Annotated in this window: 56 protein-coding genes and 1 pseudogene (1 of these 57 running past the window's edge); 33 read left to right on the top strand and 24 right to left on the bottom strand. The window is 36.9% G+C overall.

Going from position 1 to position 57,671, the window contains the following annotated elements; all coding sequences use genetic code 11:
- Window positions 1-760 carry the 3' portion of a sugar ABC transporter substrate-binding protein gene (locus AC6F34_RS10640; protein ID WP_500771866.1) on the top strand. Its footprint begins 293 nt before the window's first position, so 760 of the gene's 1,053 nt are visible here — the last part of the coding sequence; its start codon lies beyond the left edge, outside the window; it ends in the stop codon at window positions 758-760.
- Between the two features lie 155 nt (window positions 761-915).
- Here the strand turns inward: AC6F34_RS10640 and AC6F34_RS10635 are convergent, their stop codons facing one another.
- Both AC6F34_RS10635 and AC6F34_RS10630 read right to left on the bottom strand, forming a co-directional pair.
- Entirely contained in the window at window positions 916-1,605 is a 690-nt protein-coding gene (locus AC6F34_RS10635; protein ID WP_500771864.1) for a PDZ domain-containing protein, read from the bottom strand.
- Window positions 1,598-1,915, bottom strand: coding sequence for a metalloregulator ArsR/SmtB family transcription factor (locus AC6F34_RS10630; protein WP_500771862.1), 318 nt, complete (start codon window positions 1,913-1,915; stop codon window positions 1,598-1,600). Before AC6F34_RS10630 ends, AC6F34_RS10635 begins: the two co-directional genes overlap by 8 nt.
- A gap of 160 nt (window positions 1,916-2,075) precedes the next feature.
- On the opposite strand from AC6F34_RS10630, the gene AC6F34_RS10625 reads away from it, so the two are divergent.
- Window positions 2,076-2,849, top strand: a complete 774-nt coding sequence (locus tag AC6F34_RS10625; protein WP_500771860.1) for an alpha/beta hydrolase — start codon at window positions 2,076-2,078, stop codon at window positions 2,847-2,849.
- 86 nt (window positions 2,850-2,935) lie between these two features.
- Entirely contained in the window at window positions 2,936-3,142 is a 207-nt protein-coding gene (gene ymaG / locus AC6F34_RS10620; RefSeq protein ID WP_500771858.1) for an inner spore coat protein YmaG, read from the top strand.
- A gap of 39 nt (window positions 3,143-3,181) precedes the next feature.
- On the opposite strand, the gene AC6F34_RS10615 is transcribed toward ymaG, so the two are convergent.
- A complete protein-coding gene (locus tag AC6F34_RS10615; protein WP_500771856.1) occupies window positions 3,182-3,658 on the bottom strand; it encodes a PilZ domain-containing protein in 477 nt (158 codons plus the stop codon).
- 290 nt (window positions 3,659-3,948) lie between these two features.
- Between AC6F34_RS10615 and AC6F34_RS10610 the strand changes: the two genes are divergently transcribed.
- Window positions 3,949-4,923, top strand: a complete 975-nt coding sequence (locus tag AC6F34_RS10610) for a proline dehydrogenase family protein (RefSeq protein WP_500771854.1) — start codon at window positions 3,949-3,951, stop codon at window positions 4,921-4,923.
- A 42-nt stretch (window positions 4,924-4,965) separates the two neighbouring features.
- On the opposite strand, the gene AC6F34_RS10605 is transcribed toward AC6F34_RS10610, so the two are convergent.
- The 3 genes from AC6F34_RS10605 to AC6F34_RS10595 form a co-directional block, all read right to left on the bottom strand.
- Complete coding sequence (locus AC6F34_RS10605) at window positions 4,966-5,442, bottom strand: glutathione peroxidase (RefSeq protein ID WP_500771852.1); 477 nt, start codon at window positions 5,440-5,442, stop codon at window positions 4,966-4,968.
- 232 nt (window positions 5,443-5,674) lie between these two features.
- Window positions 5,675-7,021: an ABC transporter permease gene (locus tag AC6F34_RS10600; RefSeq protein ID WP_500771850.1), complete on the bottom strand. Its 1,347-nt coding sequence runs from the start codon at window positions 7,019-7,021 to the stop codon at window positions 5,675-5,677.
- The gene (locus AC6F34_RS10595; RefSeq protein WP_500771848.1) at window positions 7,018-7,707 is read right to left on the bottom strand and encodes an ABC transporter ATP-binding protein; all 690 of its coding nucleotides are present in this window, start codon (window positions 7,705-7,707) and stop codon (window positions 7,018-7,020) included. Before AC6F34_RS10595 ends, AC6F34_RS10600 begins: the two co-directional genes overlap by 4 nt.
- A gap of 201 nt (window positions 7,708-7,908) precedes the next feature.
- On the opposite strand from AC6F34_RS10595, the gene hemG reads away from it, so the two are divergent.
- Window positions 7,909-9,294 (top strand): protoporphyrinogen oxidase, encoded by a 1,386-nt coding sequence (gene hemG / locus AC6F34_RS10590; protein ID WP_500772433.1) that lies wholly within the window; start codon window positions 7,909-7,911, stop codon window positions 9,292-9,294.
- 64 nt (window positions 9,295-9,358) lie between these two features.
- Here hemG and AC6F34_RS10585 read toward each other — a convergent pair whose 3' ends face one another.
- The 4 genes from AC6F34_RS10585 to AC6F34_RS10570 form a co-directional block, all read right to left on the bottom strand.
- Entirely contained in the window at window positions 9,359-9,673 is a 315-nt protein-coding gene (locus AC6F34_RS10585) for a hypothetical protein (protein WP_500771846.1), read from the bottom strand.
- Window positions 9,674-9,801: 128 nt separating this feature from the next.
- Window positions 9,802-10,317, bottom strand: a complete 516-nt coding sequence (locus tag AC6F34_RS10580) for a hypothetical protein (RefSeq protein ID WP_500771844.1) — start codon at window positions 10,315-10,317, stop codon at window positions 9,802-9,804.
- Window positions 10,314-10,688, bottom strand: coding sequence for a hypothetical protein (locus AC6F34_RS10575; RefSeq protein WP_500771842.1), 375 nt, complete (start codon window positions 10,686-10,688; stop codon window positions 10,314-10,316). Before AC6F34_RS10575 ends, AC6F34_RS10580 begins: the two co-directional genes overlap by 4 nt.
- Window positions 10,689-10,936: 248 nt before the next feature.
- Window positions 10,937-12,814, bottom strand: coding sequence for a terpene cyclase/mutase family protein (locus AC6F34_RS10570; protein WP_500771840.1), 1,878 nt, complete (start codon window positions 12,812-12,814; stop codon window positions 10,937-10,939).
- 54 nt (window positions 12,815-12,868) lie between these two features.
- Between AC6F34_RS10570 and AC6F34_RS10565 the strand changes: the two genes are divergently transcribed.
- The gene (locus AC6F34_RS10565; RefSeq protein ID WP_500771838.1) at window positions 12,869-13,015 is read left to right on the top strand and encodes a hypothetical protein; all 147 of its coding nucleotides are present in this window, start codon (window positions 12,869-12,871) and stop codon (window positions 13,013-13,015) included.
- Window positions 13,016-13,053: 38 nt separating this feature from the next.
- Here the strand turns inward: AC6F34_RS10565 and AC6F34_RS10560 are convergent, their stop codons facing one another.
- Both AC6F34_RS10560 and putP read right to left on the bottom strand, forming a co-directional pair.
- The gene (locus AC6F34_RS10560) at window positions 13,054-14,298 is read right to left on the bottom strand and encodes a PucR family transcriptional regulator (protein WP_500771836.1); all 1,245 of its coding nucleotides are present in this window, start codon (window positions 14,296-14,298) and stop codon (window positions 13,054-13,056) included.
- Between the two features lie 135 nt (window positions 14,299-14,433).
- Complete coding sequence (gene putP / locus AC6F34_RS10555) at window positions 14,434-15,915, bottom strand: sodium/proline symporter PutP (protein ID WP_500771834.1); 1,482 nt, start codon at window positions 15,913-15,915, stop codon at window positions 14,434-14,436.
- Between the two features lie 414 nt (window positions 15,916-16,329).
- On the opposite strand from putP, the gene AC6F34_RS10550 reads away from it, so the two are divergent.
- From AC6F34_RS10550 to AC6F34_RS10530, 5 genes are read left to right on the top strand one after another with little or no spacing between them, the layout of a single operon-like run.
- Window positions 16,330-17,478 (top strand): ABC transporter substrate-binding protein, encoded by a 1,149-nt coding sequence (locus tag AC6F34_RS10550; RefSeq protein ID WP_500771832.1) that lies wholly within the window; start codon window positions 16,330-16,332, stop codon window positions 17,476-17,478.
- A 33-nt stretch (window positions 17,479-17,511) separates the two neighbouring features.
- Window positions 17,512-18,387, top strand: coding sequence for a branched-chain amino acid ABC transporter permease (locus AC6F34_RS10545; protein ID WP_500771830.1), 876 nt, complete (start codon window positions 17,512-17,514; stop codon window positions 18,385-18,387).
- A 12-nt stretch (window positions 18,388-18,399) separates the two neighbouring features.
- Window positions 18,400-19,374 carry a branched-chain amino acid ABC transporter permease gene (locus tag AC6F34_RS10540; protein ID WP_500771828.1) on the top strand — a complete coding sequence of 325 codons (975 nt, stop codon included), beginning with the start codon at window positions 18,400-18,402 and terminating at the stop codon, window positions 19,372-19,374.
- Window positions 19,346-20,119 (top strand): ABC transporter ATP-binding protein, encoded by a 774-nt coding sequence (locus tag AC6F34_RS10535; protein ID WP_500771826.1) that lies wholly within the window; start codon window positions 19,346-19,348, stop codon window positions 20,117-20,119. The genes AC6F34_RS10540 and AC6F34_RS10535 overlap by 29 nt, the downstream gene beginning before the upstream one ends.
- Window positions 20,112-20,825: an ABC transporter ATP-binding protein gene (locus AC6F34_RS10530; protein WP_500771824.1), complete on the top strand. Its 714-nt coding sequence runs from the start codon at window positions 20,112-20,114 to the stop codon at window positions 20,823-20,825. Before AC6F34_RS10535 ends, AC6F34_RS10530 begins: the two co-directional genes overlap by 8 nt.
- 75 nt (window positions 20,826-20,900) lie before the next feature.
- On the opposite strand, the gene AC6F34_RS10525 is transcribed toward AC6F34_RS10530, so the two are convergent.
- Window positions 20,901-21,716 (bottom strand): squalene/phytoene synthase family protein, encoded by an 816-nt coding sequence (locus AC6F34_RS10525; RefSeq protein ID WP_500771822.1) that lies wholly within the window; start codon window positions 21,714-21,716, stop codon window positions 20,901-20,903.
- Window positions 21,717-21,947: 231 nt separating this feature from the next.
- Between AC6F34_RS10525 and AC6F34_RS10520 the strand changes: the two genes are divergently transcribed.
- The 7 genes and pseudogenes from AC6F34_RS10520 (at window position 21,948) to AC6F34_RS10490 (ending at window position 31,828) form a co-directional block, all read left to right on the top strand.
- A complete protein-coding gene (locus tag AC6F34_RS10520) occupies window positions 21,948-23,687 on the top strand; it encodes an ABC transporter ATP-binding protein (protein ID WP_500771820.1) in 1,740 nt (579 codons plus the stop codon).
- Window positions 23,671-25,491 carry an ABC transporter ATP-binding protein gene (locus AC6F34_RS10515; RefSeq protein WP_500771818.1) on the top strand — a complete coding sequence of 607 codons (1,821 nt, stop codon included), beginning with the start codon at window positions 23,671-23,673 and terminating at the stop codon, window positions 25,489-25,491. Before AC6F34_RS10520 ends, AC6F34_RS10515 begins: the two co-directional genes overlap by 17 nt.
- A gap of 430 nt (window positions 25,492-25,921) precedes the next feature.
- Window positions 25,922-26,500 carry a molybdopterin-dependent oxidoreductase gene (locus AC6F34_RS10510; protein WP_500771816.1) on the top strand — a complete coding sequence of 193 codons (579 nt, stop codon included), beginning with the start codon at window positions 25,922-25,924 and terminating at the stop codon, window positions 26,498-26,500.
- Window positions 26,501-26,512: 12 nt separating this feature from the next.
- Window positions 26,513-28,936 (top strand): annotated as a pseudogene (gene fdnG / locus AC6F34_RS10505) (formate dehydrogenase-N subunit alpha); the annotation flags it as partial.
- Window positions 28,937-28,954: 18 nt separating this feature from the next.
- Complete coding sequence (locus AC6F34_RS10500; protein ID WP_500771814.1) at window positions 28,955-29,818, top strand: formate dehydrogenase accessory protein FdhE; 864 nt, start codon at window positions 28,955-28,957, stop codon at window positions 29,816-29,818.
- 7 nt (window positions 29,819-29,825) lie between these two features.
- On the top strand, window positions 29,826-30,977 hold the full coding sequence (locus AC6F34_RS10495; RefSeq protein WP_500771812.1) for an aminotransferase class V-fold PLP-dependent enzyme: 1,152 nt from the start codon (window positions 29,826-29,828) through the stop codon (window positions 30,975-30,977).
- 26 nt (window positions 30,978-31,003) lie between these two features.
- Window positions 31,004-31,828 carry a 4Fe-4S dicluster domain-containing protein gene (locus AC6F34_RS10490; RefSeq protein ID WP_500771810.1) on the top strand — a complete coding sequence of 275 codons (825 nt, stop codon included), beginning with the start codon at window positions 31,004-31,006 and terminating at the stop codon, window positions 31,826-31,828.
- Window positions 31,829-31,859: 31 nt separating this feature from the next.
- On the opposite strand, the gene AC6F34_RS10485 is transcribed toward AC6F34_RS10490, so the two are convergent.
- A complete protein-coding gene (locus tag AC6F34_RS10485; RefSeq protein WP_500771808.1) occupies window positions 31,860-32,240 on the bottom strand; it encodes a winged helix-turn-helix domain-containing protein in 381 nt (126 codons plus the stop codon).
- 358 nt (window positions 32,241-32,598) lie between these two features.
- Here AC6F34_RS10485 and AC6F34_RS10480 point away from each other — a divergent pair, with 358 nt between their 5' ends.
- A complete protein-coding gene (locus AC6F34_RS10480) occupies window positions 32,599-33,093 on the top strand; it encodes a DoxX family protein (protein WP_500771806.1) in 495 nt (164 codons plus the stop codon).
- Window positions 33,094-33,139: 46 nt separating this feature from the next.
- On the opposite strand, the gene AC6F34_RS10475 is transcribed toward AC6F34_RS10480, so the two are convergent.
- Window positions 33,140-33,259 carry a YfhE family protein gene (locus tag AC6F34_RS10475; protein ID WP_500771804.1) on the bottom strand — a complete coding sequence of 40 codons (120 nt, stop codon included), beginning with the start codon at window positions 33,257-33,259 and terminating at the stop codon, window positions 33,140-33,142.
- Window positions 33,260-33,313: 54 nt separating this feature from the next.
- A complete protein-coding gene (locus AC6F34_RS10470) occupies window positions 33,314-34,228 on the bottom strand; it encodes a TIGR01777 family oxidoreductase (RefSeq protein WP_500771802.1) in 915 nt (304 codons plus the stop codon).
- A 103-nt stretch (window positions 34,229-34,331) separates the two neighbouring features.
- Between AC6F34_RS10470 and recX the strand changes: the two genes are divergently transcribed.
- Entirely contained in the window at window positions 34,332-35,138 is an 807-nt protein-coding gene (gene recX / locus AC6F34_RS10465; protein ID WP_500771800.1) for a recombination regulator RecX, read from the top strand.
- Between the two features lie 44 nt (window positions 35,139-35,182).
- On the opposite strand, the gene AC6F34_RS10460 is transcribed toward recX, so the two are convergent.
- A complete protein-coding gene (locus AC6F34_RS10460; RefSeq protein WP_500771798.1) occupies window positions 35,183-35,842 on the bottom strand; it encodes an SDR family NAD(P)-dependent oxidoreductase in 660 nt (219 codons plus the stop codon).
- A gap of 108 nt (window positions 35,843-35,950) precedes the next feature.
- Here AC6F34_RS10460 and AC6F34_RS10455 point away from each other — a divergent pair, with 108 nt between their 5' ends.
- Window positions 35,951-36,265 carry a YfhH family protein gene (locus AC6F34_RS10455; RefSeq protein WP_500771796.1) on the top strand — a complete coding sequence of 105 codons (315 nt, stop codon included), beginning with the start codon at window positions 35,951-35,953 and terminating at the stop codon, window positions 36,263-36,265.
- 45 nt (window positions 36,266-36,310) lie between these two features.
- On the opposite strand, the gene AC6F34_RS10450 is transcribed toward AC6F34_RS10455, so the two are convergent.
- Entirely contained in the window at window positions 36,311-36,469 is a 159-nt protein-coding gene (locus tag AC6F34_RS10450; protein WP_500771794.1) for a YpzG family protein, read from the bottom strand.
- Between the two features lie 107 nt (window positions 36,470-36,576).
- Here AC6F34_RS10450 and AC6F34_RS10445 point away from each other — a divergent pair, with 107 nt between their 5' ends.
- Complete coding sequence (locus tag AC6F34_RS10445) at window positions 36,577-36,834, top strand: YfhJ family protein (protein WP_500771792.1); 258 nt, start codon at window positions 36,577-36,579, stop codon at window positions 36,832-36,834.
- A gap of 41 nt (window positions 36,835-36,875) precedes the next feature.
- Here the strand turns inward: AC6F34_RS10445 and AC6F34_RS10440 are convergent, their stop codons facing one another.
- A complete protein-coding gene (locus tag AC6F34_RS10440) occupies window positions 36,876-37,856 on the bottom strand; it encodes a metal-dependent hydrolase (protein ID WP_500772431.1) in 981 nt (326 codons plus the stop codon).
- A 245-nt stretch (window positions 37,857-38,101) separates the two neighbouring features.
- Here AC6F34_RS10440 and mutY point away from each other — a divergent pair, with 245 nt between their 5' ends.
- From mutY to AC6F34_RS10410, 6 genes are all read left to right on the top strand, one after another.
- Window positions 38,102-39,193 (top strand): A/G-specific adenine glycosylase, encoded by a 1,092-nt coding sequence (gene mutY / locus AC6F34_RS10435; protein ID WP_500771790.1) that lies wholly within the window; start codon window positions 38,102-38,104, stop codon window positions 39,191-39,193.
- 129 nt (window positions 39,194-39,322) lie between these two features.
- The gene (gene fabL / locus AC6F34_RS10430) at window positions 39,323-40,072 is read left to right on the top strand and encodes an enoyl-[acyl-carrier-protein] reductase FabL (protein WP_500771788.1); all 750 of its coding nucleotides are present in this window, start codon (window positions 39,323-39,325) and stop codon (window positions 40,070-40,072) included.
- A gap of 72 nt (window positions 40,073-40,144) precedes the next feature.
- Window positions 40,145-40,288: a gamma-type small acid-soluble spore protein gene (locus AC6F34_RS10425; protein WP_500771786.1), complete on the top strand. Its 144-nt coding sequence runs from the start codon at window positions 40,145-40,147 to the stop codon at window positions 40,286-40,288.
- A 166-nt stretch (window positions 40,289-40,454) separates the two neighbouring features.
- Window positions 40,455-40,706, top strand: coding sequence for a YgaB family protein (locus tag AC6F34_RS10420; protein WP_500771784.1), 252 nt, complete (start codon window positions 40,455-40,457; stop codon window positions 40,704-40,706).
- Window positions 40,707-40,906: 200 nt separating this feature from the next.
- On the top strand, window positions 40,907-41,437 hold the full coding sequence (gene ntdP, locus AC6F34_RS10415; RefSeq protein WP_500771782.1) for a nucleoside tri-diphosphate phosphatase: 531 nt from the start codon (window positions 40,907-40,909) through the stop codon (window positions 41,435-41,437).
- 100 nt (window positions 41,438-41,537) lie between these two features.
- Window positions 41,538-43,265 carry an ABC transporter ATP-binding protein gene (locus tag AC6F34_RS10410; RefSeq protein ID WP_500771780.1) on the top strand — a complete coding sequence of 576 codons (1,728 nt, stop codon included), beginning with the start codon at window positions 41,538-41,540 and terminating at the stop codon, window positions 43,263-43,265.
- 514 nt (window positions 43,266-43,779) lie between these two features.
- Here the strand turns inward: AC6F34_RS10410 and yeiL are convergent.
- On the bottom strand, window positions 43,780-44,451 hold the full coding sequence (gene yeiL, locus AC6F34_RS10405; RefSeq protein WP_500771778.1) for a transcriptional regulator YeiL: 672 nt from the start codon (window positions 44,449-44,451) through the stop codon (window positions 43,780-43,782).
- An 82-nt stretch (window positions 44,452-44,533) separates the two neighbouring features.
- On the opposite strand from yeiL, the gene AC6F34_RS10400 reads away from it, so the two are divergent.
- A complete protein-coding gene (locus AC6F34_RS10400) occupies window positions 44,534-45,700 on the top strand; it encodes an MFS transporter (RefSeq protein WP_500771776.1) in 1,167 nt (388 codons plus the stop codon).
- Between the two features lie 397 nt (window positions 45,701-46,097).
- On the opposite strand, the gene AC6F34_RS10395 is transcribed toward AC6F34_RS10400, so the two are convergent.
- From AC6F34_RS10395 to AC6F34_RS10385, 3 genes are all read right to left on the bottom strand, one after another.
- Window positions 46,098-47,180: an FUSC family protein gene (locus AC6F34_RS10395; RefSeq protein WP_500771773.1), complete on the bottom strand. Its 1,083-nt coding sequence runs from the start codon at window positions 47,178-47,180 to the stop codon at window positions 46,098-46,100.
- A gap of 478 nt (window positions 47,181-47,658) precedes the next feature.
- Window positions 47,659-52,128: a glutamate synthase-related protein gene (locus tag AC6F34_RS10390; protein ID WP_500771771.1), complete on the bottom strand. Its 4,470-nt coding sequence runs from the start codon at window positions 52,126-52,128 to the stop codon at window positions 47,659-47,661.
- Between the two features lie 497 nt (window positions 52,129-52,625).
- Complete coding sequence (locus AC6F34_RS10385; RefSeq protein WP_500771769.1) at window positions 52,626-53,918, bottom strand: glutamate-1-semialdehyde 2,1-aminomutase; 1,293 nt, start codon at window positions 53,916-53,918, stop codon at window positions 52,626-52,628.
- A gap of 145 nt (window positions 53,919-54,063) precedes the next feature.
- Between AC6F34_RS10385 and AC6F34_RS10380 the strand changes: the two genes are divergently transcribed.
- The 3 genes from AC6F34_RS10380 to perR all read left to right on the top strand — a co-directional run bounded on the left by AC6F34_RS10380 (window position 54,064) and on the right by perR (window position 55,722).
- Window positions 54,064-54,477 (top strand): ion channel, encoded by a 414-nt coding sequence (locus tag AC6F34_RS10380; RefSeq protein WP_500771767.1) that lies wholly within the window; start codon window positions 54,064-54,066, stop codon window positions 54,475-54,477.
- Window positions 54,478-54,554: 77 nt separating this feature from the next.
- Complete coding sequence (bcp, locus tag AC6F34_RS10375) at window positions 54,555-55,025, top strand: thioredoxin-dependent thiol peroxidase (protein ID WP_500771765.1); 471 nt, start codon at window positions 54,555-54,557, stop codon at window positions 55,023-55,025.
- Window positions 55,026-55,278: 253 nt separating this feature from the next.
- The gene (gene perR, locus AC6F34_RS10370; protein ID WP_500771763.1) at window positions 55,279-55,722 is read left to right on the top strand and encodes a peroxide-responsive transcriptional repressor PerR; all 444 of its coding nucleotides are present in this window, start codon (window positions 55,279-55,281) and stop codon (window positions 55,720-55,722) included.
- Window positions 55,723-55,809: 87 nt separating this feature from the next.
- Here perR and AC6F34_RS10365 read toward each other — a convergent pair whose 3' ends face one another.
- Complete coding sequence (locus AC6F34_RS10365) at window positions 55,810-56,193, bottom strand: YgzB family protein (protein ID WP_500771761.1); 384 nt, start codon at window positions 56,191-56,193, stop codon at window positions 55,810-55,812.
- Window positions 56,194-56,411: 218 nt separating this feature from the next.
- On the opposite strand from AC6F34_RS10365, the gene AC6F34_RS10360 reads away from it, so the two are divergent.
- Complete coding sequence (locus AC6F34_RS10360; protein WP_500771759.1) at window positions 56,412-57,275, top strand: nucleotidyltransferase-like protein; 864 nt, start codon at window positions 56,412-56,414, stop codon at window positions 57,273-57,275.
- Window positions 57,276-57,671: the final 396 nt, after the last annotated feature.

Here is a 57,671-nt window from a genome sequence, read left to right as displayed (position 1 = left end):
AGGTGTCGATTTACTTGTAGTTGTCCCTTATAATGCTGAAGCTGCTGCTTCAATTGTGAAAAGGGCTCATATGGCAGATATAAAAGTGGTTTCCTATGATCGATTAATTCGTAATACAGAAATTGATTTGTATGTATCGTTTGATAATGAAATGGTAGGTGAGCTTCAAGCGAGAGCAATCGTTGAGACTGTTCCAAAAGGAAATTTTGTTTATATTGGTGGGGCAGATACTGATTATAATGCACACTTGTTAAAGAAAGGTACTTATAAAATTTTGGAACCTTTTATTAATAGCGGAGATATTACGATTGTCTATGACCAATGGACAGAAGATTGGATTCCAGAAAATGCATATCGTAATATGAAAGAAGCGTTAAGATCGAATAAAAATGACATCCAAGCTGTCATCGCAGCAAATGATGCAACTGCATATGAAGTCATCCGTGCGTTAGAAGAGGAAGGGTTAGCTGGTAAAGTTCAAGTTGCAGGCCAAGACGCAGATTTAGCTGCAATAAAGCATATTGTTACTGGACAGCAAATGATGACGGTATATAAACCAATAAAAGAGTTAGCAGAAGTTGCTGCGAAAGCAGTTATCCAATTAGCAAGAGAAGATAAAATCGAATCTAATCGAGTAATGAATAATGGAAAGGTTGAAGTCCCGTCTATTTTGCTCAATCCAATTCCAGTAAATAAGGACAATATTGAAGATACCGTCATTTTAGATGGATTTCATACAAAAGAAGAAATTCTCAATTGATAACAAGGAAAGCTTATTAAGCCGATCGTTCAATAAGCTTTCCCTATTAATAATCTCTCGCATACGGCATTATTTTCCTCGTTTGTCTTCTCAGGACTCCTTTTTATATGGAAATGAAATATACAAGAGACTAACTTTTAATCTTCATTCTATAATCAATATAATGTTTTTCTCGCACCAAATGGAATTGTTTCTAAGGAAGTAGAGTGGTCGTTGTTATTCCTAATAAACGAGATGACAACGTTTGTATGTGATTCTAGTGAGGTAATGACAGACTCAAGGTCATCATAATTGTGTACAGGCTTTTCATTTATTGAAGTGATGACATCATCTGGAATTAGTAAGTGTTCTGCAGGAGTATCAGGAATGACTTTTACGACTTTTGTACCATTAGTGGTTGATGTGTGTAGAACTCCAATCCAGCTTTTCCAAAAAGTTGAACGTAGATCAATATTATTTTCTAATACAGATTGATAATTGCGTAAAAACTGTCTGGTTCCAAACATCATATTTTCTTTTTCCATCATTCCAATACTTCCCTTCCACAAGCCCGTATATTCAATGCATACAAGACAGCCTTCGTGTTGTGGTTGGATCGTCCAGATTGTTAAATTTCCTTCTGCATCTTGTAGTACCAATTTTTCATTTACAACCCAATCTTTTATTATTCCTTCATAATGTGCACCCCAGCCATAATCTAATTGAATGGCCCCACCTCTATTTAGATCAATGGAACAACTTTGTGTTTCCCACTTGTTTCTTTCACTTGGAATGACAAGTGCAGACCAGACTTGTTCGGCTGTCGTGCGAATAAAGATTTCTGCTTTTGCGGTTGGATTATTCATTTTTTTCCTCCTTTTCTAAATGTGTTTTTAATGCATGAAGCTTATCTTCTAAGATGGATTCTAATTCTAATTGAAGTAGACGGTAGCTTTTATTAAAGGCATCTTGATTAAGAGAATAAAAGCGGAACTTCCCTTCCTTTCTCTCAGAAATAAGTTGTGCTTCTTTCAAGATCTTAAGATGTTTTAAAACCGCAGGCTGAGACATTTCAAAATGAGTTACAATTACTGATTGTGTTAATGCTTGCTGACTAATGAGCTGGAGAATTTTACGTCTTGTAGGATCTGATATAGCTCGATAAAAGTCATTCATTTCAACACACTCCAATTCATATAACCTTTTGGTTATATTTTAATTATATCGAAAATTTAAAAATAATTCAATATGTATTTTCAAAATAGCTTGTGAACAAACGTACACTTGATTATATTAATGATAATGATTATCAATTATTTGAAATGGGGAAGCGAATTTGAATCAAACGATAAATGAAATAGAGAAGTGGAAAGTTAGATCAACAATCAATAAAGAACCGTACGAAATATCAGTATATATCCCACAGACTTCAAAGCCTAGAGGAGGTTTCCCGGTTATCTATGTTTTAGATGGCGATGCCTTTTTTTTAACAATCAAAGAAATAATTTCATTGCAGTCAAGAAGGCCAGAGAAGACAGGAATCGAGCCTCATATTGTTGTTGGTATTGGGTATGGTGAGAACGGGCCATTTAATCAACGAAGAGTTTATGATTTTACGCCAATTTCAGAGCATGTTAATTTACCAAGTAAGCCAGATGGGAAACCTTGGCCAGAATCTGGAGGAGCGCAGTTGTTTTTACAATTTATTGAAAAAGAGCTGATTCCTCTAATTATGCGGAAGTATTGTGTAAACAGTAATGAACAGACTTTATTTGGGCATTCTCTTGGTGGATTATTTACTCTATTTACGCTATTTAATTCTCCTAAGCTTTTTAAGCGATATTTTGCAAGCAGTCCATCGATTTGGTGGAATGAAAGATGTCTATTGAAAGATGGGGAGGTGTATATTCATCTAATGTCTGAAAGAAAAAATCGTAAGTTGTTTATGTGTGCCGGTAGTGAGGAAAAGGATTATCTTATAAGTGATCTGTTAGGTCTTGGTGAGAGAGTAAAACCGCATTTACAAGTAGATACAAAGATATTTGATGGAGAAAACCATATGTCCATTGTACCTAGTTCTTTTAGCTATGGCATGCGTAAGCTCCGATAAAATTGCAGAAATATGGGCAAATGCCTTAAGCCATTTATCCCTTCTTACATATTTTGTTTGTATAAAGATAAAAGGAGGACATTGGTATGCATAGAAGACCATTTGGAGGACCAGGGTTTGGTTTTGGTAGACCAGGCTTTGGACGCCCGGGATTTGGCTTTGGGTTTGGAGCCCCGTTTCTTGGAGGGCTTGCAGCAGGAGCTTTAGTAGGAGCAGCGCTTACTCCGTATCCTGGATATTACCCATACCCATACCCATACCCATACCCATACCCATATTATCCTGTTTATTAGTTCAGTGGGAGACTGGTGTTTACCGTCTCCTTTTTGTGCTTATACGAGTACCCCAAAGCTTTGTTTCTTTGCGAGATCTGTTTTTTGACAAGAGATTTTATAAGAACATAAAGTACAGGAGGATAGGGCAGATTTATTTCTAAAGGCGATTTGGGTTCTGCTTAACAATGAGAGAAGGTTTTGTTCGTCAGTTAAATCAGCAAATAGAAATTGTACACCGTATTCGTATTCTTCATGTTCGACTTCGTTTCTACGTAAAATATGGCCCACTAGTTCTATGTTCTCATTTAATAAAGTGGTAGAAAAGGATAACAAGAAATGATCAGAAACAGGTAATCTTAATGAAGATTGGAATCGTAGTCCGCCAGCGCTAATATCTTTAATACATACTTTGGATCTTTTTTGGGAATCTAATTCTCTTCCCCCTGCAGAGATGATTCTTAATTCACTACATAATGGGTATTGAAAATACTGTCGGAAATAAGCTCTATTATTTTCAGTCATTTGTTCGTTCATCAAATCCCCCCTTGTCTTATATTAATTGTAAAAATATTTTAACAACATTTCAAGTGAACCTTCTAACGCAATTAAGGAAAAAATATGTATGAACGAAGGAATTAGGATGAAAATATATATAATTGCTAGAATTACTCATTTTGTTATCTTAACAAACATTGAATACTGTGGTTTAAAATAGGTAGGAATGTTAGGATTCGATAATATAGAGAATATTCGCAACACAAGCTTTATTAATAAAATATGCTATAATAACTTGGATTAATATTATACAGATAGGAGTCATCGCCATGTTAAAAGATTTCTTTATTGGCTTATCCCAAAACCAACTTTTAAATAGTGCAGCAAAGAAATATGGTTTAAAAATGGGTGCTCAAAGTGTAGTTGCAGGCACAAACCTAAACGAAGCCATTCAAAGCATCAAGAAGTTAAACGCAAAAGGCATTTCTTGTACAGTTGATAATCTGGGAGAATTTGTATATAAGAAAGAAGAAGCAATAGAAGCAAAAGAGCAAATTTTAGAAGTAATTGAAGCGATTCATACAGAAAAAGTGGACGCTCATATTTCTTTAAAGCCTTCTCAACTAGGTTTAGATATCGATTATACTTTTTGCTATGAGAATTTAAGAGAGATCGTCTCTAAAGCATATACGTATGGCATCTTCATTAATATTGATATGGAAGATTACGACCGTCTTCAGTTATCTTTTGATATGATGGAGGAACTATCAAAAGAATTTGATAATATTGGAACAGTTATCCAAGCTTACTTCTTCAGAGCAGATGACGATATCCGTAAATATAAAGATTATCGACTTCGTATTGTTAAGGGTGCGTATAAAGAATCACCTCAACACGCTTATCAAGATAAAACTGAAATAGATAAACATTACATCGAATTAATTGAATGGCATCTACTCAATGGAAAATTCACTTCTATCGCTACACATGATCATAATGTGATTGATCACGTAAAGCGTTTTGTGAAGGAAAACAATATTCCAAATGAGAAGTTTGAATTCCAAATGCTATATGGCTTTAGAAAAGAAATGCAATTTGAACTTGCAAACGAAGGATACAACTTCTGTACGTATGTTCCTTTTGGAAATGATTGGTACGGATACTTCATGCGCCGTTTAGCAGAAAGACCTCAAAACTTAAACTTAGTAGCAAAACAAGTTTTTAACAAGAAGACAAATACAGTTTTAGGTGTAGCTGCAGGGGCATTCTTACTAGGACGTTTAACGAAGAAAAAAAATAAATAAGTATATTTTTAAAGCGTGGAGAATTGAATCTCCACGCTTTTTTTAAAGGTATTTTTCAATATCTTCAGCAATTTTACTAGGTTCTGTTGTAGGTGCGTAACGCTCAATAACTTCACCGTCACGGTTCACTAAAAACTTTGTGAAATTCCATTTGATGTTCTTTGAGAGTACACCTTTCTTTTCATTTTTTAAATGAGTAAAGAGGGGATGTTCTTCTTCTCCATTTACTTTCACTTTTGCAAACATTGGAAAGGTAACACCATAGTTTATTTGACAGAACTCAGTCGTTTCATCAATGTTTTCAAACTCTTGATTATTGAACTGGTCGCATGGAAAACCTAAAATCTCTAACCCTTTGTCATTGAATTGATCATAAAGCTTCTGTAGCCCTTCAAATTGTGGAGTAAGTCCACATTTACTTGCTGTGTTCACAATTAATAACACTTTTCCTTTGTATGCACTTAGTGATTTCACTTCATTATTAGGCTTTTTTACTTCAAAATCATAAACAGTACCCATATCTAAAACCTCCTACTTAAGCTGTTGAAAAATAAATAAAGATAATTCTATTTTAAAGGAATAGTGAAAAAAAGCCCAGTATGACGCTTATTAATCATAAGAAAAACCGATACATCGTTTGTACCGGTTCTCTGTCTGCTGAGAAAAACACTTACATCTTTTAAATCCCATCATGAACAATCTTTTCTCTTTCTCTCTACGCATGAGCTAAATTGTTGTGTTTTAGAGCGCTTTATATTTCCCGTCTCATTGCTTTTAGAACATCAACATTCGTTGCTTTTTGTGCTGGCCTCCAACCAGAGAACATTGTAACAATTAAACAGATCGTGATACTAATCGCTGCTAGGGAGAATGGTATATATGAAAGCATAAGCCCTTCTGGTCCGCGTTCTTCAAAAACAGCTTCTAAAACAAACGGAAGAGCAAGATTTACGCTAAAGCTGATAATATAGGCAATAACTGTACCAATCAGTGCACCTAATAATCCAATACAGGTACTTTCTAAAAGGAATATCTTTTTAATCGTTTTTGGATTTGCACCAATTGCTTTCATGATACCAATGTCAGGGCTTCTCTCTGTCACAGCCATTGTCATCGTATTATAAATTCCAATTGAAGCAATAATGAGCGCAACTGTACCAATAAAGAGTAAACCAATCTTTAGAATCGTAAAAATGATATTGATTTGTTTCATTTCATCTACAGGGGAATAGACCATGTATTGTTCGTCTTTAAGTTGGTCGGTAATTCCTGAAACATTTTCAATCGTGTTGCTGTAGATTGTTACTTGATCGTATTCTCTAGGTCCATTCGGATCAAAAACTGAATCACCCTCGTAAGGCTCTGGAGAACCTGCAAACGTACCTGTAAACGTTTCTATTTCTTTAAGCACATCTGCAGATATAAATACTCTTTGATCTTGCATCCATTCTCTTGCAGGCGCCTCCGTCATTCCTACTACAACAAGAGGAATTGTTTTTGACGTTTGCTCTCCATTTTCAAGTTTTATGACATCCATTTCAATTGTCTTGCCGATAAAATCATTCTTCGAACCAGTGTACTTAAATTCTTCTTTTAACAGTCCGTTTTCATCGTATGGATCAACGCCTTCAACTGAACTTTTTTCGAGAAAATCAGTAAAATGATAGCCAATTAATACTTCATTGCTTTTCTCGGGTAATCGACCTTCCGCTACTTCCAGACCTGATGATATTTGCGATTCAAAGTCTGTGTAGAGTGTCTCCATTGAACCAGAGTATTCATCGATTCTGAATTCTGGATGTTGATATAAACGAATGCTTCGCGTTACCGAACGGACATTTTCAATGGCTTCAAACTTTGTGATATCTTCATCCGTTAGCCTACCGTTGTTTTCAAAACTTCCATACACTTCAATTTGATTGACAAAACGGTCTTCCATCTGCTCTTGAATAATTGATTTATGAAGGCCAAATCCAACGGATGCTAAGACAATAAGAAATGCACAGGCAATAGATGTTGCTAGAACGGTCATAAATAATCTTGATTTGTTCTTTTTCATGTTTTGTCGTACAAAACGTAATTGATCTCTAAGTTTCATCCTACTAGCTCCTTTGCTAACGTCCCATCTTGAATATGAATCGTTTTATGACCAATATGTGCAACCATATCATCATGTGTAATAATGATAAACGTAATACCCAAGTCTTGATTTAACTCTTTTATAAATGCAAGTAAGTTACTTTCAGTTTCACTATCAAGACTTCCTGTAGGTTCATCGGCTAGAATAATTGGGGGGTTGATTACTAGAGCTCGTGCAATACTCACACGCTGCTGCTGTCCGCCAGATAGTTCGCTTGGATAATGATCTTTATAATCGGTTAACCCGACTCTAGCGATTGTTTCTTCAGTCTTAGTTTTGCGCTCATTCTCTGAATAACCTTTAAGGATGAGGGGCAATTCAATATTTTCGTAGGCTGTCATAGTAGGGATCAACTGAAAGCTTTGAAAGATGAAACCGATATGATCTAATCGAAAATCAGCAAATTGACCTTCATTTAGGTTGGTTACACAAGTTCCATTGATCCATACTTCACCTTCTTTCGGTTTAATAAATCCACTAATAATATTTAATAGTGTTGATTTACCAGACCCGCTTCGCCCTACAATCGTTACTATTTCTCCATTCTTAACATCGAAGGATAGATTCTTTAATACTTGAATGGAGTTCATTTGATTTTTCTTCCCAATATCAAACGAGTGACTTACATTCTTAATTTCGATCATAATATTCCCACCTTTATTTTCTATCTACAGTTAATAGACGACAATAAAAGTGAAAACCCCTTCAATATGTTCGTAAAAAATTCACAGAAACAACAAAAATAATGTTATTTCGATTTTCGAATGATAAATGAATTATGGTACACTTTACGTATTGTGTGAAATTTAAGATCAATGGCGATGAGGTGTCTAAAGTTGAAAACAGTGGTTGTCGTAGGTGGAGGTATCACCGGATTATCAGCATTGTATGAACTTCAAAAACAACTTTCTAATATTAATGAAAAAGTGAAAATCATCTTAATTGAGCAGGCTGAAGTTCTAGGTGGGAAAATCTCTACAAGACATGATATGGGGTTTACGATGGAGCTTGGTGCAGATTCTATAGTGACGAGAAAAGTTGAATCGATGTCTTTTTTACAAGAGTTGGACCTGGAACAAGACTTAGTATACAATGCGTCTGGAAAGTCCTATTTATATGTCGATGAAGAGTTGAAGCAAATTCCGAATGGAACCATTTTTGGAATACCGATGAGTATAGAAGCGTTGGTCAACACAGAGTTAATTTCGGCTGAAGGCAAGGTGGAAGCGTTAAAGGATCTATATGTGAGCGAACATTCATTTACCATTCATGATTCGATTGGAGAATTTTTGGAGTTCTTTTTCGGAAAAGAATTGGTAGAAAAACAGATTGCACCAGTTCTATCAGGTGTTTATTCTGGAGATTTAAAAGAATTAAGCATTGCTGCCACTCTACCACAAGTGTTCCATTACAAGAAAGAGTACGGAAGCATTATAAGAGGATTTATGGAAAACAAACAGAAATATGAGAGTCAGGATAATCGTAAGTTCTTCTCATTTGAAGGTGGTCTTCAAACGTTAATCAGAACGTATGAAGAAAGATTAGACGATGTTGAGATTAGAACAGCAACGAAGGTTGAATTCATCCAAAAATTAAATGAAGACTATACATTAACTTTATCGACTGGTGATACAATCGTCACTAATCAGCTGATTCTAGCGGTACCACATCGGGCACTTGAAAAGATGTTTGCAGAATCAGCAATAAAAGCACAACTGCAAAAATTTCAAGATGGGTCTGCCATTAGTGTTTATCTAGGCTTTGATGTGTCTGATGAAGTCCTTCCGAAAGATGGTACAGGCTTTATTACAAACCAATCAAAAGACGTAAAATGTAATGCATGTACTTGGACGAGTAGGAAATGGAAGCATACTTCTAAGGACGGAAACTTATTGGTGCGATTGTTTTATAAAAATAACTTACCTTCTTTTGAAAGAATTGCGGCATTGGGAGAAGATGAATTTGTTCAAACAGCACTATCTGATATAGAAAAGAGCATAGGTATTAAAGCTGCACCAATCACATATGCAATTACAAATTGGATCGATAGTATGCCACGATATTTTATTGGACATGGAGAAGAAGTTGAACATTTAGAAGTTCTAATGAAATCACATTATCCAGGTGTCCATTTAGCAGGCTGTTCATTTTATGGAGTAGGCATTCCAGACTGTATTCAAAATGGAGCAGACCAAGCGAAGAAAGCGATAGATCAATTATTCAATCATTAAAATCAACAGGGACTTGAATGAAAGTATTCAAATCCCTGTTTTTTTTCATTATCTTTTAAGCGTACTATTGATCAGACATTGAACGAAATAATTGGGTGCTCATACTTCCTTGGACGATATTTTCGAGAAAAAACTCCTCAACCATTTTTAAATACTCCTCATCATCAAACATTTTTTTGTTCTGTAACTCCATTTCTGCAAGCCCATCATAGATGGATAAAAGTGTATAGCAATGGTCATCACCTGAAACAGGTGTAAGAATCTCTACTCGATGATCAAATGAATCATTTCTAAACTTTTTCATTTTCTTTAAATTTGTCATGGCTTCTTTAAAGTTTTCTTGTTTAATTTGGAATGATTGATACACATAAACCGCCACTAATTATGAACCCCCAATACATGCAATTTCTGTTAATAGGGTAAACGAAATGTCTATGTTTTATCCTTAAGTAAATAAAAAGAGTTAACGATTGGTAAAGTAAATTAGCAATCGTTAACCCATACGTATTATTCGAAAAATACGGAAATCAATTGATTCATGGTCATGCCGCTTTCAACTTCAAATGCTCCTGGCTTTAAATCATTTGCCAGCCCTCGATCCTCAACAGCATTAAAGAAATCTCGACTATTCTCGATAATATTCTCTTGAGCAAGCGCTCTACCTACGTCAATGCTCGTCATTCCAGAAGCAATATGGATGACTGTGCGTACATTTGTTGGTTCTTCTTCTTCCTCAACAACTTCTTCTTCTACTTGTTCAGGCTGTTCTTCTACCGGCTCTTCCGGTGTTTCTGATTCAGACGGAGTCTCAACTCCTGTGACCTCATTCCATTCTTCTTCTGTATGAATCACATAGCCAAGTGAAGCTAATTCTGTTTTTAATTCTTCTTCTGTAAGTTGTGTTGACTTATTATCTGCTTTAGCTGATTTCGTACCACTATCTGAAAAGAAGTAAACACCACCAATTAAGCTAGCTGATACAAGCAGTCCAATTGCAAAGCTGCGCATTATATCAGGTCTCATGCGATGTTGCCCCTTTCATCCTTGTTACGTTCATAAGGTGCTAATGCCTGTTCAACTTCAAAGCGATCTTTCTGCACCTTATCAGCGATACTATCATAAGAATATCCACGACGATGCATTTCTAACATTTCACGTAGTATCATACGTCTATGTTGGACCTCTTTTGGAACAGAGTTTTCAAATGCAATGATTTCGGCATCATGTTCTAAATTGCGAATGTGTTGCTGAAGTGTATGTATTTGATCTGTAAGTGAAAAAGACAATTGGTCCATTTGCTTTTCAGTTTGCGTCATAGTTTGTTTTTCTTTAATAAATGATAAAACGAGGAGTACTACGGCTGCACCAAATAAGATGGCAATAATCCACTCCATATTTTATACCTCCCTGTATTTCAAATTCCCTGCAATATTTAATTATACATGCCTTTATAACGAATTTCGATTTCTTTTGTCAAAATCACACAAAAAGTCTTAATCATATGTAAGAAATCTCCGAGAAAAATGTAGAAGTGAGGAATAAGTATGAAGGTGAATATGGGACAAAGGGTATAACAACGAAAGAATTTACTGGAATCAAAGGGTGAAAATACTAAAACCTCCTTGAATGGAGGTTTTAGGTTTTACGTTGTAGACCATTTCTTTTGAAAATGGGCGAGTGTGAGTAGAGGAAAGATATACCTATAGCTATGATAGTGAAAATACAGCGAGCCTGCTAATCCTTGTCCCATTGGGTAATTTGTTGTCCAATTATCATCGAAAAGATGTTTTTTTAAATAAGTGATTCCTTTTAGAATTTCAGGAGTCGGATGGGAAGTCGTTGCAATTAATGCATCCATTGCCCAAGCAGTTTGGGTAATTGTACTTCTCTCTAATGGGCGGTAGCGCTTCTTTAGATCACTCATACATGATTCACCAAACCCTCCATCCTCGTTTTGAATGGAGTGTAGCCATTGGACTCCGGTTGCTATTGAGTGATGTTTTGAGGATACACCAGCAGCTTTTAATCCTGTAATGGCTGCCCAAGTTCCATAGATATAGCAAATTCCCCATCTCCCATACCATGAACCGTTTTTCTTTTGATTTTGGATAAGCCATGATTTACCCAGATTCATTTTTTCCTTCGATTGAGCACTCATGTCAACAGAAGAAAAAAAGTAGTCGATGGTTCTTCCTGTTAAATCAGAGGAGGATGGATCAATGAGGATAAAGTCTCCATGTTCAATTGGAATAAGTTTAAGCAAGGGACTGTCAGTATTTCGTTCAAAAGCAGGCCAACCACCATCGGCATTTTGCATACCTAAAGCCCAGTCTACCCCTTTTCTCCATGATTGAGCATACACGGGATCTTTCATTGCTGATCTTGTAATTGCTCTTAATGAAGCTGCTGTGTCATCAATATCAGGGTTTATTGTATTAATTGTAGAAAATCCCCAACCCCCAGGGTGAACACCAGGTGCATAAGTTGACCAATCTCCATAGCGATTATGCTGTTTAGATAATAAATATTCATTTGCAGCTTTAACCATTTCATCATGATGTGAGACTTTTGCTTCCTGTAACGCATAGCTAATTAATGAAGTGTTCCAAATCGAAGCTGTTGTAAACTGCATATGTGTCTGCCCACGGACAATTGTCTTCATCGCTTTTAATCCAGCAACTGCTTTTGTAATGACAGGGTGATTCTTCTTGTATCCTTGAGACAATAGAGCAAAAATCATTAGGAATGTTGAAGTGAAATAACTATATAATGTGCCATCTTCCTCTGAATGACTAAGCATGTAGTTCATCGCTTTTTCAATCGCGTTTCGATGAAGTTCTTGTGGAAGCCCAAAAAGCAGCTTAACCCCATTTAACAGAAGGGAGTGGAGCTGCTTCCATTCGGATGAACGCGTCCAGCTGAAGAATGGCTCATCTCGAGTTGTATATAAGTGAGATAGACTAGGAAGAGAATCTGACCTAAATTGATACTTCTGATCAGCTAAAAGCAGTAAAGGAACGAAGTGCACGCGACTAAAAAGAGAAAGCTTATGAAGAGTAAATGGGAATGATGGCGGGAGAAGAATCATTTCAATGGGCATGGGAAAAAAGGATGGCCACTTGTATTGACCAGTTATGGTTAACATGATTTTCGTTAGAAGAGTTGCGTTTTCAATGCCACCATTCTTTAAGATAAAATCTTTTGCTTTAAGAAGACAATCATGATCTTCAGGTAATCCAGAGCAGAGTAGGCCATAATAACCTTCAATTGTTAGAGATAGATTTCCTTCCGCTTCATCATTAAAGAGTTTCCACGCACCATTATCCTCTTGGGTGGATAATATTCTTCTTTGGAGTTCATCAATGAGCGAATCATTTTCCATCTTTAATGCCTTTAACAAAACAATCATGTATGCATCTGTTGTTATGCTTGTTTCAAAAGGATAATTCCACGAACCATCACTTGATTGGTCATTCCTAATAATTTCAATAAGACGAGCAATTGCTTCCTTAGTATGCATCATCCACCTCCGAGTAGAGCATCGATACATACATATTCAGGTGGGGAGGGGAGAATGCATAATTCAATGAACTCATATAAGAATCAAATGCTCATTCATTGTGTATCTCTAGAGTTTCTACTCTTAATAGAACAAATCAAAAAGCTAGGCGTTACTGCCCATTGGGATAAAGGGAAACTAGGAAAGCCCCCAGAGACATAGAGTGAAGAGAGGCATGTAACTATAGGCTCGTAAAGAAATTATTTCTTCTTAATAGGCTTCTTCTTTAAAATCTGTAGGTCTATATACAATTGACATCGAGTTTGAAAGTCATCGAAATCGATCTTAGTAATCATAGATATTTGTTTTAGCCGATACTTTAATGTATTACTGTGGATAAATAATGCCTCTGCTGTTTTTTTTAATCGACAGTTATGCTCTAAATAGACTTCTAAAGTATGCAGTAGGCGAGTTTGATCGATGAGATCTTTTTGTTTCAGGATGTGTAAATCTTTGTTTTGATAACCTTTTTCTTTTTGAACAATAGCAATTGACTCTAAATAACGAAAAAGCTTTAAATCATCGTAATACTGAGGTACTAAATCCGGGCTACCAAAGAATTGACCTATATGTATGACCTCAACAGCCTCTTTATAGCACATTTTTATTGATTCTATCGAATGATGCTCCAGTGAAATCCCGACATAAAAATCCAATCGTTTAAACTGCATTCGGACTGAATTAACAAGTATCTTTGCCTGATCAACGATGTTTCCTGAAGTTAAATGACTTCCTAATAGTAGGGCGATTCCATCCCTAGTTGTAATTAGATTTGTTACATATGGCAGAGTATTGCTTAACAAGGAAACGGAATCAATTAGTTTATCATATAGTTGTTCTTTGCCAGCGGCTGGGGTAAAAAGAATTAACACGTATCGATCTGGGATAGCCATTTCTAATGTTTTTGCCTCGGCTAGTATTCTTTCTAATATCAAATCCTCTGATTCTGATTGTAAGAGTGTAGAGAGAAATTGCTTTCTTCTTTCATTCTTATTATGCAAGGCGATTTTTTGTTCATTCAATAATCTTCCAATGTGGTATGAAACCTGCATAACAAAAGAGATTTCAACAGGATTCATTATTGGTTCTGAATGATGGATCCATATATAACCAAAGTATTGGCCTTTATGCTCTATGCGAACTACAAAACGATCTTTTAACCCAATTTCATTCATTGCTGGAATGATGATAGGAGAGTCCATATTATTTAGTTGTTCAACAATACCTTCTAACATGAACCTTTCCATAATTGAGATTGGCCATTTTTTTGTAAGGATTGTTTGTTGATTTGCATAATCAAATTGATTAACAAGAGAGGAACTATAGGCAAGTAATGAAAATTGTTCATCTTCTAATACAACAGGTTTTTTTAAATATTCACTAGTTTCGGAAATAATTTTATTGATATCTTTTTCATTTAATATTTTTTCAAGTAGTTGATTCATAAAGGGCTCCTACATCAGAATTTATTCATAGTTGAATATAACATGATAAGATGTCATGTCAATTTCAAGGGGGATAAAAAGATAAATTCACATAGAAAAAGCATCTGATTGATCCTCAATCAGATGCTTTCAAATTTAGTCTTGTTTATAAGCTTCTTCATAGGCTTCAAATTGCTTCTCTACCCTTTTTGAAGGCTCATTAGTTAATGAACTAACTATAATAATTGCTAATAAGCTTGCGAAGAAACCAGGAATCATTTCGTATAAAACTTCAGATAATCCAACTTGCGGCAATGACCATATGATTACGGTTGCTGCACCGACAATAATACCAGCTAAAGCACCTGAAGATGTCATACGTTTCCAGTATAAGCTTAGTAAAATAAGTGGGCCAAAAGCAGAACCGAATCCTGCCCAAGCATATCCTACTAAGTCTAAAATTGTTGCATTTTGCTCCCATGCAATGAATATAGCGATAATTGCTACCACTAGTACGGAGGCACGTCCGATCATTACATACTCTTTGTCCGTCCCATCTCTACGCAAAAATGTTTTATAAATATCTTCAGTTAATGAACTTGATGTAACAAGTAATTGAGAAGAAACGGTGCTCATAATTGCTGCAAGAATTGCTGCAATCAAGAATCCAGTAATAAACGGGTGAAAGAGAATATTACCTAGAACAATAAAAACAGTTTCAGGATCGCCTAATGTATCTCCTGTTTGATGGAAATAAGTAATCCCGAGGAATCCAATAAAAGCAGCACCAATTATAGATAGAATCATCCAACTCATGCCAATTCTTCTTGCAGATTTAATTTCTTTTTTAGAAGAAATCGCCATAAAGCGAACAATGATATGAGGCTGACCAAAGTATCCTAGTCCCCAAGCAAATAACGAGATAATGCCTAATATGCTTGTTCCAGTAAAAATGTTCAGTAGCGCAGGATCGATTGATCTCGGTACATCAAAGGCTGGACCAAATCCTCCAATTTCCATAAGTGTTACGATAGGAATTAAGACAAGTGCAAGCAGCATAATAGTCCCTTGGACAACATCAGTCCAACTTACTGCAAGAAAACCTCCAAATAAAGTGTAGGCAATAGTTACACCAGCCACAATCAATAAACCTGTGTGGTAATTAACGCCAAATGTACTATTGAAAAGAACTCCACCTGCTACCATTCCAGAAGATACATAAAAAGTAAAAAAGATTAGAATAACAAAACCAGAGAATAGTCGTAAACTCTTCGCATTTTCTATAAAACGATTTTCTAAAAAGCCTGGTATTGTAATAGAGTCACTCGCAACCTCACTAAACGTACGTAATCTTGGGGCAACAAAAATCCAGTTAGCCCATGCACCTAAAGTTAATCCGATTGCAATCCAAGAAGCACTAATACCACCGGCGTACATTGCACCAGGAAAACCCATCATGAGCCAACCACTCATATCAGATGCACCTGCACTTAAAGCTGTAGTGACAGGGCCTAATTGTCTACCTCCCAACATATAATCGGATAGGTTAGACGTTTTCTTATAAGCCCAATATCCAATTGCAAGCATACCGGCCATATAAATGACGATTGAGATAATTAATGAAATATCAATTTCCATAATTTATTTCTCCTCTCAAATAAAGTTTAAATAAAACATCAGAAAGTATGTTCTGATATATTATACTAAGTTAATACAGTAATCAAGTGATACATCTATTGCCGTTTACTATTGTACCTCAAATGTACTGTAACGATGCAATGATTAAGTTCTTAATTATCAATGCAATCATATGAAAACGCTTAAAATTTATATAATTATAATATTACAATTTTGTGAACATAACCAACAATGGTTATACGATACAATATTATTCGAATATAATTGTCTATCTCGGACAAAAACAGTTATATATTACCATATACCAGAGAGTGAATTCTGAATAATCAGTATTTACTTTCTGGTAGTTTTGTATTTTAATAGTAATGTAGTTTGAAAATTATGATATTTCAAAAAGTTGAGAGGAGCTTCAAGATGAGAGAGCTGTTAAAGAAAGGGCTTTATTTATTCTTATTTGTAAGCGTTTCATTTTTAGTGGCATGCAATAACAGCGAGAGTAGTGGAGAATCCAGTTCAGATGGTGGAATTGTAAAAGCAGATATTGGTGTTATTTCTTTTATTAGTGGTGCTGGTGCAGCTTATGGCGAGGCGATTACAAGGGGACTTGAACTAGCAAAAGAAGAAATCAACGCCAAAGAGGAAGTTGAAATCACATTAAAAATTGAAGATTCTGCCGGTAAACAAGATCAAGCATTAACCTCTGCTCAGAAGTTAATGAACTCACAAAATGTGACAGCTATTATTGGGCCGACGTTAAGTACAGAAATGAATGTCGTTGGGCCAGAAGCTGATTTAAATGGTGTACCGATTATGGGTACTTCAACGACAGCAGACGGGATTCCACAAATCGGTGAATATGTATTCCGAAACTCAATCCCTGAAGCACTTGCAATTCCAGCTTCCATTTCTAGTGCAGTTGAAAAATATGATGTACAAAAGGTAGCAATACTGTATGGAAATGATGATGTCTTCACGAAGTCTGGCTATGACACAATGAAGGCAACAGCTGAGGAAATGGGCTTAGAGATACTGACAACAGAAACCTTCCAAAAAGGACAATCTGATTATAATGCAGTACTAACAAAAATTAAGAACTTAAATCCAGATATCATTTTGGCATCTGCTCTTTATAATGAAGGGGCTGTCATCATGGACCAAGCAAGAAAAATGGGAATTGACGTTCCATTTGTCGGCGGGAATGGATTTAACTCACCGGAAGTTATTCAAATTGCTGGGCAATCAGCGGACGGATTAATTGTGGCAACGCCTTGGTTTGCAGAAAAAGACGATGAAAAGGTGCAAGGATTTGTGAAGAAGTTTGAAGAGAAGTATGGAGTTAAGCCGGATCAGTTTGCAGCACAGGCGTATGATGCGCTATATATCATGGCTGAAGCCTTAAAGAATGCTGGAAGCAATGATCGAGATGCTGTTCGTGACGCATTAGCAGAAGTTCGTAACTTTGAAGGTATATTAGGAAACTTCTCTTTCGATGAAGAAGGCGATGTTGTAATGGAACCGACGGTACTTGTAATTCAAGAAGGTGCTTTTAAAGTTTTTGAATAGTACTTACGATGACGAATCCTAGAAGGTGAAAACATGTTAATAGAACAACTGATCAATGGTATAACACTTGGAAGTATTTATGCCATTGTTGCATTAGGTTTTACACTCGTATTTGGTGTATTAGGGATTATTAATATGGCTCATGGTGAGATTTTTATGTTTGGTGCATTTATTGGTGTCATTATCACGAGCACGTTTCAAGCACCAATCTGGGTTGCATTTGCGGGAGCAATTGTCATCACATCGATCATGGGCTATATGTTGGAAAAGTTTGCGTTAAGACCCCTGAGGCATAAGCAGGGGGTTTCTCATTTAGCTCCACTAATAAGTACAATTGGGGTCTCAATACTGTTAGAGAACTTGTCTCATCATTTGTTTGGAGCCGGAAATCATCCTTTTCGTACGCCATTTGCTGAAATGAGTATTGAAATTGGCGGAATTACGATTTATATCGTTCAAATCGTGATTTTTGCGATTTCTGTTATTCTAATGCTCCTTCTATCTAATTGGTTGAGTAAAACGAAAGCAGGTAAAGCATTACGAGCGACAGCGGAAAATTTAGAAACGGCAAGTTTACTCGGTGTTGATACTAAAAGAGTTATTACAATGACTGTAATCATTGCTTCTGCAATGGGAGGAATTGCTGGAATTCTAGTAGGGATGGCGTTTAACTCTGTAACGCCACAAATGGGGTTATCAATGGGGTTAAAAGGTCTAGCTATTATTATTTTAGGTGGTATGGGGAATGTAAAGGGAGCAATGGCTGGGGGGCTTATCTTAGGTTTAGCTGAAACATTTATCGTTGTTTACGGTAATTCAGGCTATCGTGATGCGATCGCATTCATCGCCATCATTGTCATACTTCTCATTCGCCCACAAGGATTATTTGGCAAGAAAGTATCTACATAAGAAGGTGATAACATGATTGATTTATTAAACCCCTACTACTTACAGGTTGCCTCATTTATTTTAATTAATATTATTTTAGGGCTCAGTGTGTATGTCACATTATCGACCGGACAATTATCACTTGCTAATGCGGGTTTTATGGGAATAGGAGCCTATACTTCTGCGTTATTGACAATTCATTTTGATTTGCCAATCTTTGTAGGAGTTTTACTTGGAGCTCTTGTTGCTTGTGCCATTGGAATCATGATTGGTATACCGACACTACGACTTCAAGGCGTATATTTAGCAATTGTAACACTTGGATTTGGTGAAGTTATTCGGGTGCTATTTGTAAACTGGGAACCACTCACGAAAGGTTCGGTAGGATTATCGGGTATTCCACATTTAGGACGAGAGGTCTTGCAGTTCTTTTCTGGATTCGGCTTTTCCCCACAATCACTCGGTTTGCAAAACAATCAATTTATTTTTCTCTCGATATTTATCATTTTATTGATTATTTGTATCGGGGCGATTTGGTTTTTACGCAGACAGCATACGTCGAGAGTAGGACGAGCATTTGCTGCAATCAAGCTGGATGAAAAAGCAGCTGAATCGATGGGAATTAATATTACCTACTATAAGGTTTTGGCCTTTGCACAAGGTGCATTAATGGCAGGGTTTGCGGGTGCATTGTATGCCCATGTCCTTGGATATATCAGCCCTGCTGATTTTTCTTATCACCGAGCAGTTGAGATTTTAATTTTTGTCGTCTTTGGTGGAAGTGAAGTCATTTGGGGCCCAGTTTTCGGTGCGTTTTTCTTAACAATGATGCCTGAAGTCTTGCGATTTATTAGTGAATACCGCTATATGATTTATGGAATCATTATTATCATCATGATGGGTGTTCGTCCACAAGGATTAATTGATTTGAATGTCCTTTATTGGGTGAAGCAAACGTGGAGAAGGAGAGGGAAGAAGCATGGTACTGGAAATCACAAAAGCATGTAAAAACTTTGGCGGTTTAAGCGCTCTTTCTGATGTCTCTTTTTCCATTCAAAAGGGAGAGATTTTTGGTTTAATAGGTCCAAATGGCGCTGGGAAAACGACTATGTTCAATCTGATTACTTCAATGTTTAGTCCCACCTCAGGAGAAATTTCATTTAAAGGGGACGGGTTAAATGGACTGAAACCACATATTATCACAGAGAAAGGCGTCTGCAGGACCTTTCAAAATATCCGGTTATTTACTCAAATGACCGCAGAAGAAAATGTAATGGTTGGAGAGCATTGCAGAAGTAAATCAGGTGTGTTAAAAGGAGTATTCCGAACAAAGTCACAACGAGTGGAAGAACAGCGTTTAAAGGAGCATGCAGCGCAATTGCTGGAGTTTGTTGGATTGGAGGAGCACTTGCATACATTTGCAGAGAATCTATCTTACGGGCAGCAACGCCGCTTGGAGATAGCAAGAGCACTAGCAAGTTCCCCTGAACTATTATTATTGGATGAGCCAGCTGCAGGAATGAATGAGACGGAAACGGAAGATTTATTTCAGTTAATAAAAAAAATCCAGGCAAGCGGGGTAACCGTTCTATTAATTGAACATGATATGCCGTTAGTAATGAAGCTTTGCGATCGGATTGCGGTTTTGAATTTTGGCAAGAAAATAGCTGAGGGAACTCCAGCAGAAATTCAAAATGATCCCGTTGTCATCGAGGCCTACCTTGGGCAAGAGGAGGAAGAAGTCGATGCTTAGAGTGGAAAAGTTGGATACGTATTATGGGAAGATTCAAGTGTTAAAGGGAATTCATTTAGAAGTACCTGAAGGGAAAATCGTAACGATTTTAGGTGCAAATGGTGCAGGTAAAACGACGGCTATGAAATCAATTTCTGGCTTGCTTAAACCAAAAGAAGGAAAGGTAACCTTTTTGGGAGAAGATGTTACGGGGTTAAGGGCGGATCAGTTAGTCAGAAAAGGAATTTCACTTGTGCCAGAAGGAAGGCAAATCCTCGCTGGAATGACGGTGATGGAAAATCTAGAAATGGGTGCCTATCATCGAAAAGATCAAGAGGGCATTAAACAGGATTTAGAGCGTGTTTTATCAAGATTTCCGATATTAAGAGAGCGGGAAAAGCAACTTGGAGGTACATTATCTGGTGGTCAACAGCAAATGCTTGCCATTGCAAGAGCTATTATGAGCAAGCCGAAGCTATTATTGCTTGATGAACCATCAATGGGATTAGCTCCATTGATCGTAACGGACATCTTTAAGATTATTAAAGAAATCAACAAATCAGGGACAACTGTTTTACTAGTAGAACAAAATGCGCGTCAAGCCTTGAAGATTTCAGACTATGGGTATGTTTTGGAAACTGGAAAGATTACGACAAGTGGTACGTCAGTCGAGCTTTTAAATGATACAAGAATCATAGAAGCTTATCTTGGCAAACGTTCTGGGTAATAATAAAAAACTGCACCCCAATTGTAGATGGTCTAACAATTGGGGTGTAATACAAATTGATTGCTGTTTCTCTAATTAACCGACAATTCGATTGACGGTTTGCAATACTTCCTCACGACTCATTTTATCTCTACCCTCCATTAAGGCGGTTAATGTCCCATGTGCAAGCGTTAATGGAATCTGACAGAATTGCAAGATATGTGGATCCTTGATTTCTTTTACATAGAGATCTGCAAGCTCTAAGTTCTTACTAGCATACTTGAACATATCATCTAGTTCCCAGTCTTGTGGGAAGAAAGTGACGCCTCTCTCTGCATCTTCGCGATGGTTGCGCAAAATATTCACTGCTTGTAATCCACGACCAAATGCTATTCCAAGTTTTTTATCTGCATCAGTTCCATCATGCCAACTCCAAATATCCGTTAGCATCACACCAACTAAGCCAGCAACACAATAAGTGTAATCATCTAAATCGTTCTCGTTTTCAATTACCCAATCTTTTTCTACCCATTCTCCCATTCCCTTTGACATAATGGAGGTTGCTTGTAACACTTGATCAACAATTCCATTTGGACAAAGAGAAATCCAATCTTCAAGCCTTAACGTTACTTCAGGTAAAATTTCTTTATAAGGTTTTAAAAGGCTCTCGATTGAAGTAGGGAGCGTATTCTTCTCTGTTAATACTTGGCTAATAGAAAACAATAACGAACTTTTAACTTCTGGTTTTAATTGTTCATGATCTTCAATCTCATCAATCGCCCTCATGCACAAATAGGCTGCAGCAACAGTGTCTTTAAGTGTTTGCGGCAAAAGGCTGATTGGGATAAAGAATGTCCGGCTTGTTTGTTCTAAAACTCTCATTGCATCATCTTTTAAATACTGATTGTTCATTCGATCCTCATCCTTTATTTATCTATTTATCAATATCATGTGTGTTTTCCATATGTTTTAGACTATTTCTATTATATAAATAATGTACATATAATAAAAGAAAAGTGTTGATTAAGTTATTTTAAGAAAATTCTCATAAATATATTTAAAATATAGCAAAAAAGAGATAAGATGATAACATCATAAATTTAGATAACCGAAGGATTTGTATAAGCAACAGGGGGATACGGGATGAAAGATATACTAAAATTTTTGAAGCCATATCAAATAGCGGTAATCATCGCCCTATTTTTAATGTTAACTGAATTAGTGGTTGAATTAATTCAACCACTTATTATGAAAAGAATTATTGATGAAGGAATTCTATTAAATGACTTTGATACTGTCATAAAATGGGGATTTGTATTAATTGGTACGACGGTTGTTGCTTTTGCGGCAGGGATTATCAATTCATTTTATGCAGCACATGTTAGTCAGAGCTTTGGATTTGATGTTAGAAAGAGTCTGTTTAAAAAAATACAATCGTTCTCATTTGCTAATTTCAATAAATTCCCTACGTCTTCGTTAATTACAAGATTAACAAATGATGTGACTCAAGTACAGAATACTGTTTTTATGGGGCTTAGAATCATGATGCGCGCACCATTGCTTATTATTGGTGGATTGTTGATGGCGTTTGTCGTTAATGTGAAATTAGCGCTTATTTTATCTGCTGTTATCCCGTTCTTGTTCGTTTTCCTAGTATGGATTATGAAAAAAGGTGGAGCAGCCTTTCAAATGGTACAGTCCAAGCTTGATCATGTAAATAATGTAATGAAAGAAAATTTGTCAGGGATACGGATCATTAAGGCGTTTAATCGTAGAAGGTACGAAGAGGAGAAATTTGTACAGGCAAATAACGAATTAAAAGATTCTACAGCAAACGCCCTTCGCCTAATGGAAGTAACGATGCCAATTTTATTACTGATTATGAACTTTAGTATCATAGCCGTGCTTTGGTACGGAAACATCCAAGTTCATTCTGGGAATGTACAAGTTGGTGAAGTTGTTGCAGTCGTGAACTATGCGATGAGAATCACCTCTGCTTTCTCCATTTTATCGTTTATTATTATGGCTTTCTCAAGGGCTAGAGCATCATCAGATCGGATTAATGAAGTATTAAAAACAGAGGTTGACCTAGTTGACCATGAGAACCTGAATGTGCACAAAGAAGTTATTAATGGAGAAATACGTTTTTCTCATGTATCTTTCCAATATCCACAATCAAAGGAATATGCATTGCGCGATTTAACATTTAAGGCAACTAAAGGGGAAACAGTTGCGATATTAGGTGCTACAGGTTCTGGGAAAACATCGTTGTTTCAGTTAATCCCAAGACTTTACGATGCTACTGAGGGGAGCATTGAAATTGATGGTACGGATGTAAAAGATTATAAGATGAAAAGATTAAGGAAAACGATCGGATATGTTCCCCAAGAAGCCCTCCTGTTTAGTGGAACAATAAGAGAAAATATTTCATGGGGTAAAGAAGGCGCAACAATGGATGAAATTGTACAAGCGTGTATAGATGCACAGATTCATGAAACCATTCAATTGCTTCCAAATGGATATGAAACGAAAATAGGCCAGAAGGGTGTAAACTTGTCGGGAGGCCAAAAGCAGCGATTAACGATTGCGAGAGCTTTGATACGAAAGCCAGCAATACTGTTATTAGATGACAGTACGAGTGCACTCGATCTGGCTACTGAGGCTAAGTTATTAACTGCATTAAATAAGCATCCATTTACGACGCTGATTATTACGCAAAAAATTAATACGGCACTATCTTCAGATCAAGTATTACTACTTGAGGATGGACATCTATTAGCTTCGGGTACCCATCAAGACCTAATTGAGAGCTCAAACCTTTACCGAGAAATTTATCTATCACAAACAGGTGAGGAGGAGTTCGCACATGTTAAAGGAAATTAGAAAACCATTTCAATATGAAAAAATAGATAGAAAAGCGACCAAAATTGGTACGAAAAAACAGAATAAGACTAAAAATATGGGACAAGTATTGAAAAGGATTTGGTCTTATTTAGCTGTAAACAAGCTACTTTTGAATTGGGTGCTGATTATGGTCATCATCAGTTCAATGTTTGCCCTACTTGGTCCAGTTCTAATTGGAATTACGATTGACCAATTTATTGTAGAGCAGTCTAGTGGAGGGTTGCTGTATATACTTCTAGCACTAGTAGGCTGTTATATACTCTATTCATTATCGATTTGGTTTCAAAATTATTGGATGATTGGGATTGCGCAAAAAACGGTTTTCTCCATCCGTAAGGAGCTATTTGTCCATTTGCAAAAGCTACCGATTCCTTTCTTCGATAAACGCCAACATGGTGAGCTCATGAGTAGAGTAACTAATGATATTGAAAATATAAGCTCAACATTAAATAGCTCCATTATCCAAATCATTTCAAGTGTGCTGACGCTTGCCGGAACGGCGCTTGTGATGCTTTACTTTAGTCCAATCCTAACTTTACTCACTTTAACTATAGTTCCGATCATGTTTATAGGAATGAGATGGATCACTAAAAGGACGAGCGTATTATTCAAAGAGCAGCAAAAAAATCTAGGTGAACTGAACGGCTATATCGAAGAAACGATTTCAGGTCAAAAAATAGTAAAGACGTTTTCTCAAGAGGAGCGGGCGATTGAAGAGTTTCTTGAAAAAGGAGAGAGACTAAAGAGAGCAGGATTTTGGGCACAAACGTATTCAGGTTTTATACCAAAGCTAATGAACGGTCTTAACAATTTCAGCTTTGCCATCATTGCCGGTATTGGGGGACTCCTTGCAGTAAATGGCCATGTATCGATTGGTGTCATTGTCATCTTTACAGAATATGCAAGGCAATTTACACGACCGCTAAATGATTTAGCTAATCAATTCAATACATTATTATCTGCGATTGCAGGTGCTGAACGAGTTTTTGACATTATCGATGAAGAAGAAGAATTTGATCGTGAAGCTAGCCTTTTATCTTTAGAGCAGGTAGAAGGTTATGTGGAGTTTAAAGATGTCAGCTTTGAATATGAAAAAGGAAGCAAAACGCTAGAAGATATCAACCTACTCGTAAAGCCTGGTGAAACTGCGGCATTTGTCGGGCCAACAGGAGCGGGAAAAACGACGATCATCAATCTCCTTTCACGTTTTTATGAGCATACTGATGGTGAGATCCTTATAGATCATATAGCGACAACAAAACTTAAAAAAGAAAGTTTACGTGATTTTATGGGTTTTGTGCTTCAGGATCCATTTTTATTTCAAGGGTCAGTAAGAGACAATATTCGTTATGGTCGCCTTGCTGCAACGAACGAGGAAATAGAGGCTGCAGCAAGGCTTGCCAATGCACATTCATTTATTATGAAGCTTCCACATCAATATGATACAATGCTTAGCCAAGATGGAAGTGGCATCTCACAAGGACAAAGACAACTGCTCTCGATAGCTCGGGCCTTTCTGGCAAATCCATCAATTTTAATTCTTGATGAAGCGACTAGTAGCATCGATACAGTAACAGAATTGAAAATACAAGAGGCATTACAGCATTTAATGAAGGGTAGAACGAGCTTTGTTGTTGCACACCGTTTGAATACAATACGTAACGCTGATAAAATCTTTGTCTTGCAGAATGGAAAAATTACAGAAGAAGGTACACATGAATCTTTAGTAAAATTAAACGGATTTTACGCGAAGTTACAGAAAAAACTGATGGAAAAAGATTAGGATACAAGATCAACTCTCAAAGAGGGTTGGTCTTTTTTTGAATAGTATATTTACGCTAAGATAGTTGTTGCATTAGGAAGTTGATAAACGTTCGGAAACTTATTCTCACTTTCGTCCATCTTAAAACTGGCTGTTCTATTCTAGTCTTCATTCTCTGAAATTGAGGAACCTCTTTTAATTGAAAAATTTGAAAAAATAATGAGTGAAGTGATTTAGCTCACAATTGCAAAGATTATGGTCATTATTATTTCATTATTAAGGCAGTGTTGGTGTGATAAAAGTTATATTTGTCGAATTTTTTGTCCTCTATAATTTTTAGTAGAACATATGTCAAATTAGACATAATACTTTTTACACTCATATGTTTCTAGTTGAATGATTATCTAGTTACAAGAAAGATAACAAATTTTTCTATTAGGGGGGTGTCGAGATGGTAAACGTGAATCGACGTGACTTTTTGAAGATTACTGGAATAATCGGTGTAGGACTAACAATGGCAGAGATCGGAATTGATACTAATAAGGTAAAAGCATCAACAAAGACTTTTAAGCTATCAAACTCTAAAGAGTTTACGTCCATTTGTACTTTCTGTTCCGTAGGCTGTGGAATGGTTTGCCATGTAAAAGACGATAAGCTAATTAACTTAGAAGGAGATCCAGATCATATCATTAATGAAGGATCATTATGTAGTAAAGGGGCTTCGATGTCGGTTGTACCGAATTCTGATCAACGGGTAAAAACACCGTTATATAGAGCACCTGGAAGTGATTCATGGCAGGAAATAAGCTGGGAAGAAGCAATTGATAAAGTAGCAAAGAATATGAAGAAAACACGTGATCAATATTGGATTGATCAAGAGATAATTGATGGAAAATCATTTGATGTGAACCGTTGTGATGCCATTAGTATTCTGGGTGGAGCACAAAATAATAATGAAGAATGCTATTTGATGGCTAAAATGGCAAGGTTAGCTGGTGTAGCATATATCGAACACCAGGCCAGGTTATGACATAGTCCTACAGTCGCCAGTTTGGGGGCTTCGTTTGGCCGTGGTGCCATGACAAATCATTGGATTGATTTGAAAAATGCAAAAGTAATTTTAATTGAAGGAAGTAATGCTGCAGAAAACCATTCGATGTCTATGAAGTGGGTAATGAAGGCAAAAGAACAAGGCGCTACAATTATTCATGTCGATCCGAGGTATACGAGAACATCGAAAATATCAGATATTTTCGCGCAAATTCGCCCTGGAACAGATATTGCTTTTCTCAATGCTATCATTCAGTACATTATCGAAACAAAGTCATACGATGAGGAATTTGTAAGAGCGCATACAAACGCTGCATTTTTAACGAAAGATAACTTCTCCTTTGATGAGGGTGTTTTCTCAGGTTATATAGAAGAAGATAGAAGGTACGATAACTCTTCATGGGGATACGTATTAGATAATGACGGATTGCCTATGAAAGCGGAAAGTCTTGAAGACCCACGGACTGTTTTTTCGAAAATGAAAAAATTCTACGAGCGCTACACATTTAAAATTGCTTCAGATATTAGTGGAATACCTGTAGAAACAATCCAGCTGATTGCAGATACACTCATTAACAATCGTCCTGGAACAATCATGTATGCACTGGGAATGACACAACATACAGTTGGTGTTCAAAACATCCGTTGTTTTGGAATCTTACAGATGCTTTTAGGAAATGTAGGGAAACCTGGTTCTGGAATCAATGCATTACGTGGAGAGCCGAATGTACAAGGCTCTACTGATTTTGCCTTGCTGTTTAACTATTTGCCTGGATACCTTTCAACTCCAAGCCATAAAGAGCAAAGTGTTAAGGACTGGGCAGCGAAATCAGGTACGTTTAGATCAAAATTCTTAGTAAGCTTATTAAAAGCTTGGTTCGGCGAAAATGCCACAACAGAAAATGATTTTGGTTATAAATGGCTACCAAAGATCAATGCGGGTGTTAACTACTCTATATTCAGAATCTTTGAAACGGCACTTGAAGACAAAATGAAGTTTATGTACATTATGGGACAAAACCCAATGGTGACAAGTCCAAACTTAAATCTTGTACATGAAGGATTATCAAAACTGGATACGCTTGTAGTTGCCGATCTTTTTATGACGGAGACAGCCTCTTTTTGGGAGAAGCCTGGTGTTGACCCAAGTACAATTGATACAGAGGTTATCTTTCTTCCAGCCGCTTCATTCCTTGAAAAAGAAGGGTCGTTAACGAATTCTGGTCGCCTTGTACAATGGCGTTACACTGGTATTAAACCAGTAGGAGAATCTAAAAGCGACCTCGATATGATTGATTCGATTTTCTCTCGCCTTAGAGAGCTATATGCAGAATCTACTCTTGCAAAAGATGATGTATTTAAAAAGGCGAAATGGAACTATCCTCAAAAGGATAAGGCTGATGCTGTATTTAGAGAGATTAATGGGTATGATTTGAAAACGGGTAAACCATTAAAGAGCATCGGTGCAATACAAGGGGATGGAACTAGTGCAGGTGGCAACTGGCTTTATGCTGGTGTCTATGGAGACAATATAAATTTATCAAAACGGAAGAATAATAAAGATGATCCTGGAGGATTAGGAATTTATCCTGAATTTTCATGGTGTTGGCCAGGGAATATTCATATTTTATACAACCGAGCATCAGCTGATAAGCAAGGACAGCCATTTGATCGGGACAAAAAATTGATTTGGTGGGATGCAATGGAACAGAAGTGGACTGGATATGATAATCCTGATGTTCCAAATGCATTGGATGGACCTTCTACAATTAATGGGCAAAAACCATTTAGAATGTCTGCTGATGGAATTGCTAGATTAGTTGCTAATCCTTATCGAGACCCTGATCAACTAATCGAAGATTTGCCTCGAGATGTAGCACAAGTGCCAGCTGATGGCCCTTTACCGGAGTTTTATGAACCTGTTGAAAGCCCGACAAGCAATGCTCTTCATCCAGAAGTACAAATTAACCCATGCTTGAAATACCCGAGAATTGAGTCCAAGCAACCAATCGGAAGTGCAGAAGATTTTCCTTATGTCCTATGTACATCAAGTATTGCTGAGCATTGGTGTGCAGGAAGTGTAACTAGAAACATCCCTTGGCTAAATGAGCTCGTAAAAGAAACATATGTAGAGATGCCTGTAAAACTAGCTGAAAAATTAAAAGTGAAGAACGGCGATCGAGTCAATGTTAGCTCTGCAAGGGGAGAGGTAAATGTTAAGGTGATGGTTACTCACCGTATTCAAACTTTGCAGATTAATGGAAAAGAAGTCATTGTCGTCTGGATGCCATACAACTGGGGATATAAAGGATTAAGTACAGCAGCAAGCACGAACCTACTAACAATCGATGCAGGTGATCCAAATACATGGATTCAAGAAACAAAGGCATGTTTAGTGAACATCGAAAAAGCCTAAAGAAAGGGTGTGGGTCGATTGGGTAAACTGGCAATTGAAAAAGAAATCGAGCTTTGGGTAAATGAAAGACCCTACCTGGTAGAAATTGCTCAATTACATTTAGCGATTAAGCAATGTTTACAAGACAATAGCGAAACATCAACTGAAAAGTACAAGTTTAATGGACTAGAGCTAGATTTTAAACGAGGAATCCCTCTGTTAAAGTCAAGTAAAGTTCAGCAAATGGTTCTAGAAACGTCCATTGGATTCTTTTTTAAACTAGGTGATCTTTATCAGGATGAACGCTTGCCATCAAAAATAAGAGAGGATTCAAAGGAAATTTATGAAGCCCTCTTGGATGATCATATAATCGTTCGCGATCTCCTTCTTGCTGTCCTAAATAGTGAAGATTCAAAAGTGGTTGAAGTGGCGTCTGAATACCGCTTAAAAGAAGGTGTTCTAGTTTTTTTTAGTTGGCTAGCAATAAGCGCAGCACTAAAGCCATTAAAAAAACAGCTTGAAAGCTGGGTTCATAAACATAATTGGAAAAATGAATATTGTCCAACTTGTGGATCTCTTCCAACTATGGCTCATTTAAAAAGAAGCTCTAAAGGAAGAGGAAGGCATTTAGTTTGTAGCTGCTGCCAAACAAAATGGGCATATAAACGTATCGGCTGTCCTTATTGTAAAAATGATGATCATGAAAAATTAGAAATCATTGAGGTCGAGCAGGAAGAGGATGTAAGAATCGACATCTGTAACTGTTGCAATAGCTATATTAAAACGTACACAAACCAAGGGAAAGAAGAGCTTTACCTAACAGATTGGTTTACGGTACATCTTGATCTTCTTTGTAAAGAAAAAGGATATTTAAAAACAGGAACTTCTCTGATGAAGGTGTGAGTGAGCGATGGTTTATTTAGACAACGGATCAACAACGTATCCTAAACCACAAGGGATTTATAAGCATCTATTTACACAAATAGGCTCTCCTGGTCGTGGTCACCATCCGTTCATGGAAAACAGTGTTGAAAACCAAATTTCTACTATACGAAAGCAGGTTGGGAAGTTTTTTGGAGTAGTGGATGACTATCGGGTTGTTTTTACCTTAAATGCTACAGATAGCCTCAACATGATCATAAAAGGGTTCTTAAACGATGGGGATGATGTTTTAATCTCTGGTATGGAGCACAATTCAGTGCTCCGCCCTCTTAGGGGGCTAGAGCGAACAGGTAAGATTACTTTGCATATTATCCCATGTGATGATACCGGAAAAATCAAGTTAGATGCGCTTAAAGAATTGATGGAAAAAAATCCGAAGCTAGTTGTTATAAGTCACGCTTCAAATGTGACGGGCACAGTTCAACCGATACGAGAAATTGCTGAGTCTGTACGCAATAAAGAAGGCTACTTTCTTTTAGATGCTGCCCAAACGGCAGGAGTATTCCCGATTGATCTTGAAGAGAATCTCCTTGATTTTCTAGTGTTTAGTGGACATAAAAGTCTCTTTGGCTTACAAGGGATTGGTGGATTCGTCATGGGAAGTAGGATTACACAACTAAGACCATTCCGTGAAGGCGGTACTGGCTATGATTCAAAGTCTGAAACACAGCCGGTACAATGGCCAGAGGCATTCGAATCAGGAACACCGAATGTTCCAGGAATTTTATCATTAGGTGCAGGCATCAACTTTATCAAGGAAAAAGGTTTTGAAACAATTCAAGAAAGTCAGCGTGTGCATGTAGTTAAAATATGGAATGGATTATCACAATATGAAGAAGTTCAGCTTTATGGACCCGAGCCAAATGAAGAGAGGATTTCGACAATTTCATTCATTATTAAGGGCTGGGACCCTGAAGACATTGGAAAAATTCTCAACCAAAATTATGGAATCCACGTACGGACTGGCTTACATTGCGCACCATTGGCACATAAAACACTTGGCACTTTTCCAGAAGGAACGATAAGAGTGAGTCCGGGATTTTTCACGACAAATGATGAAGTCAATCAGTTTTTAAAAGCAATTAAAAATATCGTATTAACTAAAGTTGGTTGGGACTAGTTAGACGAAGAAGGGAGTGAGTAGAGATGTCAACAGAAATAGCAATGCTCCATGATATATCTAAATGTACAGCATGTCGTGCATGTATGGTTGCTTGTAAGCAGTGGAAGAACCTGCCTGATGATCCGATTCCTTTTGAAGGAGTGTTCCAGTCTCATCAAGATTTAAGTCCAAAAACATTCAATTTAATTAAGATGTTCGAGTCATATGAAGACAATCAATTCCGCTGGGACTTTCTTAAGTTTCAATGCATGCATTGTGGTGACCCAGCTTGTGCAAAGGCTTGCCCTGAAGGTGCATTATTAAAGAAAGAAAACGGTGTTGTAACACTGGATGAGGATAAATGTGTAGGTTGTAAATATTGTGCTTCATATTGTCCATTCGGTGTACCGAAAATTGATAAAGAAACAAATAAGCAAACTAAATGCAATTTATGTGAAGATCGTATCGAAAATGGTATGGTACCTGCTTGTGCTCAAACATGTACAGCAGATGCGATTGTGTTTGGGAATCGTGAAGACATGGTACAGGAAGCAAAAAGACGCCTAATAAAAGTAAAAGAGAAATTCCCAAATGCGCAGCTATACGGAGTAGAAAACAACGAAATCGACGGTACTAATATGATGTATGTGTTAACAGATAAGCCGTCCACATTTGGATTGCCTGATGAACCGACAATTTCAAAAAGTTTAGTTGTTTGGAAAGATTGGGTGCAACCAGCAGGAAAGCTTATGCTTGGTGCAACCTTTAGTGCAGTTGTTGTAAGTGCCATTTCAACAAGAGCACTTGGTAAAAAAGTCAAAATCGATGAACATGAACATCCAAATGAAGAATCAGATGAAATTCAATAATAAACAAAGCATGTCTATATTGTGGCATGCTTTATTCTTTTCGTTCGTTCAAGTGATCGATAAAATCACTAAAATGTTTATCAAATAAAGCATCCACCTCATTATAAGCATCCTTCTGAAAATCCGCATAACTTTGCAATAATTTCTTTCCCTCAGCCGTCAGCTTTGTTCCATTTTTCCGACTTCCTTGTTGTGTTTCAACTAGTGTGAGATTCAATCGTTCTTCTGTTGCCTTTACTTTTCCCCAAGCAGCACGATAAGACATTTGCAGCTTTTCCGCAGCTTTTTTCATTGATCCAGTTTCTTCAATTGCTTCAAAGAGCTTAATTCTTCCAAGGCCAAAAATTACTTCTTTTTCACGTTCGATCCAAAATTTTGATCGGATTTTAATCAACGTACGATCATGTTCCATAATAGAATCTCCTTCTTATTGAATAGAAACAGTTGTTTAGAAAATACTATAATTAGATGATTTGAAGGTAGTAAAAAGGGTAAAATATATGCTTATTTTATCATATCTATTTGTGAATATTTTTGTTTGAGAAGTAGTTCACAATTCATTCAAATTTGGAAGAAAATGAATAAAAAACAGTATAATTATGTTGCAAAAGGTTACTATGTAACGTATATTATAAGTGAAGAGAGATAGTGAAGAAATTCACAAACTAAGGCTTCAACTCTTTCTTCCACAAATGAATCGATTCAGCCGAAAATAAAAAATTTTCAAGTTGTATGTGAAATAATTCACAAATTAGAAAGGGATGATTACTATGAAATGGTGGAAAACGCCGCAAGTTGCCGTATTATGGACGATCGCTCGAATATGGTTAGGTATACAATGGTTACAAGCAGGATGGGGAAAAGCAATGGGTGGGTTTGATGCAAGTGGGTTTATCCAAGGTGCTATTGCTAAAGCCGGAGGAGAAGCACCTACAGTTCAAGCTTGGTACGCTACGTTTTTAGAAACAGTCGCCCTACCAAACGCTGAAATATTTAGCTTCTTAGTAGCTTGGGGTGAAGTTGCAGTAGGATTAGGATTAATCTTGGGAGCAGCAACAATTCCTGCCTTAATTGCAGCGGCCTTTATGAATTTTAACTTCTTATTAGCAGGAACACTAAGCACGAATCCAATATTAATGACTGTAGCTTTTATCCTTCTACTAGTAGGAAGTGGAGCTTACTACTGGGGAGTTGACCGATTTGCAATCCCAACACTAAAAGAAAGATTCGCTGGTAGAGCCAAACGGGTTGAGGACGGAGTATAGATAAAATCAAAAAAGAAGCGGCGTAATCGTCGCTTCTTTTTTGATTTTATTTACTAGGAAATTGACTTGCTTTATCTGCTCTTTTAAATTCACGACCGTATGTAATCTCTTGCATGCTAGTTAAGGAATTTCTTTCCTTTTCTTTGCGCTTCTTTTCTTTCACCATCATAATCACCCTCCAGTTAGATTGTTCATTACTTATTTTTCCCAACTGAGTCGGTTACATACTTTCTTTGTATAGATCATTTAATGCATCTTGAAGAGTCGGGTAGAGAAATGAATATCCATTTGCTATCAATTTAGATGGTAGGACTTTTTGGCCTTCAGTTATAAGAAAACTCATTTCCCCGAGGACAATTTTTAGCATAAAGGAAGGAACAGGCATGAAATGAGGACGGTTCAATGCTTTACCTATAACTTTCCCGAATTCCTTCATTGGCATAGGGTTTGGAGTCGTAAAATTGATTGGACCTTCAAACTTTTCGTTTCCAATGATAAATAGAATTGCTTGAACAACATCCTCTATATGAATCCAAGAAACCCATTGAGTGCCCCTACCAACTGTCCCACCTACGAATAGCTTGTAAGGCAGCGTCATCTTTGGGAGTGCACCGCCTTGATTATCTAAAATGATACCGAATCGGCAAAAAGCCGTTCTAATTCCTAGTTTTTGTATGCTCTCAGCCTCATTTTCCCATAGCTTGACCGTTGTTGCTAGAAAGTCACTACCTGGTTTAGTTGAGTTTTCTGTATAAATATGTTCATCAGAAGTACCATAATAGCCGATGGCACTTGCGTTGATAAATGTATACGGTTTTTCATCTAATCTATTAATGATCCGATAGGCTTCCCTTGTGGCATCAATTCGACTTTCGAGGATGTTTTTCTTTCTCTTTTTTGTCCATCTGCCACTATTGATCGACTCACCAGCGAGGTTAATCATGACATCAATTCCATCTAACTCAGCTTCAGGTTGAGCAGCATCTGTAAGCCATTCTACATATGTAACCCCTGGAATAGGAGAATGCTTCTCTTTGTTTCTCGTTAAGATAAAAACCTCATCTTTTCTTTCTAATAGCTTATTAATAAGGTGTTTTCCTACAAATCCAGTACCACCTGTTATTGCTACTTTCATAAGTATCTCTCCTCAAAAAACTCGTACTGTTTTCATAACTTTCGACATAGATCTAATGAAAACCTTTTTTCAATTTGATACAGTAGAAGGGAGGTGAGCGAATATGCCAGTAATAGCTCGGATTACGACACAGAAAAAGGCGAAAGATCGCTATAATATATTTTTTGCAACAAATGATGGAGATGAATATGCGTTTAGTGTCGATGAACATGTACTTATTCATCATCAGTTAAAAAAAGGCATGGAGCTGGATGATTTTCTCATTATGGAAATTCAGACTGCTGATGAGGTTCGAAAGGGAACGAATCAAGCCATTCATTTTTTAGCAATAAAAATGAGATCGGAATTAGAGATTAGGCAATATTTAAAAAAGAAAGAGTTTAGTGAGCATGTAACAGATGAAGTGATAAGAAAGCTATATGACCTTTCTTATCTAAACGAAGAAGACTATGCGAAGGCTTATGTAAGAACACAGAAAAAAACGACAGATAAAGGGCGTAAAGTTATTGCAAGAGAGCTTCAGGAAAAAGGAATTAAAGGGAAAGTTTTAGATGAAGCATTGGCTGAATATAGTGAGGAAGAAGAGATTGATCAAGCCATTTTGCTTGCACAAAAATATGTGAAAAAAGGACGTAAGGAATCTTCGATTAGTGCAAAGCAAAAAATTGAACAATTGCTAATACGAAAAGGGTATGATCCTTCAATTAGACAAATTACGATGCAGGAAGTTGAAATCCATAAAGGGGAAGAAGATGAACACGAAGCATTGGGAATCCATGCAATGAAGGCGCAAAAAAAATACAACCATTTATCTGGGTTTGAGTACGAGCATAAAATGAAGCAGTTTTTATATCGAAAAGGATTTTCAATCGAACAAATTGACCGGTTTTTAAACGAAAATGAAGAGTAAATGAAAAGGTTGAACAGAAAAATGACCTGTTCAACCTTTATTGATTAAATAATAATTGTTTCTTCTTCCCAGCGCTGGATAATTTCCTGTGCAACTGCTTTTGGTGAATTTAATCTTGATCGGTCATCAATAAAAGTGGAGTTGTCCCAAAAAGGGGTATCCATGCCACCCATATAGACTGCCTTAATAGCAAGTGCCGAATGTTCATACTCCTTTTGAAGACTTTCTGTAAAGCCTCTTTGAGCAAACTTTGACGCACAATAGCCTGACTCATGTCTTTTTCCTCTAAGACCAGCCGTTGATATGATATTCATTATAAAAGCTTCGTCTTTTTCCACTAATTGTGGCAGGATCGCTTGAGTCATTGATATCGTTCCAAAAACGTTAGTTTGAAGCATTTCTTCAAGCTGCCCGGTTGTTAAAGAATTAAATGGACCAAAATGTCCTATCCCAGCATTATTAATGAGGCCGACAATATTATAAGCTTGAACATCCTTTATAAAGGATTGGATAGATTCAATAGATGTAATATCTACAGCAAAAGAATCAGCTTGTCCGTTAAGTGAATAGATCTCCTCTTTGACTGTAGATAACTTTTGTTCATTTCTTCCGAGTAACAGTAGATGGTACCCTTTTCTCGAAAGTTGAAGGGCAAGTTCCCTTCCTAACCCAGAACCTGCTCCGGTAATAATAATGGATTGCATATGATTTCCTCCTTGTTTCTAAGATGTTACACTTTTCACCGATGCCTATATTCACTATACTTATAATGAAATAAAAATGGAACTATGCATTGGGAGGACGGCTAAAAAATGTCTGAAAAACGATACAGTGAAATGACTGTTTATGAGCTCCAACAGGAAATAGCTCAATTAAATGATAAAGCGAGAAAAGCAGAACAGCTCGGGATGGTTAATGAATATGCGGTACTAGAGAGAAAAGCAGTGATGGCAAAATCTTATTTATTGAATCCTGCTGATTTTTTACCTGGGGAAGTGTATGAAATCGAAGGAGCTCCTGGTGAAAAATTCAAAATAGACTATATGAATGGCGTATTTGCTTGGGGATCGCGAGTAAATGAAAATGGGGAAGAGGAAGCATTGCCGATATCAATGTTAAGAAAATGATAATAAATCGCCGCCTAAGGTTATCTAGACGGCGAATAAAAAGGGTTATGATCGTTTGCGTGTTTCTGCTTCTAAGATTATTAAGTTTTGCGTTTGTTGTGTCTCACCATTCACTTGAGAGTGAGCGTGCTTTGGCCGAGAGTGATTTGTAATAAACGGACTTGTAATCCTATTTTTCTCAAATGGATTTTTAAAATTTCCCATCGGTCTACCTCCAAAGTTTAGGTTTGTCACATGTTTAGTATCGGTTGCAAACGAAAAGATTATAAGTAATATTGATGTGTGAACAATTGGAAAAGAGGTGAAAAATCATGAATCATTACAGAGAATCATTGGTGGAACAATTATTAGAGAAGAACCCACATTTATCAAATCATATGGCACAAACATGGATTGAGCTGTTATGGGATGATTTTGAAACTACGTATGCAAAGGCAGGAAGAGAATATAAAGGAAGCGAAATGACGGCTAAGGTTGTTACAAGTTGGGTTCAGCAACATGGAGACAAATTACATGAATTCATTGCAAGAAATCCTAAGTACAAAGATTTACTTAACAATCATGAGTAAGTAAAGAAAAAGAAGCGAGCATCAATTGCTCGCTTCACCAATTAATTCGGGATAATATTTAGTTTCTTTTGAAGCTTTTCTTCACTGAAAATCCAACCAGTGTAAGAGTTCATAATATTTAAATCAAAATCCAAATGAACAATGGCTACGAATGGATAATGATCGTTGCTTCGATAGCGCAAGTCAATGAAACGGACTTCATAATACGTATCAAATTCCACTACTTCCCATCTATAGACAGGGGAGAAGGAGAGAAAGGCTGATAAATTTTTGTCCTGCTTAGCAGCTTCAATGACTTTAGTCTTTGGAACAGTAGCCCGAGTAAATTGGTCAAGAATACGAACCTTTTGATTCTCGGAACGGCCAACGAAAAATTGCTGCTCATTTTTAACTGCGATACGCCATTGATGGTATCTCATCGTCGGTGCAATGATAATCTCCGATGCATCTGGAATCACCTTTTTTACTTCTTTCTTAACACGTTGTTGCTCGATATACCGCACCAGATAGTATACGATTAATATCATATAAATAGCTAGAAATGTATATCCAGGATGAAAACCGAAAATCCATAGACAAATTCCTATGAGATGGATGGAAAAAATAAATGGGTCGAAGGTGTTAATCGTTCCAAGAGCCACCCATTTGGAAGATAACGGCCTTAATGCTTGTGTCCCATAAGAATTAAAGATATCTACAAAAACGTGTAAAAACACTGCGAAAAATGTCCATAGCCATAAATGAAACAGGTTTGCTTCAGGAAAGAATGGAAACAAAAAGCCAATAATTAATAGCGGCCATAATAAGACAGCAGGAATAGAATGAGTGATTCCACGATGATGGCGTATATAAACGGCATTATTTTTTAATTTTAAGACTGTATCAATATCGGGAATTTGTGACCCGACAATGGCTGCGATCAAAACACTCGTAGCAGTTGCTTGGCTGTCAGCGACTGTAGGATCTAATGTTGACAAGCCACCAATTGCAAGTCCCATTACGAGATGTGTACCAGTATCCAGAGGAATAACCTCCTTGTTATGTTTTGACTTATATTCTTCATCGAAGTTGTACTATGAATTGTACCAAAGAACGATGAAGAGAATGTTGCATAATTGTAACTTTTTGTGTACATATGAATTTCAGTTTATGTTTGTAGAGTTTGGCCATGTATAGACGTTTGTAATAGTATTTGTCAAAACTTTAAATATCTTTCTATAATATATTCCCTAATTTCATCGTAATTAACATCTTGGAGGTTAAGTAATTGACGGAGATCACTTTAGATAAAAAACAGTTTCAGGAAGATTTGATTCACTGGTTTCAAGAAGAGCAGCGTGATTTGCCATGGAGAAAAGATAAAGATCCTTATAAGGTTTGGGTATCAGAGATTATGTTACAGCAAACACGTGTCGATACCGTTATCCCATATTTTTTAAACTTTATTGAGCAATTTCCAACGACTAAAGCGTTGGCTTCAGCAGAAGAGGAAAAGGTTTTAAAAGCATGGGAAGGTCTTGGTTATTATTCGAGAGTACGTAATTTACAATCTGCGGTGAAAGAGGTAGAAGAGTCATATGGTGGAACGGTGCCGAATAATCTAGAGGAAATCTCAGCTCTTAAAGGAGTTGGTCCTTATACAGCTGGAGCCATTTTGAGCATCGCTTATGGAAAAGCAGAGCCAGCAGTTGACGGAAATGTCATGAGGGTGTTTTCAAGGATTTTATCCATATATGATGATATTGCAAAGCCGAAAACGAGAAAGGTGTTTGAGAAGGCTGTAGCAGAGCTGATTTCACAAGACAATCCTTCTGACTTTAACCAAGCATTAATGGAGCTTGGCGCCTTAATTTGTACACCAACATCTCCTAGTTGTTTATTATGTCCAGTACGAGATCACTGCATAGCTTTTGAGCAAGGTACTCAACAAGAGTTACCGGTAAAATCAAAGAAAAAGAAGCAAAAGGAGATCAAATTAGCTGTTGCAGCATTAACAGACGAACGAGGGAGGCTGTTAATCCAGAAAAGGCCGAGTCAAGGATTACTCGCAAATTTATGGGAGTTTCCAACTGTGGAAATTGCACTCCCATTTATTACAGATAGAGAAGCATTGCGAGAGGGACTTAGGGAAGTTTATGCTCCTCAAACGCTTGAAATTGGAGATAATATTGGAGAGGTTCATCATGTTTTTTCACATTTAATATGGAAGATGAATGTGTATAGAGGAGAGATTTCCAATGATGATTTAGTGGATGAAACGAAGAAATTTGTCACACTTGATGAGATAACAGAATTTCCCTTTCCTGTCCCTTATCAAAAGGTATTGCAGTTATTTAAACAAGATAAAGAAAAGGTATAGTGCAAGCGATTTATTGGATTCTCCTTATCTTTCTTGGAGGAATTAGTAGCTACTTATAATTGCTTCTTATACGATGAACCGCTAAAATAATATAAAATAGTCTAGTCGAACTGAAAGGGTTGTACATATATGACACAAAAGGTAGCGTTAGTAACTGGTAGCAGCAGGGGAATTGGTAAAGCAACAGCTTTACGATTAGCTAAAGAAGGCTATGATATTGTAGTAAACTATGCTAGAAGTAAAACAGCAGCATTAGAAACAGTGACAGAGATTGAAGCTTTAGGTAGGAAAGCAGTCGCCATTAAAGCCAACGTCGGTGATGTTGAAAAGATTAAGCATTTGTTCTCAGAGATTGATGCACATTTTGGCAGGTTAGATGTATTCATTAACAATGCTGCTTCCGGTGTACAACGACCAGCGATGGAATTAGAAGAGTCTCATTGGAATTGGACGATGAATATTAACAGCAAAGCACTATTATTTTGTGCACAAGAAGCTGCAAAATTAATGGAGAGAAATGGTGGCGGTAAAATCGTTAGCACAAGTTCTCTTGGTTCCATTCGTTATTTGGAAAATTACACAGTAGTTGGTGTTTCAAAAGCAGCGCTTGAAGCATTAACAAGGTATTTAGCTGTTGAGTTATCTGCAAAAAATATCGTCGTCAATGCGGTTTCAGGTGGAGCAGTAGATACAGATGCCTTAAAGCATTTCCCAAATCGTGAAGAGCTATTAGCAGAAGCGAGTGCAAAAACACCTGCCGGGAGAATGGTTACGATAGATGATATGGTGAATACAATTGTATTCTTAGTCAAGGAAGAGTCAAGCATGATTAGAGGACAAACAATTATAGTTGATGGCGGAATATCTCTACTAGTTTAAATATTTTTACTTTATTTTTTTTGGATAGTTTCCTTCATGCATGGTTACATTATATGCGTGGAGGTGATAACCATGGCAAACAACAAATCACAAAACCAAAACAACAATCAGCAGTACCAAAATGAATTTGCAAGCGAAACAAACGTTCAAGAGGTTCGCAAGCAAAATCAAAAAGCTGAATCAAAGAAAAATCAAAATAACAATCAAAGCAACTAATAAGGAAAAAAGCGCTCTTCTTTTCAGAAGGGTGCTTTTTCTTGTTTGTTTCTAAGTATGCTTCTTCCGACAAAACTTCCATAAAGTCTACACAATCAGTCAAAGGATAGTGAAGTACAGTAACGAATAGTTACATTGTGAGAAACAATTAAAGGCGGTGGCATTCTTGAAGGAATTTGATACGTTAGTCACAGAGCAAATGAGAACGATGGAAAAGTTATTGTACTTACAGGAGGAGATTGAGCGCTGTCAAGCATTAGAAGATGAATTAACCCTTATTCAAAAGGAAACAGAAGTGATCGGAATTCAACTAGAAATCGCTAAGATGAAAGCGGAATTAAGGGAGATTCACCATGTCTTTGAAATACAAACAGAGGATGTAATCAAATCTTATCAAGCCATGCATGTATCTAATTAAGAAGCATTTTTAAATAATGATGAAGTATTTTAAAGAGCATTGAATGATTCAATGGCTCTTTTGTTTTAAAATCTTAGTAGAACCGTTATAATAATAGGAAAAGGAAATAGAACTTTGTTGCCTGACCAATTAGTAGACTGGTCATTTATTATTTACTAGGTTTCAAAGCAAGCTTCCAGTAATGAAGGTAGGGAAGAAGCATGGCGGTACCCATAGAAGGAGCACCAGTACAAATACAAAGCTATAAACATAATGGGCACATCCATCGAGTCTGGGAGGAAACCACTGTTTTAAAAGGTACACAAAGCTTAGTTATAGGAGGAAACGATCGAACCGTTGTTACGGAATCGGATGGGCGAACCTGGGTGACAAGAGAACCAGCTATTTGTTATTTTCATTCCCAATATTGGTTTAATATTATTGGAATGATTCGTGAGGATGGAATCTATTATTACTGCAATATTAGCTCTCCATTTATTTTTGATGGTGAGGCATTAAAGTATATTGATTATGATTTAGATATTAAAGTTTTTCCTGATATGACTTTTAATTTGCTTGATGAAGATGAATATGAAAGACATCGTCAGGAAATGAACTATCCAGCTCCGATTGATCGAATACTCTGGGCAAATGTAGAAAAGCTTATACAGTGGATTAGACAGAGAAAGGGACCTTTTGCACCTGACTTTATTGATATTTGGTATGAGAGGTACCTTACATACAGACGATAAGATGGATTAGCAAAATACCTGTTGAACAATGACGTCAACAGGTTTTTGCGTGCTTTAATGTAAAGGAGCGTTGACAGCGTTGGGGAGTATCAGAAGATATATGGAATTTGTTAAACCGTACCGCATTCAAATTATTGGTACGATATTGATTGGAATTATAAAGTTTGCGATTCCATTACTAATACCATTACTCATTAAATTTGTAGTGGATGATATTATCGGAAATGATGGGTTATCACAAGCTGCAAAAACAGAGCAATTAGTATGGATTATGGGAATCATGATTGTTGTATTTATCATTGTTAGACCGCCTGTTGAATATTATCGACAATACTTTGCCCAGTGGGTGGCAAGTAAAATATTATACGATATTCGAGACCGATTGTTTGTACATATTCAAAAGTTAAGTTTTCGCTATTATTCAAACACAAGAGCTGGGGAAGTCATCTCAAGGATGATCAATGATGTAGAGCAAACAAAGAACTTCGTTGTTACAGGGCTGATGAACTTATGGTTAGATATAGCGACGATTATTATCGCGGTAGCAATCATGTTTACAATGGATTTTTCATTGACAATTGTATCCTTACTTTTATTCCCTTTATACGCTTTTTCGGTTCGTTATTTCTTTGGGAACTTAAGGCATTTAACAAGAGTCCGTTCACAAGCATTGGCAGAAGTACAGGGCTATTTACATGAAAGAGTCCAAGGAATGGCAGTTATTAAAAGCTTTGCAACCGAGGATTATGAGCAAAAGCATTTTGATCAAAACAATAAAAACTTTTTATCAAAAGCGATCGATCATACAAGATGGAATGCGAAGGCATTTGCTGTCGTAAATACGATTACTGACATCTCACCCCTTCTTGTTATTGGCTATGCAGGCTATCAAGTGCTTCAAGGTGATATTTCGTTAGGTGTGATGATGGCATTTATCGCTTACATCGACCGGCTTTATAGTCCTTTGCGCAGGCTAGTAAATTCTTCTACGACGTTAACGCAATCAATTGCCTCAATGGACCGTGTCTTTGAGCTATTGGATGAGAAATATGATATTGATGATGCAAAGGATGCAAAAGAATGTAAACATGTAAGAGGTAAGTTGCATTTTGAACATGTTTCCTTTTCCTATGATGAAAAAGAGCAGGACGTGTTAAAGGATATTAATCTGCAAATTGATGCAGGAGAGACTATAGCATTAGTCGGAATGAGCGGTGGTGGAAAATCATCGTTAGTCGGATTAATTCCGCGGTTTTATGATGTAACATCAGGAAGGATTTTGTTAGATGGAGAAGATGTGCGTGCATTTAAAGTACGAAGCCTTCGCGATAAAATCGGTATGGTCCTACAAGAAAATATTTTGTTTAGTGAATCGGTAAAAATGAATATTCTACTTGGGAATCCTGAAGCAACTGATGAAGACGTCATTCGAGCGGCTAAAGCGGCAAATGCTCATGATTTTATTATGAGTTTGCCTGAAGGCTATGACACAAAGGTAGGAGAAAGGGGCGTAAAGCTCTCTGGGGGACAAAAGCAGAGAGTAGCAATTGCGAGAGTGTTTTTGAAAAATCCACCTATCCTTATTTTAGATGAGGCGACATCAGCATTAGATTTAGAAAGCGAGCATTATATTCAAGAAGCATTAGATGAATTAGCAAAGGACCGCACCACATTTATCGTTGCACATCGACTTTCGACGATTACACATGCAGATCGCATTGTATTAATTGAACATGGCCGAATCGTCGAAATAGGAACTCATGAGCAGCTAATGAAAATGAGAGGGCATTATTACAAGCTATTTCAAGTCCAGCAACTAGAGAGTTAAAACAAAAGATCATCATCAAACGCTTATTAAAAGTCAAAAATATGTTTATAAACATATATACATTTAATAAAAATGAAGAGTGGGTAGATAAACGGGTCTAAATTACCTGTAGTTATCTACCCTTTTTTATCTTTAGACAACAAATAACCGCATTAAACATTTCAACGGTGGTGTTTGTAGTTTTACTAGAGTCATCGTTTGTTTAAGTACATTTGTTCACAAATGACTTCATCTTAATATGATTTCGTATATTTGGGAGTAGAGAATAAGCTTTCATGTGTGAGGAAATACCTTCAGTTTCATTCAAATAAAAAGCCAGAGAGCACATTCCATTTTCTGTTTAGCTTGACCCAATGTTCAACGAAATAATCGAATCATTCCTAACGTTCTTTTCTTTAAAAATGTAAAAAATGGTAGTTGATTTTTAGAATTGGAATTTTGGAATGAAAAAGGCCCTATATGGTAATATACATTTAATTGTTTATTCAAAATTTGTTACTACTCAACATCCTTTTTACTTATGCTTCAATACTTGAGCAAGTTCATATAGGGAATGATACTGTTCAATATGATAGTGTCGTCCTTTTTTTTGTAAATATTTTTTATCGCAAAATTGTGTAAGCACATGTAATAAGTGGCGATAGGATACGCCTAAATAATCACAAACCTTTACGTGCTTCTCCTTATAAATCCCTTTATCTGCAGTTTGCAAAATAAAATCCGCCAGCCGGTTTTCAAGCGGGAAAGCAAGGCTTTGAGAATACTTTGTGGCCATGAGTGTTGACTTTACACTTAGAAACCTTGTTAATTCACGTAGGAATTTCGCATCTTCGAGCAATTGTGTGCGAAAGTGATGAATCGGAAGTGCAAAACAAATGGTCTTAGTTGAGGCTTGAATCCCTTTTGTATAGTACACGTCATTTAATAATTCCATTTCACCTATATAGTCATTTGAATTGATAAAATTGATTAATGAGACTTTTCCATTTTGATGTGTTACATATATTTTTGCTTTTCCTTCAATCACATAAAAAAGAAAATAAGGCCTCATATCTTCTTGAATAATCCATTCATCACGTTGATACTCATGGATTTGTACAAACTCTTCAATTGAAAATGAAAATAAATGTGCGATGGAGTGTTCTTCCAGATAGCGCTGTCTTTTCTCATTCTTATATATTTCCATAACTCACCTACTACAATAATATGAGATATCTCATATTATTGTAAGGATCACGATGATATTATGCAATCAATGAGGTGAAAAAATGAATACACAGCGTTGGATGAGCAGTCAGTTTTTTAGTTTTTTTATGACTTGGGGCATTTTCTTACCCTATTGGACCGGGTGGATGATTCACACAAAAGGGATAACTGTACCAGAAGCTAGTTTGATTATGAGCTTAGGTTTGATTGTTAGGGGTTTCTCTACCTTGGTTGTATTTCCTTATTTATCAGGAAAATTTAGCAGTAAAACATTATTGCAAGTAATGGCAATTGGTACAATCATCAGTCTTTCTAGTTATATTCCAGTAAATTCTTTTACTGGCTTGCTTATAGCTACTTTATTTTTACATTTCTTCTATCCAGCATTAATGCCAGCTTTAGATAGTGCAGCTGGTACACTTGTACAAAATAAGCAATTAAGAGATTACGGCAAGAGTCGCTCATATGGCTCAATCGGATTTGTAGTGGCTGGTATGATCTTGACTTTGTTTACTGGGGCATGGGGAGATGAGGTAATATTATGGGCCATGTTACTCGGGTCACTGATATTCCTATTTCTAGGTTTTATGCACTCACCTGTTGTTTTATCGGAAAAACCTAAAAGTGATCATAGTAAAAAACATGGAATGATGAGTTTATTTAACTTAAAACATTTTGGTTTAGTACTTATTATCGTCATTTTATTACAAGCAGCACACGCTTCTTATTACAGCTATGGTTATATCTTTTTACAGGATATTCATGCACCAAAGTACTTTATTGGACTAATTCTTAACATTGCCGTACTAGCAGAAATCGTCTTCTTTTCCATTGCTGACAAGGGTTTTCAACGGTTTTCAGTGGGATCTTTATTGGCACTGGCGGCATTAGGTTCTACTATTCGATGGTTACTCGTATTCTTCTTTCCTAATGTCCTTGTATTCTCCTTTGCACAAATTTTGCATGCATTCTCATTTGCAATGGGGCATTATGCCTTTATGAAATATGTTATTAAAAATGTCCCGTCTGCACAGATTCCAAAAGTACAAGGAATGTATTCAGCGCTTGCACTTAGCTGGGGCACTGCAATCTTCACAATTTTTGGGGGTTATTTATACGATATTGAGCCAAGATTTGCTTTTATCGGAATGATTCTATGCACAATACCATCAATGGTGCTTGCACTTGTTTACCGAAAACTTGAAGGTAGGAAGGAGATTTTAACGTAAGGTTTACAGCAAGGATCGTGTCTATAAGTATTCTTGGTGTAGAATGAAGAAAATTAAATGAGCTGGGCAATTTGCCAGCTCTAATCGAAGTTTAATGTTTTTTATGTTCACCAATGAGATGATTTAGGAAATCTAATAAAAAAACATCACTATTCTAAAAGTGATGTACTCAGATTGCCCGACAAACGCATGCATAGCTTGGTTTGTCTCATTTGTCCCCTCATGAACCGTGGTTTTATCCGGGTCTTAACTTGACTACACGCCCTGCCTGACAAGCAAGAAAGTCTTTAGTGTTTCTCATTTAATTAATAAGTCCTCTTGAAAAACATGTAGACAAAATCAGTACATCACTAACGAAAAGTGATGTACTGATTTTGAGTTAATTCTGTTCTTTTCATTATTCCATGCCTTTTCTTTCTTCCATTGGCACGTTGTTATCTTCCTTGTGATACGATTGGAAACTAGTAATGAGTACATCGAGATGTTCGACATGTTCATGGTAATCAATAATAGCTGAGATGATTTGCACAGTGTGCGGCAGCATTTCTTCAAGTGCATCATGCTGAAGGTTATTCATCATTAATAATCTGTACAAATCTTTGCGATCTGTATTGAATTCACCCTCTTCGAATGTAACACTTGGACGAACCTTCCCAATGAATTTCAACATCACATGCTCATGATAGTGGATTAAACAATCAAGCTGTTGTTGGATTGCATGTTGAAAATTCTCTGGCATATTGGCAAGGTCATTTTCGTAGCGATGAAGTTTTTTTAATGTTGTTAACGAGCGTTTAGTTGTTGAAATCATTTGTCTATAAATCACAAGTTTACGTGATTTTGCATGAACATTCCTTTTAAAGTAATTCCGTTCTTCTTTGTACATAGAGTAGAGCAGGCCAAGCTTATTCACGGAATCTTGCATTTTTTCAATGTCGTTTTTCAATAAACTGTGTTCTGATGCATGGCGGATGTTTAGTCGAATCCATTTTGTAATATCCTCGCTAACTTCAGACAAACTATAATACAGTTTCTTCTCGTATTTTGGAGGAAAGAAAATTAAATTAACAAGGAACGCTGAGAAAACCCCAAGCATAATCGTTGAAAAACGAATCAATGCAAACTCTGAAAAATCCTCACCTGGTGTCTCCATGATGGCAATAACAGTTACTAAAGATAAAGCAATTGTATTCTCAATTTTGAGTTTAATATTAATCATAATCACAATGATTGCTGCTAATCCGATAATGAAAATATCATTTCCAAATAGAATTACGAAAATCACGGCAATAATTGCACCAATCGCATTCCCTTGAATTTGTTCAATAATGGAAAGATAGGAACGATAAATGGTTGGTTGAAGGGCAAAAATTGCTGCAATCCCAGCAAACACTGGTGTTGGCAGCTGAAATAATTCAGATAATAATAATGCTAAAATAATGGCAATTCCCGTTTTAAAAATGCGGGCCCCGAGCTTCATGAATAGATGTTTCCTTTCTGTCGTAAAAGTCTATCCTTACTACTTTTTACTTATTCGTTTATTCGTAAACCAATATTGTACTATACATGGTAAATCCAATAAATTCAAGAAAAATAAATATGAACTTTACCTCGTCATAAATACTCCTACATGGACAAGGTATTAATTAATCATATGAACTTCAAAAAAAGGATATGCTTCTATGTTAGCTAACCTATGAATATTTTACCAGAACGAAAGAACACTTCAAAAACGTGCATAGTGGATGATTTTAGAACAGATGCATACGTCGTTTTTTTCACGTTCTTCTTGACTTCGTCGTCTGTCAATCGTATTTAAGTGATTCTGAACGTCTAATCATGTGACTGGAACTCTTCCCAAAAAAATGTAGACAAAGTCGATTGACGACTTTGTCTACATTCATAAGCAGTCCGAAGGGACAGTTTTTTTGGTTGCCGTGTATTTTGAAAGAACATTATCATTCTGTTGATACTGAAGGATCTGCTTGTTCTTTTACTGGGACAACTTGAAGGAAGTTGTTTTCTGCATTTACAAGTAGCGCTTCTAGTGCAGTCGCTTCATCATGTTGTTCTTGTGCCTTTAACATCTGAATATAGTTGCCTAATAATTCTTGAATGTCTTGTTTACCTTTAGCAGATAAGGATTCTAAAGACACTTTTGCACCTTTTGCAATTCTGCGTTGAATCGCTTCCTTTGTTAAGCCTTTCTCTGGTTGGTGGCGAAGGTAGACAACACCACCAGTCATTCCTGCACAAATCCATGGTCCGGGATCTCCAAGAACAAGGCCACGACCGTTTGTCATGTATTCGAATGCAAATCCTTTAATATTGGAAGAAACTCCGATATTTCCATGTTCTACAGCAGGAATTGGTTTGATTAATTGCCCACCAATGATCATATCAGCTCCTGAAAGACGGATACCTGCACGTGCGTCAGCATTTCCTTGTGCAACAAGTAGTCCTTGCTGTGCTCCGTAACCAAATCCTTTTCCGACAGAGCCGTTATAATAATTGCCATCTTTTCCTTTTGATTTAAAGATCAAGATTTGGCCACCAAAAGAAGTTTTTCCGATTCCATCCTGTGCACCACCAGCAACTTCTATATTAATGCCAAAGCTATTGTATGCACCTAGACCGTTTCCTGGAATTGAGCCATCTTTATAGCTTAGCTCAACAGGAGGCAATGTTTTATAAGAACCATCTAAGCGACCTCGGACACGATGACATGAGACACGGCTTCCTAATACACGCTGTTCGGAAGTCACACCAGTAAATTCGCGTGATTCGTGAAGCTCATCTACACTTCCATCTAAATACTCTGCACCAACCGCAACTTGTAACTGGACTTCATCATACGATTGCGTTTTTTCTTGTTGCTTCAGCTGTGAGATGTCTAATGTTTTCAATAAATAGGTTAAATCCAGTTGGTTTGTACCTTTTGATTGCTCAAGGTACTCTGACTTTCCAACCGCATCTTGAATGTTTTTGATGCCCATTTCTGCTGCTAATTCTTGTAACTCTTTTCCGAATGCTGAGAATAAATTCATAATTCCAGTTACGGCTAAATCAAATTGACGCGGAACAAATCGGCGTAAACCGTGGTCCTTTGCTTGTGCTTCTGTTTCTATTTGAGTTGCAATTCCAACATGACATGTATCTAAATGACAACCACGACATGTTGTACATCCAATTGCAAGCATTGATAGCGTACCAAATCCAATTCTATTTGCTCCGAGTAACATGACCTTTAATGCATCAGCAGCACTTTTAATTCCACCGTCTCCCCAAATTTCAACCTGATCTCGAAGCCCGGCTTCAAGAAGGGCATTATGAGCAGCTTTCACGCCGATTTCAACTGGCAATCCAACATGCTGTAATGCATGAATTCTCGCAGCACCAGTGCCACCATCAAATCCACTAAGTGTAATAATATCTGCGCCAGCTTTGGCAATTCCAACTGCAATTGTACCGATGTTTGGAACAACTGGTACTTTCACTGAAACCTTCGCCTTGTCATTGGCTGTTTTTAACTCATGAATCATTTGGGCTAAATCTTCTATTGAATAGATATCATGATTATTTGAAGGTGAAATTAAATCTGATCCAATTGTTGCATTTCTTGCTTCTGCAATCTTAGCGGTTACTTTTGAACCTGGAAGGTGACCACCTTCACCAGGCTTTGCTCCTTGCCCAATTTTGATTTCTAGGAGATTTGAAGAATTTAATAGCTCTGCATTTACACCGAAACGTCCAGATGCTACTTGCTGACCACGCGTGCGTGGATATTTGCCAAGCATATCTTTAATTTCTCCGCCTTCACCATTTAAGCTAATCATATTCAAACGATCAGCACCTTCTGCATAGGCACGGAACGCAATTTCATTTTGCGATCCAAATGACATAGAAGAAATAATAAATGGTAAATCATGTTCTCCAACTTTTAAACTCACATCCTCTGCAGCAATCTTTGAGTTTGCTTGTTTAAAGCTTGTTAAATGACGGATGGTCGTTGGATTCTGTTCTTCCTGTTCGGTAATTTTTTCACGATAAACACTGTAATCACCTGTTTGGGCTACCTCGCTAATTGATTTCCAAACACGAGGGAAGAGGCTGAATGTTTTACCGATGCGCTCTTTTTCATTTTGGTAATCGACTGCACGTTGAAGTGCATCTTCTTTTAATGTTTCAAAGTTATAAGAAAGGTCTTTTGAACCTAGGAAGTTAACAATCTTTAAATACTCTGCGATTTCTTCATTTAACCCAATAGCAGAGAAGAGACGCCCATATCCTCTTAGCTCATGAATACCAATTGTTGAAATGACCTTTTCCAATCCTTTATTTATTGCAGAAAAAAGGTTGATTAAAGGTTTCGTAGAATCGTCATCATAAACGGTTAAGAACATATAATAAGGGCTAATGATATTAGCACCTAATCCATAGGCAGTAATGATGTCATGCAATGAACGAATTGAAGCAGAACGTAAAAGCAAAGAGCATTCTCGTCTTAGAGAAGCTTCAACTAATGCTTGATCAACTGCAGATACGGCGAGATGTGGATCAATCCATAATTCATCTTCCTTATGTGCAGTTGAGTCATCAAGAATAAGTAGTGTTTTTCCATTTTTCACAGCAGTTACTGCTTCTTGAGCTAGTCTTTTTAAAGCTTCATTTACTCCTTCAGTACGGTTCATTGTAATAGATAAATAACTTACAAGTTTTTTTGTTTGAAAATAATCAACAACTTGATCATAGTTTGGTTGATCGAGTACTTCACTGCATTCATACCCTGGTTTTCCTTCCACTAAGATAGGAGAAGAAAGTTCTAAAATATGGCTTTCTTCATCTTTGAATAGGGATGGTCGTTTTCCTACAACAGTTCTCGTTGAGAAGTGCTCTGTTTCACGGTCACGGTCAATTGCTGGATTTGTTACAACAGCAACACTTTCTTTAATAAAGTCAGCAATATTTTTACGTGATGGATTAATCGCAGCTAGCGGTGAATCGTGACCTAATGAGCGAATCGGTTCGGCTCCTTTTTCTGCCATCTGTTCCACAAGCTGAACATGATCACGCTCCCAACCAAATGCTTTATACTGTCCGTTATGAATTTTAGAAGGGTAGCTAATGGATACTCTTTTAGCAAGAGTAGGTGTAGCAAGTCTTTTATGAAAGTCTTCTACATTGGCTCGCTTAATAAATCTGTTATATACCTCTAATTGGAACGCTTCATTTTCAAAAACTTCTAACGTATCACCATTCCACTTTAAGCCGACTTTTTCACCAGGTGACAACGGTTTTGGTTCGTTTACGTATTCGCTTGAAGGAATGATTCCTGGCTCAGATGAGAACAGGTAGGAAGATTCTGTTTCAAGCATCCAAAGTGGGCGTAATCCTAACGCATCGACACTAAATACAGCTTCATCGCCAAATCGAGAGATAATGCCAGCTGGCCCTTGTGCGAAATGTCCCCAAGCTTCACGAATGTATGCATACAAGTTTTGCATTTTTTCTTGGTATGATTTAATCTCATTCATAATTGGTGGGAACAACACATCAATTGCTTCAAATAAAGATAGACCGTCTCTTGAAATAAACGTATCAATTGTACGGCTCAAATCTTGGGAGTCGCTCCCAGACTTCACTAACGGAACACCGAGCATTTTTGCCTCATCACGCAGCTTGGCAATTGTATTAATTTCACCATTATGACCTAATACACTGAATGGTTGCACACGGAAAAAACTTGATAATGTATTCGTAGAATAACGGTTATGACCTAGTGTCATTGTAGAGGCAACTAAAGGGTTTGCTAAATCTTGATAATATTTTGGAAGAATATCTCCAGCTCCCATGACTTTATAAACAACATGATGCGGGCTTAATGATGCAACATGCACTGCTTCGTCTTGTTCGAACTCAATCGTGAATTCGAAAAGCTGCTTTGATAGTGCTGCACCTGCAATAGGCGCAATGCAAGCGAATTGCCAGAATACGGGGTTCTCCTGTATCGCGATAGGACCTAATGCGTGTTCATTCGTTACTGCTGTTGAAGAGAAAACCATCTGGTAATCTGATGCTTTAAGCTTTTCTTCAATTTCTCTTATTCGAATTTCGAAGTTGTCAGTTCTTGTGAAAAAGAAATGTCCAACGACAAATGTGTCTTCGTGCACTAAATTTTGATCAGCACCAGCTTCTTTTAACTTTTGTTCCCAAAGTGCCTTAGGAATATCGATGTGCACACCTACACCATCACCTTCACCATTAATGAAGCCTGCACGGTGATTCATTGTGACAAGCGCATTGATACATGCATCAATGTTCGCTTTTGTTGGTTTGTTTTCTTTTTCCATGCATGAAACAATTCCACATGCATCATGCTCTTGACGGTTGAATTCTTTAAATGTTGAGGGAGTCCAGTTGTTTAACATCATAATCGGCTATGTTAGGCATTACCCCTTAGCCGTTCACCTCCTAATATATTTAAAATAATTTGATTGTCATTACCTCAATTCAGCTTGTATAAAACAATCATTTTTTGGTCTTTTTGTCGGGATCGACTCGCTACCGTTTTTAGTCTATGTTGGATGTATGGTAGCAATGGAGGGTATTCAAGAGTTGAAAAAAACGCGTATCCACGCGTCGAGCTGTCGACTTAGCGGCTTATATAATAGAAATGATTTGATCTCACTTATATTAGATAAATGGTAACGCGTTAATGTACGACAGTTAAAAGATGATTGAACAGAAAATATTGATAATACTATATCACATGAATTTTCAGAAATCAATTAATTATACATTTTTATGGATAGTGAGAAGGGGAGAAGAGTGAAGGGAAATATAGATTTGCAAGCGTTTTCATATTTGTCTTGATAGGGAAAAGGAGCCTTTTCGGCTCCTTTCTATGCATAAAAAATGTATAAAATTACACATTTAATTGAGAAAATGCATGCTCGACTGCATGAATCGTTGCATGGATATCCTCTTCAGTATGTGCAATTGTAACAAACCAAGCTTCGTATTTAGATGGAGCAAGGTTGATGCCTTGATTCAACATGAGCTTGAAAAACTTTGCAAACATTTCGCCATCAGTATTCTCTGCTTGCTCGTAATTTATAACTTTTTCCTCTGTGAAGTATAAAGTTAAGGCGCCTTTTAATCGATTAATGGTAATGGGAACATTGTATTGCTTAGCGGCGTTTAAGATACCTTCTTCTAACATTGCACCTAGTTGATCTAAGTATTCGTAAACACCTTTTTGTTTTAGTACTTCCAAGCAAGCAATTCCTGAAAGAATTGAAGCAGGGTTTCCTGCCATTGTACCAGCTTGATAAGCTGGGCCTAATGGTGCAACTTTTTCCATGATTTCTTTCTTTCCACCGTACGCACCAATTGGTAACCCGCCGCCAATAATTTTTCCTAATGCAGTTAAGTCAGGTTGAACGTTTAATAAGTCTTGAGCGCCTCCGTATGTGAAGCGGAAAGCAGTAATCACTTCATCATAAATAACAAGTGCACCATTTGAATGTGTGATTTCATTTATTTGTTCTAGAAATCCTTCGTGTGGTTCAACGATCCCGAAATTGCCGACGATTGGCTCTACAAGGACTGCTGCGATTTCATCGCCCCAACGATCCATTGCTTCTTTGTACGCATCAATATCATTGAATGGAACAGTGATGACCTCTTGGGCTATGCTTTTAGGAACACCGGCAGAGTCTGGTGTTCCTAATGTAGATGGGCCGGAACCTGCTGCTACTAACACTAAATCTGAATGGCCGTGGTAACATCCAGCGAATTTAATAATCTTATCTCTACCGGTATATGCACGGGCAACTCGAATGGTTGTCATGACTGCTTCAGTACCTGAGTTTACGAAGCGTACCTTTTCTAAAAAAGGCATCGCTTCTTTTAGCATTTGTGCGAATTTCACTTCATGTGGTGTCGGTGTGCCGTATAGTACGCCATTCTCAGCTGCTTTTTTAATCGCTTCAGTAATATGCGGGTGTGCGTGACCAGTTATAATTGGGCCATAGGCAGCTAAGTAATCAATGTATTGGTTTCCGTCAACATCCCAGAAATAAGCGCCTTTTGCTTTTTCCATTGTGATTGGCGCTCCACCACCTACCGCTTTATATGACCGGGAAGGGCTATTAACACCGCCAACTATATGTTCAAGAGCAAGATTATGTAAATGCTCAGAGTTTGTAAAGTTCATCTTATATCCTCCTGATTCTTTCGTGCGAATTCCTTTCTTATTTTAACATGATTATCTGAAGCACGTCTTCTTACACCGAATTATCATAATCATAGGCTTGTCAACGTATATATAGAATGATAAATAGAGCAGTGGGGGACGAACGATGGTACTTTATGTCTCTTTAATTATTGTGATTTTATGTATCTTAATGAGCCTGCAAAGCTTGTTTTCATCGAAACGACTTAAAGGCAAATGGTTATCGGTTGAAAATTTTATTTATTTGGTTTGCTTATATGCAACGATAATGATCGCGTTTGGCCTCGTGTATATTATTTTAGATTTAAATGGTCATATCGTATTATTAGAGGACACGCGGTACATGGAGGTTGATTTTTTAGATCGGTTGGAGACCGGTTTTTATTTTAGTGCAGTGACACTTTTCTCAGTTGGGTATGGAGATATTTCTCCAGTCGGAATTGGGAGAATGATTGCAGTAATTGAAGCGTTGATTGGATATATGATTCCAACAGCTTTTGTGGCACGTGTGGTGTTTGATATTGATCAAAATAGAGAGTAAGAAGGCGTTTCGGTTGTAATTCATCGATGATTTGGATACGTTATTGTTAGTAAATCCATTAGATTAGGAGGATGACAATGACGTTAGCGATAGGAGATTTAGCACCGGACTTTACATTAATGGCAACTGGAGACGACGAAGTGACACTTTCTGATTATAGAGGAAAGTATGTGGTTTTATACTTTTATCCAAAAGACATGACACCTGGATGCACAACACAGGCATGTGACTTTAGAGATCGTCATGAAGAATTTAAAGATTTAAATACAGTGATTATCGGGGTAAGCCCAGACCCAATTAAGAGACATGATAAGTTTATTGAGAAGCACGGCTTACCATTTATCTTACTAGCAGATGAAGAACATAAAGTTGCTGAGAGTTATGATGTTTGGAAGCTGAAAAAGAACTTTGGAAAAGAATATATGGGCATTGAACGTTCTACATTTATCATTAACCCTAATGGAGAAATGATCAAAGAATGGCGTAAGGTAAAAGTGAAGGGGCATGTGGAGGAAGCGTTGCAATTTATTAAGGATCATGGAGAATAGGTTGCCTATTTTATAAAGACTGAGGCTTTTGTCCATTCTTTTTTGATGAAAATGAATATGATTAAGTAAGACATATCAACGATTAACCTCCTCAACATGTAAACTTTAAGAGCTGCTCTTGCGTGGCTCTTTTTTCTTGTTAATCATTGGTATATATGCAAATGCAAGCTTGTTATATTGACAAACGTAGTAAAAAATTAGTACACTAATTATAAATATTATAAAGAGAGAATCTATGTTAGGAAAGAGGTGCATGGCGGTGGCGCATAATCATCTTCATCAAGCGCTTGAAACTCTAAAAGACACCGGAGTTCGCATGACTCCACAGCGTCATGCGATACTTGAATATTTAATAAACTCAATGTCACACCCAACTGCAGATGAGATATACAAGTCACTTGAGGGAAGATTCCCGAATATGAGTGTGGCTACAGTTTACAATAATTTAAGAGTATTTCGTGAAGCTGGCCTAGTGAAAGAATTAACATATGGTGATTCATCTAGTCGCTTTGATTTTATCACGACAGATCATTATCATGTTATTTGTGAAGACTGTGGCAAAATCGTTGATTTTCACTATCCTGGATTAGATGAAGTAGAACAACTAGCTTCTCATGTTACAGGTTTTAAAGTTAGCCATCATCGTATGGAAATCTACGGATCTTGCCCAGACTGTTCAAAAAAAGATGTGCACTAAAAAAACGCTGCAGTTGTAGCGTTTTTGTTTTTTGTTCTTAATAAGAACCCCCCTGATTGATTTTGTCAGGGGGGTTTATACCGTCAATTATTTAGATGAATCAATATCAACATCTGTGTTTTTATGAGATTTTCGATTGTATTTTTCATCGAATTCTTTTCCTTCAAGTGCGCGGTCCAATGTTAATGGTTCATTACAGTACATACACATATCGACACGACCTAATATTTTTGTGTACTTTCCACAACTAGGGCAAACAACTTGTACCGTTTTCGTTGACAACATTCCGATCCAAAAATAAACTCCGGTACTTGCTAAAATGAATAGCGTTCCAAAGAGCATGAAGAAAGTCATCCAAAATGGTGATTCTCTAAAAAAGATTCCTATGTACATAACGATAAATCCGATAAAAATCAATGCTAAGGCAAAGGTGCGAATTTTATTTATTTTACTAGAGTATTTAGCCATCATGTTCCCTCCTAAAGAATAACTATACCACATGCTGTCGAGGACAATAAAGTAGCTCTCTTCTTAATCATTTTATAAGAAAAAGCAGGAAGGGGCAATTCGGCTTTAAATGTGATCAGGATGTGTTGGAAAAATGTTAATATTGCATCTTTTAGATTTAAGAAGGATTTGCTAAGAAATTGTCGAAAGTTATTACTAATTTAAAAGATGGAGGCGTCAAAATGGAAGATATTCTCCGCCCTATTTACCAAGAACGGGCGAGCCATATAGATACACTTGGAGTTTTGTTAATAGAGAAGAGGCAACAATCCTTGCCAACTACGGATTTTTTTGATGCAGTTCTTTTGATGATCGTTAAAGATGCGGAAGAACCGATTTTTATAAAGCATTACTCATATGAAGAAAAAAAAGCGGCTTTGCATATTGTTACAGAGAAAAAGCTAAATGAATGGATTTTACACGGATCGAATAAAAGAATTTTTGACTGGCTCTACAATGGAAAGGTTGTTTTTGATCGGAACGAGTACATCGTACAGTTAAAGCAGGAATTAAAGGAGTTCCCTTTTTACGGCCGTAAATTAAAAATGGGAATTGAATATGGCAAGTTGATTAAGCGATACATGGACGGGAAATCACTGTTCGAAAATAAACAGTATTTTGATGCGTATAATAATGTCGTTCATTCTTTGCACCATTTAGCAAGGCTTGCAGTAATTGAAAATGGATTTCATCCAGAAATTACAGTGTGGAATCAAGTGCGTCAAATAGAGCCGGAAATTATGAAGTTATATGAAGAGCTTGTTTATAGTGAGGAACCGTTGGAGAAAAGGTTAGAGTTGCTGTTTCTTGCGAGTGAGTTTTTAATTCATTCAAGAACAAAGGCAGGTGCTGCGCATCTACTAGATACGTTAGCTGAAAAAGAGAGATGGACGATTCAAGAGATTGTCTCTCACCCGGAGCTGTCTTTATACTTGGTGGACCTTATCATGTTGATTGAGTATTTAATTGATAAAAAAATGATTGAAGTGGTCTCTTTAGAGACGAAGGGAAAAGGAATTCAGCATCGATATTATAAAGTTCTATAAAATTATTTTAAAAAAGTTTTAAAAAGTATTGACCAATGCTTAAATAGTTGATATATTTATATCCGTCGCTACGAAATGTATTAAAAATACTTTTGTAGCAGACGGAAAAACTTAAAAAACATGTTGACAACGAAAGTTAAGATGTGTTAAATTAAGAAAGTCGCTTGAATGCAACAATAGAAAATATTGGCTCTGTTTTGAAGCGGTTATGTACTATACATAATGGAAGAAAAACAGAAAGCGAACATTGCTCTTTGAAAACTGAACGAACAAAAAACGTCAACGTTAATCTAAACTGAGTAATCAGTTAAACAAGCATCATAGGTGCAAAAACGAGCTAATCAAACACTTTATTGGAGAGTTTGATCCTGGCTCAGGACGAACGCTGGCGGCGTG

This window comes from Niallia sp. CD-39, from assembly GCF_059874745.1.
Note: the sequence above shows the minus strand (reverse complement) of the source record. Positions and strands in the feature narration are given on the sequence as shown.

Bases quoted from the DNA above. Each gene is read 5' to 3' on its own strand.
- AC6F34_RS10635 (WP_500771864.1), bottom strand. From the start codon at position 1,605: ATGAATAATCCAACCGCAAAAGCAGAAATCTTTATTCGCACGACAGCC.
- AC6F34_RS10630 (WP_500771862.1), bottom strand. From the start codon at position 1,915: ATGAATGACTTTTATCGAGCTATATCAGATCCTACAAGACGTAAAATT.
- ymaG (WP_500771858.1), top strand. From the start codon at position 2,936: ATGCATAGAAGACCATTTGGAGGACCAGGGTTTGGTTTTGGTAGACCA.
- AC6F34_RS10615 (WP_500771856.1), bottom strand. From the start codon at position 3,658: ATGAACGAACAAATGACTGAAAATAATAGAGCTTATTTCCGACAGTAT.
- AC6F34_RS10610 (WP_500771854.1), top strand. From the start codon at position 3,949: ATGTTAAAAGATTTCTTTATTGGCTTATCCCAAAACCAACTTTTAAAT.
- AC6F34_RS10605 (WP_500771852.1), bottom strand. From the start codon at position 5,442: ATGGGTACTGTTTATGATTTTGAAGTAAAAAAGCCTAATAATGAAGTG.
- AC6F34_RS10600 (WP_500771850.1), bottom strand. From the start codon at position 7,021: ATGAAACTTAGAGATCAATTACGTTTTGTACGACAAAACATGAAAAAG.
- AC6F34_RS10595 (WP_500771848.1), bottom strand. From the start codon at position 7,707: ATGATCGAAATTAAGAATGTAAGTCACTCGTTTGATATTGGGAAGAAA.
- AC6F34_RS10580 (WP_500771844.1), bottom strand. From the start codon at position 10,317: ATGAGACCTGATATAATGCGCAGCTTTGCAATTGGACTGCTTGTATCA.
- AC6F34_RS10575 (WP_500771842.1), bottom strand. From the start codon at position 10,688: ATGGAGTGGATTATTGCCATCTTATTTGGTGCAGCCGTAGTACTCCTC.
- AC6F34_RS10570 (WP_500771840.1), bottom strand. From the start codon at position 12,814: ATGCATACTAAGGAAGCAATTGCTCGTCTTATTGAAATTATTAGGAAT.
- AC6F34_RS10565 (WP_500771838.1), top strand. From the start codon at position 12,869: ATGCATAATTCAATGAACTCATATAAGAATCAAATGCTCATTCATTGT.
- AC6F34_RS10560 (WP_500771836.1), bottom strand. From the start codon at position 14,298: ATGAATCAACTACTTGAAAAAATATTAAATGAAAAAGATATCAATAAA.
- putP (WP_500771834.1), bottom strand. From the start codon at position 15,915: ATGGAAATTGATATTTCATTAATTATCTCAATCGTCATTTATATGGCC.
- AC6F34_RS10550 (WP_500771832.1), top strand. From the start codon at position 16,330: ATGAGAGAGCTGTTAAAGAAAGGGCTTTATTTATTCTTATTTGTAAGC.
- AC6F34_RS10545 (WP_500771830.1), top strand. From the start codon at position 17,512: ATGTTAATAGAACAACTGATCAATGGTATAACACTTGGAAGTATTTAT.
- AC6F34_RS10540 (WP_500771828.1), top strand. From the start codon at position 18,400: ATGATTGATTTATTAAACCCCTACTACTTACAGGTTGCCTCATTTATT.
- AC6F34_RS10535 (WP_500771826.1), top strand. From the start codon at position 19,346: ATGGTACTGGAAATCACAAAAGCATGTAAAAACTTTGGCGGTTTAAGC.
- AC6F34_RS10530 (WP_500771824.1), top strand. From the start codon at position 20,112: ATGCTTAGAGTGGAAAAGTTGGATACGTATTATGGGAAGATTCAAGTG.
- AC6F34_RS10525 (WP_500771822.1), bottom strand. From the start codon at position 21,716: ATGAACAATCAGTATTTAAAAGATGATGCAATGAGAGTTTTAGAACAA.
- AC6F34_RS10520 (WP_500771820.1), top strand. From the start codon at position 21,948: ATGAAAGATATACTAAAATTTTTGAAGCCATATCAAATAGCGGTAATC.
- AC6F34_RS10515 (WP_500771818.1), top strand. From the start codon at position 23,671: ATGTTAAAGGAAATTAGAAAACCATTTCAATATGAAAAAATAGATAGA.
- AC6F34_RS10510 (WP_500771816.1), top strand. From the start codon at position 25,922: ATGGTAAACGTGAATCGACGTGACTTTTTGAAGATTACTGGAATAATC.
- AC6F34_RS10495 (WP_500771812.1), top strand. From the start codon at position 29,826: ATGGTTTATTTAGACAACGGATCAACAACGTATCCTAAACCACAAGGG.
- AC6F34_RS10490 (WP_500771810.1), top strand. From the start codon at position 31,004: ATGTCAACAGAAATAGCAATGCTCCATGATATATCTAAATGTACAGCA.
- AC6F34_RS10485 (WP_500771808.1), bottom strand. From the start codon at position 32,240: ATGGAACATGATCGTACGTTGATTAAAATCCGATCAAAATTTTGGATC.
- AC6F34_RS10480 (WP_500771806.1), top strand. From the start codon at position 32,599: ATGAAATGGTGGAAAACGCCGCAAGTTGCCGTATTATGGACGATCGCT.
- AC6F34_RS10475 (WP_500771804.1), bottom strand. From the start codon at position 33,259: ATGGTGAAAGAAAAGAAGCGCAAAGAAAAGGAAAGAAATTCCTTAACT.
- AC6F34_RS10470 (WP_500771802.1), bottom strand. From the start codon at position 34,228: ATGAAAGTAGCAATAACAGGTGGTACTGGATTTGTAGGAAAACACCTT.
- recX (WP_500771800.1), top strand. From the start codon at position 34,332: ATGCCAGTAATAGCTCGGATTACGACACAGAAAAAGGCGAAAGATCGC.
- AC6F34_RS10460 (WP_500771798.1), bottom strand. From the start codon at position 35,842: ATGCAATCCATTATTATTACCGGAGCAGGTTCTGGGTTAGGAAGGGAA.
- AC6F34_RS10455 (WP_500771796.1), top strand. From the start codon at position 35,951: ATGTCTGAAAAACGATACAGTGAAATGACTGTTTATGAGCTCCAACAG.
- AC6F34_RS10450 (WP_500771794.1), bottom strand. From the start codon at position 36,469: ATGGGAAATTTTAAAAATCCATTTGAGAAAAATAGGATTACAAGTCCG.
- AC6F34_RS10445 (WP_500771792.1), top strand. From the start codon at position 36,577: ATGAATCATTACAGAGAATCATTGGTGGAACAATTATTAGAGAAGAAC.
- fabL (WP_500771788.1), top strand. From the start codon at position 39,323: ATGACACAAAAGGTAGCGTTAGTAACTGGTAGCAGCAGGGGAATTGGT.
- AC6F34_RS10425 (WP_500771786.1), top strand. From the start codon at position 40,145: ATGGCAAACAACAAATCACAAAACCAAAACAACAATCAGCAGTACCAA.
- ntdP (WP_500771782.1), top strand. From the start codon at position 40,907: ATGGCGGTACCCATAGAAGGAGCACCAGTACAAATACAAAGCTATAAA.
- AC6F34_RS10410 (WP_500771780.1), top strand. From the start codon at position 41,538: ATGGAATTTGTTAAACCGTACCGCATTCAAATTATTGGTACGATATTG.
- yeiL (WP_500771778.1), bottom strand. From the start codon at position 44,451: ATGGAAATATATAAGAATGAGAAAAGACAGCGCTATCTGGAAGAACAC.
- AC6F34_RS10400 (WP_500771776.1), top strand. From the start codon at position 44,534: ATGAATACACAGCGTTGGATGAGCAGTCAGTTTTTTAGTTTTTTTATG.
- AC6F34_RS10395 (WP_500771773.1), bottom strand. From the start codon at position 47,180: ATGAAGCTCGGGGCCCGCATTTTTAAAACGGGAATTGCCATTATTTTA.
- AC6F34_RS10390 (WP_500771771.1), bottom strand. From the start codon at position 52,128: ATGTTAAACAACTGGACTCCCTCAACATTTAAAGAATTCAACCGTCAA.
- AC6F34_RS10385 (WP_500771769.1), bottom strand. From the start codon at position 53,918: ATGAACTTTACAAACTCTGAGCATTTACATAATCTTGCTCTTGAACAT.
- AC6F34_RS10380 (WP_500771767.1), top strand. From the start codon at position 54,064: ATGGTACTTTATGTCTCTTTAATTATTGTGATTTTATGTATCTTAATG.
- bcp (WP_500771765.1), top strand. From the start codon at position 54,555: ATGACGTTAGCGATAGGAGATTTAGCACCGGACTTTACATTAATGGCA.
- perR (WP_500771763.1), top strand. From the start codon at position 55,279: ATGGCGGTGGCGCATAATCATCTTCATCAAGCGCTTGAAACTCTAAAA.
- AC6F34_RS10365 (WP_500771761.1), bottom strand. From the start codon at position 56,193: ATGATGGCTAAATACTCTAGTAAAATAAATAAAATTCGCACCTTTGCC.
- AC6F34_RS10360 (WP_500771759.1), top strand. From the start codon at position 56,412: ATGGAAGATATTCTCCGCCCTATTTACCAAGAACGGGCGAGCCATATA.